Annotated in this window: 51 protein-coding genes, 1 other RNA gene and 2 pseudogenes (2 of these 54 cut by a window edge); 23 read left to right on the top strand and 31 right to left on the bottom strand. The window is 61.4% G+C overall.

Annotation, left to right across the window (positions count from 1 at the left end; all coding sequences use genetic code 11):
- From smc to ffs, 5 genes are all read left to right on the top strand, one after another.
- Positions 1-1,604, top strand: partial view of a chromosome segregation protein SMC gene (smc, locus tag HX875_RS22375; protein ID WP_177045762.1) — the 3' portion only. It extends 1,885 nt beyond the left edge of the window; the window shows 1,604 of its 3,489 coding nt (coding positions 1,886-3,489); its start codon lies beyond the left edge, outside the window; the stop codon is at positions 1,602-1,604.
- Between the two features lie 258 nt (positions 1,605-1,862).
- Entirely contained in the window at positions 1,863-2,714 is an 852-nt protein-coding gene (gene zipA, locus HX875_RS22370) for a cell division protein ZipA (protein WP_177045754.1), read from the top strand.
- Positions 2,715-2,801: 87 nt separating this feature from the next.
- The gene (ligA, locus tag HX875_RS22365) at positions 2,802-5,162 is read left to right on the top strand and encodes an NAD-dependent DNA ligase LigA (protein ID WP_177045752.1); all 2,361 of its coding nucleotides are present in this window, start codon (positions 2,802-2,804) and stop codon (positions 5,160-5,162) included.
- A gap of 138 nt (positions 5,163-5,300) precedes the next feature.
- Positions 5,301-6,464 carry a zinc-binding metallopeptidase family protein gene (locus HX875_RS22360; RefSeq protein WP_177045750.1) on the top strand — a complete coding sequence of 388 codons (1,164 nt, stop codon included), beginning with the start codon at positions 5,301-5,303 and terminating at the stop codon, positions 6,462-6,464.
- Between the two features lie 208 nt (positions 6,465-6,672).
- An RNA gene (ffs, locus tag HX875_RS22355) (signal recognition particle sRNA small type) lies at positions 6,673-6,769 on the top strand.
- A 106-nt stretch (positions 6,770-6,875) separates the two neighbouring features.
- On the opposite strand, the gene HX875_RS22350 is transcribed toward ffs, so the two are convergent.
- Positions 6,876-7,463 (bottom strand): hypothetical protein, encoded by a 588-nt coding sequence (locus tag HX875_RS22350; protein ID WP_177045748.1) that lies wholly within the window; start codon positions 7,461-7,463, stop codon positions 6,876-6,878.
- Between the two features lie 14 nt (positions 7,464-7,477).
- Entirely contained in the window at positions 7,478-8,011 is a 534-nt protein-coding gene (locus HX875_RS22345) for a hypothetical protein (RefSeq protein WP_177045747.1), read from the bottom strand.
- Between the two features lie 284 nt (positions 8,012-8,295).
- On the opposite strand from HX875_RS22345, the gene HX875_RS22340 reads away from it, so the two are divergent.
- A complete protein-coding gene (locus HX875_RS22340) occupies positions 8,296-9,342 on the top strand; it encodes an N-acetylmuramidase family protein (RefSeq protein ID WP_177045745.1) in 1,047 nt (348 codons plus the stop codon).
- Position 9,343: 1 nt separating this feature from the next.
- Positions 9,344-9,955: a hypothetical protein gene (locus HX875_RS22335; RefSeq protein WP_177045743.1), complete on the top strand. Its 612-nt coding sequence runs from the start codon at positions 9,344-9,346 to the stop codon at positions 9,953-9,955.
- 57 nt (positions 9,956-10,012) lie between these two features.
- Here the strand turns inward: HX875_RS22335 and HX875_RS22330 are convergent, their stop codons facing one another.
- Both HX875_RS22330 and HX875_RS22325 read right to left on the bottom strand, forming a co-directional pair.
- Positions 10,013-10,924, bottom strand: a complete 912-nt coding sequence (locus HX875_RS22330; RefSeq protein ID WP_177045741.1) for a DUF2167 domain-containing protein — start codon at positions 10,922-10,924, stop codon at positions 10,013-10,015.
- Positions 10,925-10,985: 61 nt separating this feature from the next.
- A complete protein-coding gene (locus tag HX875_RS22325) occupies positions 10,986-11,849 on the bottom strand; it encodes a LysR family transcriptional regulator (RefSeq protein WP_177045739.1) in 864 nt (287 codons plus the stop codon).
- 97 nt (positions 11,850-11,946) lie between these two features.
- Between HX875_RS22325 and HX875_RS22320 the strand changes: the two genes are divergently transcribed.
- Positions 11,947-12,915, top strand: a complete 969-nt coding sequence (locus HX875_RS22320) for a DMT family transporter (RefSeq protein WP_177045737.1) — start codon at positions 11,947-11,949, stop codon at positions 12,913-12,915.
- Here the strand turns inward: HX875_RS22320 and HX875_RS22315 are convergent.
- The gene (locus HX875_RS22315) at positions 12,829-13,200 is read right to left on the bottom strand and encodes a VOC family protein (protein WP_177045735.1); all 372 of its coding nucleotides are present in this window, start codon (positions 13,198-13,200) and stop codon (positions 12,829-12,831) included. The genes HX875_RS22320 and HX875_RS22315 overlap by 87 nt on opposite strands.
- Positions 13,201-13,347: 147 nt before the next feature.
- The gene (locus HX875_RS22310; protein WP_003219061.1) at positions 13,348-13,662 is read right to left on the bottom strand and encodes a helix-turn-helix domain-containing protein; all 315 of its coding nucleotides are present in this window, start codon (positions 13,660-13,662) and stop codon (positions 13,348-13,350) included.
- A 310-nt stretch (positions 13,663-13,972) separates the two neighbouring features.
- Between HX875_RS22310 and HX875_RS33335 the strand changes: the two are divergent.
- The 3 genes and pseudogenes from HX875_RS33335 to HX875_RS22300 all read left to right on the top strand — a co-directional run.
- A pseudogene (locus tag HX875_RS33335) lies at positions 13,973-14,401 on the top strand (PAS domain-containing protein); the annotation flags it as partial.
- Between the two features lie 795 nt (positions 14,402-15,196).
- Positions 15,197-15,688 (top strand): annotated as a pseudogene (locus tag HX875_RS33330) (methyl-accepting chemotaxis protein); the annotation flags it as partial.
- Between the two features lie 18 nt (positions 15,689-15,706).
- Positions 15,707-17,398 carry a putative bifunctional diguanylate cyclase/phosphodiesterase gene (locus HX875_RS22300; RefSeq protein WP_177045731.1) on the top strand — a complete coding sequence of 564 codons (1,692 nt, stop codon included), beginning with the start codon at positions 15,707-15,709 and terminating at the stop codon, positions 17,396-17,398.
- A gap of 191 nt (positions 17,399-17,589) precedes the next feature.
- On the opposite strand, the gene HX875_RS22295 is transcribed toward HX875_RS22300, so the two are convergent.
- Positions 17,590-18,339, bottom strand: coding sequence for a substrate-binding periplasmic protein (locus tag HX875_RS22295; protein ID WP_177045730.1), 750 nt, complete (start codon positions 18,337-18,339; stop codon positions 17,590-17,592).
- 133 nt (positions 18,340-18,472) lie between these two features.
- Between HX875_RS22295 and dnaX the strand changes: the two genes are divergently transcribed.
- The 5 genes from dnaX (at position 18,473) to HX875_RS22270 (ending at position 24,286) form a co-directional block, all read left to right on the top strand.
- The gene (gene dnaX, locus HX875_RS22290; protein WP_177045727.1) at positions 18,473-20,530 is read left to right on the top strand and encodes a DNA polymerase III subunit gamma/tau; all 2,058 of its coding nucleotides are present in this window, start codon (positions 18,473-18,475) and stop codon (positions 20,528-20,530) included.
- Positions 20,531-20,573: 43 nt separating this feature from the next.
- On the top strand, positions 20,574-20,912 hold the full coding sequence (locus HX875_RS22285) for a YbaB/EbfC family nucleoid-associated protein (RefSeq protein ID WP_003193199.1): 339 nt from the start codon (positions 20,574-20,576) through the stop codon (positions 20,910-20,912).
- Positions 20,913-21,206: 294 nt separating this feature from the next.
- Entirely contained in the window at positions 21,207-22,241 is a 1,035-nt protein-coding gene (locus tag HX875_RS22280; RefSeq protein WP_177045725.1) for an NADP-dependent oxidoreductase, read from the top strand.
- 65 nt (positions 22,242-22,306) lie between these two features.
- Positions 22,307-22,909, top strand: coding sequence for a recombination mediator RecR (gene recR, locus HX875_RS22275; protein ID WP_003219049.1), 603 nt, complete (start codon positions 22,307-22,309; stop codon positions 22,907-22,909).
- 228 nt (positions 22,910-23,137) lie between these two features.
- Positions 23,138-24,286, top strand: a complete 1,149-nt coding sequence (locus HX875_RS22270) for an acyl-CoA dehydrogenase family protein (RefSeq protein WP_177045723.1) — start codon at positions 23,138-23,140, stop codon at positions 24,284-24,286.
- A gap of 150 nt (positions 24,287-24,436) precedes the next feature.
- Here HX875_RS22270 and HX875_RS22265 read toward each other — a convergent pair whose 3' ends face one another.
- On the bottom strand, positions 24,437-24,985 hold the full coding sequence (locus tag HX875_RS22265) for an adenine phosphoribosyltransferase (RefSeq protein ID WP_177045721.1): 549 nt from the start codon (positions 24,983-24,985) through the stop codon (positions 24,437-24,439).
- Between the two features lie 80 nt (positions 24,986-25,065).
- On the bottom strand, positions 25,066-25,800 hold the full coding sequence (fnr, locus tag HX875_RS22260; protein ID WP_003219044.1) for a fumarate/nitrate reduction transcriptional regulator Fnr: 735 nt from the start codon (positions 25,798-25,800) through the stop codon (positions 25,066-25,068).
- Between the two features lie 154 nt (positions 25,801-25,954).
- On the opposite strand from fnr, the gene HX875_RS22255 reads away from it, so the two are divergent.
- Positions 25,955-26,431, top strand: a complete 477-nt coding sequence (locus HX875_RS22255) for a hypothetical protein (protein ID WP_177045719.1) — start codon at positions 25,955-25,957, stop codon at positions 26,429-26,431.
- Between the two features lie 7 nt (positions 26,432-26,438).
- Here HX875_RS22255 and hemN read toward each other — a convergent pair whose 3' ends face one another.
- The 16 genes from hemN to ccoN (HX875_RS22175) form a co-directional block, all read right to left on the bottom strand.
- Entirely contained in the window at positions 26,439-27,821 is a 1,383-nt protein-coding gene (gene hemN, locus HX875_RS22250) for an oxygen-independent coproporphyrinogen III oxidase (protein ID WP_177045717.1), read from the bottom strand.
- 103 nt (positions 27,822-27,924) lie between these two features.
- The gene (locus tag HX875_RS22245; RefSeq protein WP_169387422.1) at positions 27,925-28,608 is read right to left on the bottom strand and encodes a sulfite exporter TauE/SafE family protein; all 684 of its coding nucleotides are present in this window, start codon (positions 28,606-28,608) and stop codon (positions 27,925-27,927) included.
- The gene (gene ccoS, locus HX875_RS22240) at positions 28,601-28,819 is read right to left on the bottom strand and encodes a cbb3-type cytochrome oxidase assembly protein CcoS (protein WP_177045715.1); all 219 of its coding nucleotides are present in this window, start codon (positions 28,817-28,819) and stop codon (positions 28,601-28,603) included. The genes HX875_RS22245 and ccoS overlap by 8 nt, the downstream gene beginning before the upstream one ends.
- Positions 28,820-28,841: 22 nt before the next feature.
- A complete protein-coding gene (locus HX875_RS22235) occupies positions 28,842-31,292 on the bottom strand; it encodes a heavy metal translocating P-type ATPase (protein WP_177045713.1) in 2,451 nt (816 codons plus the stop codon).
- Between the two features lie 113 nt (positions 31,293-31,405).
- Complete coding sequence (locus HX875_RS22230) at positions 31,406-31,945, bottom strand: FixH family protein (protein WP_177045711.1); 540 nt, start codon at positions 31,943-31,945, stop codon at positions 31,406-31,408.
- A 14-nt stretch (positions 31,946-31,959) separates the two neighbouring features.
- Positions 31,960-33,363: a cytochrome c oxidase accessory protein CcoG gene (gene ccoG / locus HX875_RS22225; RefSeq protein WP_177045709.1), complete on the bottom strand. Its 1,404-nt coding sequence runs from the start codon at positions 33,361-33,363 to the stop codon at positions 31,960-31,962.
- A 207-nt stretch (positions 33,364-33,570) separates the two neighbouring features.
- On the bottom strand, positions 33,571-33,981 hold the full coding sequence (locus HX875_RS22220; protein ID WP_177045707.1) for a type II toxin-antitoxin system VapC family toxin: 411 nt from the start codon (positions 33,979-33,981) through the stop codon (positions 33,571-33,573).
- A complete protein-coding gene (locus HX875_RS22215) occupies positions 33,981-34,235 on the bottom strand; it encodes a type II toxin-antitoxin system Phd/YefM family antitoxin (protein WP_177045705.1) in 255 nt (84 codons plus the stop codon). The genes HX875_RS22220 and HX875_RS22215 overlap by 1 nt, the downstream gene beginning before the upstream one ends.
- A 170-nt stretch (positions 34,236-34,405) precedes the next feature.
- A complete protein-coding gene (gene ccoP / locus HX875_RS22210) occupies positions 34,406-35,383 on the bottom strand; it encodes a cytochrome-c oxidase, cbb3-type subunit III (protein WP_177045703.1) in 978 nt (325 codons plus the stop codon).
- Positions 35,380-35,565 carry a CcoQ/FixQ family Cbb3-type cytochrome c oxidase assembly chaperone gene (locus tag HX875_RS22205; RefSeq protein WP_008437575.1) on the bottom strand — a complete coding sequence of 62 codons (186 nt, stop codon included), beginning with the start codon at positions 35,563-35,565 and terminating at the stop codon, positions 35,380-35,382. Before HX875_RS22205 ends, ccoP (HX875_RS22210) begins: the two co-directional genes overlap by 4 nt.
- Positions 35,566-35,570: 5 nt before the next feature.
- Entirely contained in the window at positions 35,571-36,179 is a 609-nt protein-coding gene (ccoO, locus tag HX875_RS22200) for a cytochrome-c oxidase, cbb3-type subunit II (RefSeq protein ID WP_003193167.1), read from the bottom strand.
- On the bottom strand, positions 36,179-37,621 hold the full coding sequence (gene ccoN, locus HX875_RS22195; protein WP_177045701.1) for a cytochrome-c oxidase, cbb3-type subunit I: 1,443 nt from the start codon (positions 37,619-37,621) through the stop codon (positions 36,179-36,181). The genes ccoO (HX875_RS22200) and ccoN (HX875_RS22195) overlap by 1 nt, the downstream gene beginning before the upstream one ends.
- A gap of 473 nt (positions 37,622-38,094) precedes the next feature.
- Complete coding sequence (ccoP, locus tag HX875_RS22190; protein ID WP_177045699.1) at positions 38,095-39,042, bottom strand: cytochrome-c oxidase, cbb3-type subunit III; 948 nt, start codon at positions 39,040-39,042, stop codon at positions 38,095-38,097.
- A complete protein-coding gene (locus HX875_RS22185; protein ID WP_177045697.1) occupies positions 39,039-39,245 on the bottom strand; it encodes a cbb3-type cytochrome oxidase subunit 3 in 207 nt (68 codons plus the stop codon). Before HX875_RS22185 ends, ccoP (HX875_RS22190) begins: the two co-directional genes overlap by 4 nt.
- A gap of 3 nt (positions 39,246-39,248) precedes the next feature.
- Positions 39,249-39,857: a cytochrome-c oxidase, cbb3-type subunit II gene (ccoO, locus tag HX875_RS22180; RefSeq protein WP_177045695.1), complete on the bottom strand. Its 609-nt coding sequence runs from the start codon at positions 39,855-39,857 to the stop codon at positions 39,249-39,251.
- A 10-nt stretch (positions 39,858-39,867) separates the two neighbouring features.
- Entirely contained in the window at positions 39,868-41,301 is a 1,434-nt protein-coding gene (gene ccoN, locus HX875_RS22175) for a cytochrome-c oxidase, cbb3-type subunit I (RefSeq protein ID WP_177045693.1), read from the bottom strand.
- A gap of 79 nt (positions 41,302-41,380) precedes the next feature.
- On the opposite strand from ccoN (HX875_RS22175), the gene HX875_RS22170 reads away from it, so the two are divergent.
- The gene (locus HX875_RS22170) at positions 41,381-42,073 is read left to right on the top strand and encodes an alpha/beta family hydrolase (RefSeq protein WP_177045691.1); all 693 of its coding nucleotides are present in this window, start codon (positions 41,381-41,383) and stop codon (positions 42,071-42,073) included.
- A gap of 84 nt (positions 42,074-42,157) precedes the next feature.
- On the opposite strand, the gene HX875_RS22165 is transcribed toward HX875_RS22170, so the two are convergent.
- The 3 genes from HX875_RS22165 to acnA form a co-directional block, all read right to left on the bottom strand.
- Entirely contained in the window at positions 42,158-43,723 is a 1,566-nt protein-coding gene (locus tag HX875_RS22165) for a methyl-accepting chemotaxis protein (protein WP_177045689.1), read from the bottom strand.
- A gap of 85 nt (positions 43,724-43,808) precedes the next feature.
- Complete coding sequence (locus HX875_RS22160) at positions 43,809-44,600, bottom strand: CPBP family intramembrane glutamic endopeptidase (RefSeq protein WP_177045687.1); 792 nt, start codon at positions 44,598-44,600, stop codon at positions 43,809-43,811.
- A 111-nt stretch (positions 44,601-44,711) separates the two neighbouring features.
- Entirely contained in the window at positions 44,712-47,453 is a 2,742-nt protein-coding gene (acnA, locus tag HX875_RS22155; protein WP_177045685.1) for an aconitate hydratase AcnA, read from the bottom strand.
- 191 nt (positions 47,454-47,644) lie between these two features.
- Between acnA and rlmM the strand changes: the two genes are divergently transcribed.
- The gene (gene rlmM / locus HX875_RS22150; protein ID WP_177045683.1) at positions 47,645-48,718 is read left to right on the top strand and encodes a 23S rRNA (cytidine(2498)-2'-O)-methyltransferase RlmM; all 1,074 of its coding nucleotides are present in this window, start codon (positions 47,645-47,647) and stop codon (positions 48,716-48,718) included.
- Positions 48,719-48,824: 106 nt separating this feature from the next.
- Entirely contained in the window at positions 48,825-49,076 is a 252-nt protein-coding gene (gene tusA / locus HX875_RS22145) for a sulfurtransferase TusA (protein ID WP_177045682.1), read from the top strand.
- Between the two features lie 90 nt (positions 49,077-49,166).
- Here the strand turns inward: tusA and HX875_RS22140 are convergent, their stop codons facing one another.
- Positions 49,167-50,564 carry an MATE family efflux transporter gene (locus HX875_RS22140; protein WP_371321493.1) on the bottom strand — a complete coding sequence of 466 codons (1,398 nt, stop codon included), beginning with the start codon at positions 50,562-50,564 and terminating at the stop codon, positions 49,167-49,169.
- A 310-nt stretch (positions 50,565-50,874) separates the two neighbouring features.
- Here HX875_RS22140 and pdxB point away from each other — a divergent pair, with 310 nt between their 5' ends.
- Entirely contained in the window at positions 50,875-52,017 is a 1,143-nt protein-coding gene (gene pdxB, locus HX875_RS22135) for a 4-phosphoerythronate dehydrogenase PdxB (protein ID WP_177045678.1), read from the top strand.
- Positions 52,018-52,068: 51 nt separating this feature from the next.
- On the opposite strand, the gene HX875_RS22130 is transcribed toward pdxB, so the two are convergent.
- On the bottom strand, positions 52,069-52,242 hold the full coding sequence (locus tag HX875_RS22130) for a PA1571 family protein (protein ID WP_176438723.1): 174 nt from the start codon (positions 52,240-52,242) through the stop codon (positions 52,069-52,071).
- Between the two features lie 255 nt (positions 52,243-52,497).
- Between HX875_RS22130 and HX875_RS22125 the strand changes: the two genes are divergently transcribed.
- The gene (locus tag HX875_RS22125) at positions 52,498-54,270 is read left to right on the top strand and encodes an ABC transporter transmembrane domain-containing protein (protein WP_177045676.1); all 1,773 of its coding nucleotides are present in this window, start codon (positions 52,498-52,500) and stop codon (positions 54,268-54,270) included.
- Positions 54,271-54,452: 182 nt separating this feature from the next.
- Here HX875_RS22125 and HX875_RS22120 read toward each other — a convergent pair whose 3' ends face one another.
- On the bottom strand, positions 54,453-56,381 hold the full coding sequence (locus tag HX875_RS22120; protein WP_177045668.1) for a transglycosylase SLT domain-containing protein: 1,929 nt from the start codon (positions 56,379-56,381) through the stop codon (positions 54,453-54,455).
- Between the two features lie 212 nt (positions 56,382-56,593).
- Here HX875_RS22120 and HX875_RS22115 point away from each other — a divergent pair, with 212 nt between their 5' ends.
- On the top strand, positions 56,594-56,640 hold the 5' portion of the coding sequence (locus HX875_RS22115; RefSeq protein ID WP_177045661.1) for an ATP-binding cassette domain-containing protein. The gene runs 1,873 nt beyond the window's last position; only the first 47 of its 1,920 coding nucleotides appear in the window; the start codon lies at positions 56,594-56,596; the stop codon falls past the right edge of the window.

Genomic DNA, 56,640 nt, shown 5'->3' with positions numbered 1-56,640 from the left:
GCTTTTGGGTTGGCCGGCACTTTTTGCGGGTGCGTCGCGCCAGCGAAGCGGAAAGCGGCGTTCTGGCCCGTGGCCAGGAAATCGTCAACCTGACCGCCGAACGCGAAGAGCGCGAAGCCACGCTCGAGTCCCTGGAAAACCAGCTGCAAACCCTGCGCGCCACCCAACGCCAGCAAGAGACCGGCCGCGAACATCTGCGCCGCCTGTTGCAGGACGAAGCGCGCCAGCAAGGCGAATTGAAAGCCCAGCTCTCGGCGAGCAAGGCCAAGGTCGAGCAACTGACCCTGCGCCGTACCCGTCTCGACGAAGAAGTGGCCGAGATGGGCGAGCAGCGCTCCCTCGAACACGAACAAGTCGGTGAAGCCCGCCTGCAACTGCAGGAAGCCCTCGACAGCATGGCCCTGGACACCGAGCAGCGCGAGTTGCTGCTGGCCCAGCGCGACAGCCTGCGTGAACGCCTCGACCGCGTACGCCAGGAAGCCCGTCAGCACAAGGATCACGCCCACCAGTTAGCCGTGCGCCTCGGCTCCCTGCGTGCGCAACACGACTCGACCCGCCAGGCCCTTGAACGCCTGGAAATGCAGTCCGAACGCCTGACCGAAAAGCGCGAGCAACTGAGCCTCAACCTGGAGGAGGGCGAAGCTCCGCTGGAAGAGCTGCGCCTGAAGCTCGAAGAGTTGCTCGACAAGCGCATGACCGTCGACGAAGAACTCAAGACCGCACAAATCGCCCTGGAAGACGCCGACCGTGAACTGCGCGACGCCGAAAAACGCCGGACCCAGGCCGAGCAACAGTCGCAACTGATCCGTGGCCAGCTCGAACAGCAGCGCATGGAATGGCAAGCCCTCACGGTGCGCCGCAAAACCCTGCAAGACCAGTTGCTGGAAGACGGCTATGACCTGCATGGCGTGCTCAATACCTTGACCGCCGAGGCCAACGAGAAAGAAGCCGAAGAAGAACTTGAGCGGATTGCCGCGCGTATTCAACGACTCGGCGCGATCAACCTCGCCGCCATCGACGAGTACCAGCAGCAGTCCGAGCGCAAGCGTTATCTGGACGCGCAGAACGCCGATCTGGTCGAAGCACTGGACACCCTGGAAAACGTGATCCGCAAGATCGACAAGGAAACCCGCAATCGCTTCAAAGATACCTTTGATCAGATTAATGGCGGTTTACAGGCGTTATTCCCGAAAGTTTTCGGTGGTGGCAGCGCTTACTTGGAACTGACGGGCGAAGATCTACTCGATACAGGGGTAACGATCATGGCGCGGCCTCCGGGCAAGAAGAACAGCACCATCCATTTGTTGTCCGGTGGCGAGAAGGCACTGACGGCGTTGGCCCTGGTATTTGCGATCTTCAAGTTGAACCCGGCGCCGTTCTGCATGCTCGACGAAGTTGACGCCCCGCTGGATGACGCTAACGTTGGACGGTATGCCCGACTGGTTAAAGAGATGTCCCAGACGGTGCAGTTCATCTATATCACCCACAACAAGATCGCCATGGAAATGGCTGACCAGTTGATGGGTGTGACGATGCACGAGCCGGGCTGTTCGCGATTGGTGGCGGTGGATGTCGAAGAGGCGATGGCGTTGGTGGAATCCTGAGCCCACTTCGAAGGAGGATTTTCAGCAGGACGTAAGGTGATTTACCGGTCTGGGAAAAGTGGCAAATGGACATATTTGTTCAAGGCATTTTGACAGACGGTGTAAAGTTATCTTTGGTCGTGCTAGTTTAATGTCAAATTTTCGTATGCGTGGGCAAAACGTCATTCAGAACATAGAGTTGGCGCCACGTTTTAAAGCGGTTTGCACGGTGCTAAACCCCTTATTTTTCAGCATTTTTTATTAGAGGCACGGGATTACATGGAAATCGGTCTGCGCGAGTGGCTGATCGTCATCGGCATTATTGTCATTGCCGGTATTCTTTTTGATGGCTGGCGCCGGATGCGCGGCGGCAAGGGCAAGTTGAAATTCCGCCTGGACCGCAACCTGTCCAATCTGCCGGACGACGACGGCAGCGCCGAGCTGCTGGGGCCACCGCGTGTCCTGGATAACCATAAAGAGCCGCAGCTGGACGAGCACGACCTGCCGTCGATGAGCGCACCGGTGCGTGAAGCCCGCGAGCCCAAACGCGGCAAACGTGCTGCGGCCAGCGAACCGGCCCAGGGCGACCTGAACCTGGACCTGGACGAAGGCCCGAGCTTCAGCAGCCGTGACGATGACTTCCCGGATGAGGCACCGACCAGGAGCGCCCATAAAGAATCCGTCAAGGACCAACCGGCCGCCGAAGAGGTGCTGGTGATCAGCGTGATCTGCCGTGACGCCGCCGGCTTCAAGGGCCCGGCCTTGCTGCAGAATATTCTGGAAAGCGGCCTGCGTTTCGGCGAGATGGATATTTTCCACCGCCACGAAAGCATGGCTGGCAACGGTGAAGTGCTGTTCTCCATGGCCAACGCGGTCAAGCCGGGCATCTTTGATCTGGACGACATCGACCATTTCAGCACCCCGGCCGTGAGTTTCTTCCTCGGTCTGCCAGGCCCGCGTCACCCGAAACAAGCATTCGACGTGATGGTGGCCGCTGCCCGCAAGCTGTCCCAGGAACTCAACGGCGAGCTCAAGGACGATCAACGCAGCGTCCTGACCGCCCAGACCATCGAGCATTACCGTCAGCGCATCGTCGAGTTCGAGCGTCGCGCCCTGACACAGAAGCGCTGAGGTCCAAGCTTAAGCGTTGCCTGTAGAATCCATGCACTAACATATTGAGCAGCTTCGGCTGCTCTTTTGCTTTATGAGAGAACACCCATGACCGCCGCCCACACCCGCATCCTCGAACTGCGCGCTGAACTGGATCAGCACAACTACCGTTACCACGTCCTCGACGAACCGAGCATCCCGGACGCCGAGTACGACCGGCTGTTCCACGAGCTCAAGGCCCTGGAAGCCGAGCACCCGGACCTGGTTACCCGTGATTCACCGACGCAGCGGGTCGGCAGTGCGGCATTGTCTGCATTCACTCAGGTACGTCACGAAATCCCGATGCTCAGCCTGGGCAACGCCTTCGATGAAAGCACCATGCTGGAATTCGATCGCCGGGTGACCGAGGGCCTGGACCTGCCGGTAGGCGACCTGTTTGGCGGTGGCGCGGCGGTGGAATACAGCTGCGAGCCGAAGCTTGATGGCCTGGCGGTCAGCCTGCTGTATCAGGATGGCGAACTGGTGCGTGGCGCCACCCGCGGCGACGGCACCACCGGTGAAGACATCAGCGTCAACGTGCGCACTGTGCGCAATATTCCGCTGAAACTGCAGGGCACCGGCTGGCCGGCGACCCTGGAAGTGCGCGGCGAAGTGTTCATGTCCAAGGCCGGTTTCGAGCGGCTGAACGCCACCCAACTGGAAGTCGGCGGCAAGACCTTCGCCAACCCGCGCAATGCGGCGGCGGGTAGCCTGCGCCAGCTGGATTCGAAGATTACCGCCAGCCGTCCGCTGGAATTCTGCTGTTACGGCGTGACCACGGATATCAGCGACACCCACATCGGCAATCTGCAACAGCTGAAGCAGTGGGGCATGCCCATCAGCCATGAGTTGAAGCTGGCCAAGGGGATTCAGGATTGCCTCGACTACTACCGTGATATCGGCGAGCGCCGCAATGCCTTGCCGTATGAAATCGACGGCGTGGTGTTCAAGGTCAACAGCATTGCCTACCAGCGGGAACTGGGCTTCCGTGCCCGCGAGCCACGCTGGGCGATTGCCCATAAATTCCCGGCCATGGAAGAGCTGACCGAACTGCTGGACGTTGAGTTCCAGGTCGGCCGCACCGGGGCTGTAACGCCTGTGGCACGCTTGAAACCGGTCAAGGTCGCGGGTGTGACCGTGTCCAACGCAACCCTGCACAACATGGACGAAGTGGCACGCCTGGGCTTGATGATCGGCGACACCGTGATCATCCGCCGTGCGGGTGATGTGATCCCCCAGGTGGTGTCGGTGGTCACCGAGCGTCGCCCGGAAAACGCCCGTGCGGTGCAGATCCCCGAGAGTTGCCCAGTGTGCGGTTCCCACGTGGAGCGCACGCAGTTGGTCAAGCGCAGCAAGGGCAAGGAAACCGTCAGCGAAGGCGCGGTGTATCGTTGCGTCGGGCGCCTGGCCTGCGGTGCGCAGCTCAAGCAGGCGATCATCCATTTCGTCTCGCGCCGGGCCATGGACATTGACGGCCTGGGCGACAAGACCATCGAGCAACTGGTGGACGAGAAGCTGATCGGCTCGCCGGCTGACCTCTACAAGCTCAAGTACGAACAGATCATCGACCTGGAAGGCTTTGCCGACGTTTCCAGCAAGAAGCTGATCACCGCCATCGAAAACAGCAAGACGCCAACCCTCGCACGATTTATCTACGCCCTCGGCATTCCCGATGTAGGCGAGGAGACCGCCAAGGTGCTGGCGCGCTCCCTGGCGTCCCTGGAGCGCGTGCAGCAGGCCTTGCCGGAAGTGCTGACGTACTTGCCGGACGTCGGCCTGGAAGTGGCCCACGAGATTCACAGCTTCTTTGAAGACAGCCATAACCAGGAAGTGATCGGCGCCTTGGTCTCCAAGGAGGAGTGCGGCGTGGAGTTGCAGGAGCAGGGTGAGCTGAGCGCCGAGTTCGCGGCCAGTACCACGTTGGGTGGTTTGCTCGACAAGCTGCACGTGCCGTCTGTTGGTCCGGGTGCTGCGCAGAAACTGGCGGACAAGTTTGGCTCCCTCGAAGGCGTGATCAAGGCCGACTGGCTCGACATGCGCCAGGCGTTGCCGGAGAAGCAGGCCAAGGCCGTACGGGATTTCTTCGACGTTGAAGAAAACGCCCATCGCGCGCTGGCCATCGAGCAGCAGCTCAAGGACTTCGGCATGCACTGGCAGAGCGAGAAGAAGGTCGTCGAAGGCCTGCCCGAGGCCGGTCACACCTGGGTGCTCACCGGCTCCCTGGAACTGATGAGCCGCGACGTCGCCAAGGAAAAACTTGAAAGCCTGGGCGCCAAGGTGGCGGGTTCTGTGTCGGCGAAAACCCATTGCGTGGTGGCCGGGCCGGGCGCGGGTTCGAAGCTGGCCAAGGCCAGTGAGTTGGGCTTGAAGGTGCTGGATGAAGAAGCATTCGTCGCGTTCCTCACCCAGCACGGCATAACCGTTGCCTGACGCTCATCCTGTAGGAGCCGGCTTGCCGGCGATGGCGTTTTCAAGATCGCCATCGCCGGCAAGCTGGCTCCTACAATTCGTGGGAACGATCATCGGCAGGAAATGATCTAGTCTTGGGCAGCCCAGGGAGAGATCGCCATGTACCGCTTCTTCGAACAACTCAGTTCGCGCATTGCCGCACCGTTCATGGCCGAGACCTCGCGCAACAGCAAGGTCTGGCAGTGCCGCTGTGGGCAGTCGCTGTTCTTTCGCAACAGCCAGTGCCTGGCCTGTTCGGCGCTGCTGGGCTATCAGCCGGAGCAGAGCCGCCTGTCCTCACTGCAGCCCGGCCCGTACGCCGATACGTGGCTGCTGGACGCCGACCCCGAAGGCGTTGCCTTTCGCCGCTGCGCCAACCTCGACACGCCGGCCGCCTGCAACTGGTTGCTGCCTGCCGACAACGGCCAGACCTTGTGCGTAGCCTGCAGCCTGAACCGCACCATCCCCGACCTGTCGATCCCGGAGAACCCGGAACGCTGGCGCAAGGTCGAAACCGCCAAGCGCCGGCTGGTGGCGCAACTGATCAGCCTGGGTTTGCAGGTCAGCCCCAAGACCGTCGATGAAGACACCGGCCTGGCCTTTGATTTCGTCGGCATCGACCTGGAAGGCAACGCACCGACCACCGGCCACGCCAACGGCCTCGTCACCCTTGATATCAAGGAAGCAGACGACGCCCACCGCGAAAAAATCCGTGTGCAGATGCGCGAGCCATACCGCACCTTGCTCGGGCATTTTCGCCATGAAGTCGGCCACTACTACTGGGACCGCCTGATCGCCAACAGTCACTGGCAGGAAGCGTTTCGCACGCTGTTCGGCGACGAGCGCGCCAGCTACGCCGACGCCCTTGAGCACCACTACCAGAACGGCCCGCGCCCGGAATGGCAGCAAACCTGCGTCAGCGCCTACGCCACCATGCACCCTTGGGAAGACTGGGCGGAAACCTGGGCGCATTACCTGCACATGATGGACGCCGTCGACACCGCGCTGGGCTTCGGCATGAGCGCCCGGGAGATGGACCTGGATTACCAGCCATTCCCTCTGAGCACCCTCTACGACCCTGAGCATCCCGGTGGCGCGGCGTTTCTGTCGTTCGTCAATGCCTGGATCGAACTGGCCGGCATGCTCAACGAACTGTCCCGCAGCATGGGCCAGCCGGATTTCTATCCGTTCGTCCTGCCGCCGGCGGTGATTGCCAAGCTGCACTTCATTCACCTGGTGATCCAGCAAGAGGGCGGCAGGGCAGATGAGGTCGTGCTTTTGTAGGAGCAAGCTTGCTCGCGATGGTCGTCAACGATGACGTGCCTATGCTGAATGAACGCGGCGTGTTTGCGGTCTTCGCGGGCAAGCTCGCACCTACAGCCAAGTACTTGAACCATCAGATATTTTTAATCCCGCACCAACGGTTGTAACTTCCGATGAGATCGGTACAATGGCGCGGCTTGCCGAGAGGCGAGCGTCGTTATGGTGACCCCATCGGTCCCCCCGCAACGATTACCCGTGAACCTGGTCAGAGCCGGAAGGCAGCAGCCACAGCGGGAACATTGTGTGCCGGGGTGTGGCTGGTGGGGTTGCCTCCATAACGCCACCCCCTCCTTGATTCAAAAAATACCCTTATGAAACCCTTCGCTGACAATCGTCATCTGCGAAGCGATTTCTGCTGTTCGCTCATCAGGGTTACTGACGGTACAGCGGGAACTTTCCCATGGCCGGAATCACTTCTGCGCGCAGCCTCGCCATGTGCCCGGGCAACTCCTGTCGTGCGGCAGGCGTGTCGGATGGGATGTTCTTGGCAAAGTGGAAGCTGATGATTTGGCCGGTCCCGTTGTCCTTGTAATATTTGAAGATATTGAACTCAAAGAAGCTGCCGTCCTTGCGTGTGGAGGTCGGATAAAACAGCAGCACGTAGATCGCATCGGTTTTCTCGTCTGAAAACATCTCCACCGGAAGGTTGGGGTATTCCTGTTTGTGGGCCTGCGCGATCAGGTTGGCAAGGTCCCGGGGCTCGTTGCCGGTGGTCTGGGGCGGCGCGAGGCGAAAATCCACCAGTTCGCTCCAGGCGTTGACGCTTTCTGGTGCGAGGAAATATTCCCAGAGCGGAACGTTGCCCCGGGCCTGGTATTTCAGGACGTATGTTTTCCCGGCAAACACCACCGACTTTGTCTCGGCGATCGACGGGCGGGACAGGTCCGGCGGCGCCACAGTCGGTTTGGATGCACAGCCGAACAGCAACAGGACAGTCGATACCACGATCAGCCAACGCATGGGCACCTCCTGTGTTACGGCTTAGTGCTGTTGATGTGGTCGGCGATGCTGGCGAGCGTTGCGCTCCATTGTGCAACGGTTTGTTCTGAAGGCATTTCTCTCCAGGTCCTGGAAACCTTGTACGTGTCACCCCCCAGTTGATAGGCAAAATGCCTCAAGGTCATGACGTTGCCGTTCGCCTGTGTGCAGATCACCGACCAGCCCATATACGGGGTGCTGGTATCTCCCATGTCAGTCTGGCTGATATGTGTTTTGCAGTTTTTCTCGGCGGCCCGGGTATCGGAATCACGGGCCGCGCTTGGCGGTTGATTCTGGCCCGGCAACACAAACAGGGTGATCTCGTCTTTTCCGGTGTCGGCAGACCACTTGTATCGTTTTACCCCGGCATTCGCGAACGCTGATGCCATCTCGTCATCGTTTTTGGTTTGCCATTGCGAACCTTTTGGCGTTACGGCCTTGAGCAAGTAGCCCGCAAAATCTTCTGCGTGGGCGTTTGTCGAGACGAAGAGCAAACCGCTGATGGCACAGGCAATAAAGGTCGATTTCATGTCAGTCCCTGGACGTCATTGTTAGATGTCAGGACGACAATGCATCCTGCGCAACAGACAGTAGCGCAAGTAGTGGCAAAGTGCCCAGTCCGTTTAAAAATTATTCCCAGGGACGACGTCAGTGAGGGGTTGCTCACATCCTTAAAACCTTGCGCTGGACAACCCAAATTCGCCTTGTTAGTTTGCGCCAGCGACATATTTCTAAATATGTCGGCGGCACATGGATGATATTAAAGTGATGGCGCTTTATGGCTCATCTACTCCAACTAACAAGGATGTCAGTAATGAAAAGCCTGCAAGGGTTGCCTACTCTCATCAGCGCTTCCGTCGGTGCGCCGGGCAAAGCCCGCAACTTGCCCGCCGACGTTCAGTGCGTCCAGTACTTGTTCAACTTGATCATCCCCAAGTTGGGTTTTCCCCTCGCCGAAAACGGCAAGTGCGACGGTCAGTTGGTGCAGTGCATCAGCCAGTATCAGTTCCGCTATCTCAAGTACGCTCATCCTGATGGCGTGATCGACCCCACCGGGCGCACGTTCAATAGCCTGATCGAAGAGGCGGTGAAGGTGCCGGTCAAGCCGCACCCGACCCTGCGCATTCCGACCTTCCTGAATGTGTTCGGCAATACCAGTTCCGACATGGTCCAGGCGACCGTCAACCATTACCTGGACCGCATGCGGGCAATGATCGAGGCCGAGCGGCGCAACCGGCAGATGATGCTCCAGGCCACGTGCGACGGCGGTACGACGCTGACGGATACGGACTTTCAGAACGCCGCCACGCAGTTGGGTAACGGTATTTCCGTCAATATCATCAAGGCCTTCGCCACGGTGGAGTCGGGCGGGCGCTCAGGGTTCGGGCCGGCCAAGTTGCCGGTGATCGCTTTTGAAGGGCACCACTTTCGCAAGTACACCCATCATAAATACGATCAGACCCACCCGCTGTTGTCGTACCCCTACGTGAAAAAAGCCGGCCCCCAGTGGAAGGCCAACAACAAGGACCAGACCAAGGCCTGGGAAACCATGGCCACCGCCTTTGCACTGGATCAGGAAGCAGCCTTGAAATCGGCCTCCTGGGGCATGTTTCAGATAATGGGCTCCAACTTCACGGCATGCGGTTATAAAACGGTGTTTGAGTTTGTGGTGGCCATGAAGATTAATGCCGGGCAGCAACTAAAGGCCTTCCTCGGTTTTTGCAGCCAGAGCCCGGCACTGGTCAAGGCCATGAAGAACAAGGATTACGCCGCCATGGCGCTGAACTATAACGGCAAGGATTATGGCGACTATGACCAGCGCATCAAAAAAGCCTACGAAGCACTTGAAGGGAAAAAATAGTATGCCGTTCAAACATTGCCTGTCTCGTTTGTGGGTTGCCTCTTTCGTGTGTGTGGTGGGAGCGCCCGCGTTTGCCGCCACGTTGCACGCGGGCAAGTACGAAGGGCTGATGCTGGCCGTGACGCCTGAGCATCAGGTGGAAGGTTTTTATTCTGAGGAGATGGGCGAGGGCGTGACCCGCACGTGCACGTTCTTCCTGCAGGGCAAGGTCGACGGTGCGAAGGCGTCGGTGTCCACCTGGCTGGATGCGACTTATCCGGGAACCGTTACTGCCTCCTCGGACGGCGTGACGCTGACCGTGGAGGAGGGCCGCGAACATCCCGGTTGCGTCAGTGTGTTGATGCCTGAAATTGCCACCGGCCTGGACCTGAGCCAGACGGCTGCCAAGAAGTGGATTGGCCTGGTGACCGTTTCGTCCGACAAGGCCTTCCTGCAGAAAACCCCGGACGCCAAGGCCAGTCATCGTGCCTACGTGGTCAAGGATGATGTGGTCGCGGTGCTGGCGTTCAAGGATGGCTGGGCCCAGGTGGAGTACATCAACGGCGAGGGCCGCTCTTCCAAGGGCTGGATCAGCCAGGACCAATACGCCAGGCTGGCTCCTGCGAAAAGCTGAAGCTGTTCTGTGAGCCGCGGTGTGCCAGGCACGCCGCGGCTTTTTTATGCCCGCAACTCAGGCCTTGTTGCGATTGAACAGCTTGCGGATGACGGCGAACAGCGCCACGACGCCAATCACCAGGAACTTCTTCGCTGCCAGCAGGAAGATGCCGATCTTGGCGAACAATCCGGCCTTGGCGGCGATCCCGCCGGCGACCAATGCGGCGAGGCCGTAGGTCGCGAGTTTGTCAGTCTTCGGGTTGAAGTCGGTGTACAGGTTGCCATCCGTGAAGTTGGTAAAGGCCAGGACCTTTGGCAACTCCTGCTTGATGGTGGCCAGGTCGGACATCCCGGCGACGGCGTTGAGTTCCAGCACGCCTTCACGGCCCAGCACGCGGATGCTGTAGTTGAGGGTGGTCTGCTTGGCGTCGTCGGCTTTCAGTTCACGGGCCCAGTACATCTTGTGGGTGGTGTCGTCGTAGTGCGGCGGCTCGGCCCAGCCCAGCAGGTGCAGGCCGGCGTAGCCTTGCTTCTGGCGTTGCTTGTTGTCTTCGACGTCTTCTTCCTGCATTTGCTTGAGCAGTTCGGCGTAGTCGATTTTCGCCGCGTCTTCGTCAGAGATGTGCCCGTCGGCCTTGTAGCTGACGATCACGCCCCAGCCGCGTTCCGACAGCGGGCTGACGGCTTTCGGCACGATCATGCCCAGCGTCTTGAAGCCCGGCGGGTTGCCCCAGCCATCGGTCAGCAGGCGCTCGGTGTCTGCCGGGTCGAGGTAGTAGAACTCGTCGTTGAGCTTGAGGGTTGCGATGCCGCCGGGCAGGGTGACCGTGCCGGTGTTCTGCTTGAGGGAACTGAGAAAATGTTCTGCGGTTTCGGGGGCTTCGGCGGGTGCGGTGGCTTCAACAGGCGCCGGCTTGGCGGCGGCAAAAGCGGGTGCGACAGGCAGGCTCAGAGCGGCCGCCGCCAACAACAGGCGGAAGTAATTCATGGTAGTCCCTTACAATTTGAATTAATTTCGCGGCAGGATAACTGAAACATGTTGCAACGGGTTAGCCGAATGTCTCTCGCAGCAGCCCCGCAAATGCGTCCCGCGCCAGGTGGCGTTGGGTGTCTTTGTGCCAGAACAGCAGGTTATCCACTGCCGCCAACTCGTCGAAGCGGTAGGACGTCAGCTGGTTGGCCTGTTCGTAGCGCGCCAGGATGCCTTCCGGCGCCAGCGCCACGCCAATCCCCGCGCTGACGCAGCCAATGATCGTGCCCCAGCTGGCGTAGCTGGCGATGGCCGGTTTGATGTCGTGGGGCTTGAGCCAGTTTTCCAGGGCGGCGCGGTACGGGCAGCCGGGCGGCCAGACCAGCAGGGTGCGGCCGGCCAGGTCCCGGGCATCTTCGATGGGCGCGCTGGAAGCGCTGGTGATCAGCACCAGGCGCTCGCTGTAGACCACACTTTGTTCAAGCTTCGCGCGTTTGCCGCCGGCGGCCACCAGCGCGGCATCGATGCGGTGGTGTTGCAGGTCATCGAGTAGCTGGCCCCAGGCGCCGGTCACCAGTTCCAGCTCCACTTGTGGATAGCGTCGATGGTATTCGGCCAACAATGGCGGCAGCCGGCCGCTGGCGCTGGATTCCACCGCGCCGATGCGCAGTTTGCCGCGGGGAATCGCGTTGCTGTCGACGGCGCGCTTGGACTCTTCCACCAGCGCCAGGATGCGCTCGCAGTAGTCGAGAAACACCTCACCGGCCGCACTGATCGCCAACCCGCGCCCGGCGCGAATGAACAGCGGGGTGCCCAACTCGCTTTCCAGCTGCTTGATGCGCGTGGTGATGTTGGACGGCACGCAGTGCAACTGCAGGGCGGCCTGGGCCACGCTGCCGGTTTGCGCCACGGCTTTCACCATTTTCAGTTGGGCCAGTTCCATCGCTCAGTTCCAGTGATTACAGAAGTCAGAAACGGTTAATTGTCCTGCGTCTTGCCGGGGCCAAGACTGACGGCATTCCCACTGCTGGACGCCGTTCATGAATACCCCATCACCTGTAAAGCTTACGCTAGTCACTGCCAGCGTCATCCTCTGTTGGGCGTATTCGCCAATCGGTATTCATATGGCCTTGCACAGCTACAGTCCGGGGCAGTTGGCCCTGGGGCGGTTTCTGATTGCGTCGGTGTTGATGGCCGGCGTGGCATTGGTCATGAGGATCGAGCGGCCGCGTCTGCGGGACTTGCCATGGCTGCTGGTGCTGGGGTTCTTCGGGATTTTCCTGCATCACCTGACCATCAACTTCGGCCAGCAATTTGTTACGGCGGCCGCCTCCAGTGTGCTGGCGCAGTCGGTTCCGCTGTTTACAGTGTTGGTGGCGTTTTTCGCCTTGAAGGAGCGCGTCACCAGCTGGCGCTGGGGTTGCGTGCTGTTGGGGTTGAGCGGGGTGCTGGTGGTGATCTGGGGCGAGCATGGCCTGGGCGAGATTGATCCGCGTGGCTTGATGATCCTGGTGGCGGCGCTGTCGTGGAGCCTGTACTTCACGATCCAGAAACACTATTCGCGGCGCTACAGCCCGCTGACTACCGTGTGCTACACCGTGTGGTCGGGCACTTTGCTGCTGTGTGTCTATTTGCCGGGGTTGCCGGCAGTGGTGTGGCAGGCATCAACGCAAGCCAACCTGGCGGTGTTGTTGCTCGGCGCCTTTCCCAGCGCCCTGGCGTACCTGGCCTGGGCCTATGTGTTGCGGCATGTGGAGGTCAGCCGCGCTTCGGTGGCGTTGTACCTGGTGCCACCCGTGGCGATGGTGATGGCCGCCACGTTGCTGGGCGAGCAGGTTTCGCTGCGGGTGGTGTTGGGTGGCCTGATCGTGCTGGCCAGTGTCGGCGCCATCAGCCTGGAAGGGCGCTGGCGCCGTAAGCCGTTAAGGGTTCACGGTGAACACCCGCAGGCGGTGGCCGTCGGGGTCCTGGGCGACAAAGGTGTAGCCGAAATCCGCCTCGACCGGTGACTGGATGATGCTCAGCCCGAGATCCGCCCAGCGCGCGTGCAGCTCATCGACCGTTGCCACGTCGGCGACGCAGAATCCCACCTCGCCACCGCCAACCGTAGCCTGGGCCGCGGGCTCTACGGTGTGGCGCGACCAAAGGCCGAGTTTCACCCCGTTGTCGAGAATGAACAGGGCGAAAGTTGGCCCCAGTTCCACGGGAGGCTTGTCCAGCAACCGGCTATAGAGGTTGGCACTGGTGGCCGGGCTGTCGACGTACAACAAAAAGTAATGGGCAATGCTATTCATGATGACTCCCTGGAATGGCGCAGCAATGGCGCGGCTCAGTCCCTAGTCTAAGGGGCTGTCCTGTCAGTTCATGTCAGGAGTCATCCAGCAAAGAGCAGACAGTCGCGCTGCCTGCTCTTTTTATTGCGTGCACTTGTGTTACGAGCTCTAAGGCTTGGACAAGGCCTGGTCTACCGCTGCGATCAGCTTTCCCAGATCCTTCGGGGTGGCTTTATGAATGACACCGAACAGATAAGCGCGCTGTTCCTCTTCGTCGACCAAATCTGCGAAAAAGACTTTCAGCTTCACTCCCAGCGCCTCTGCGAACAAGAACAGAGCCTCGACGCTGGGTGTATAGGTGCCGGTTTCGAAGCGGCTGATGGTTTTAGGGTCAAAACCGGTTTTTTCACCTAGTTCAGCCTGAGTAAGCCCTGCGACCTTGCGGTAACGTCTGATGGCTGGACCCAAACTTGAAATGTGCATCGCTCAATTCCCATTTAGAATCAAGAACTTAACGATAAATCTTAAAATTAGACAACCGCACGTACCATCACCTTTTCTTGCAAAATGTGATGTAATTCGTAGAATCGGCATCTAGGACAAGTATTTGGTGGTCTCGTTTCAGAAGGCAGGTTTATGAAACAGGAAATCATTGCTTTCTCCTTACTCTCATAAATGTGCCCACAAAACGGACGCTTGGCAGGGACTGAAATGTCGCTCGTCAGTGCCACGCATCATTGCGCCTCACGTGCCGGATACCCGAATTAAAGCCTAGTTGATCATCACTGAATGGATGGTGCATTGCTGTGCAAAATCGTGGGTTTGCGTACCTCTGCGGCCAATCAGCCGATCGACGGCGCAGCCCGACTGGAAATACGAATACGCCTGTCCCGCCTACCCGGTGGTCGAGAGAGCGATCGAATGCTGTCCATGGAGCTTTAACGTGCGTCTCAATTTGCCGGTCACTGCTGTTGAACAGACTTTTGGGGAGCAGCAACGGCTAATTTCCGCGACTGACGTCAACAGCCACATTACCTACTGCAACGCCGAGTTTGCCGCCATGAGCGGCTTTACCCAGGCGGAGCTGATCGGCAGCACCCACAACCTGGTGCGCCACCCGGACATGCCGCCTGCCGTGTTCCAGCTGATGTGGAGCTACCTCAAGGCCGGGCACAGCTGGATGGGCGTGGTGAAGAACCGCTGCAAGAACGGCAACTATTACTGGGTCAGTGCTTATGTGACGCCGATTCTCGAAGACGGGCGGCTGACGGGTTACGAATCGGTGCGGGTCAAGCCCACCCGCGACCAGGTGCGCCGCGCCGAAGCGCTGTATGCACGGTTGCAGGCGGGTGGGGCGGCGGTCTCGCCGCTGCGACGCCTGGCGCCCGTGGCCCAGGCCTTGGCTTTGCCACTGGCGGCCGCCGTGGCCAGCCTTGCCGCCTTCCAATGGATCCCCGGCGCGTGGGCCCAGACGCTGACTGTCGGATTGTTTCTGGGGGTAGGCATCTGGGGCCATCAGCGACTGGGGCTACAGCTCAAGCGGATTGTGCAGAACACACCCAATGCTTTTTCCGACCCCATCAGCGCCATGACCTACAGCGACGCCCTGGGCCCCACCGCGCAGTTGGAAATGATCCTGATCAGCGAAGAGGCGCGGCTTAAAACCGCCCTGACGCGCCTCAGCGACCTGGCCAACCAGATGGCCGAAGCCGCGGCCCACTCCAGTGTGCTGTCGAGCACCACCGAGTCGGCACTGCTGGAGCAACGTGCCGAGACCGACATGACCGCCGCAGCCATGACCGAGATGGCCGCCTCCATCGCCGAAGTGGCGGTGCATGTGCAACAAACCGCCAGCGAAGCCCACACCGCCAACACCCTCGCCGAGCAGGGCAGCCAGGTGGCCGGCACGTCCCGTGAGGCAATCCAGTTGCTGGCCGGCACCGTCACCCAGATCAACCAGGCGGTGGGCAACCTCGCGGGGCAGACCCAGCAGATCCAGGTGGCTGCAAGCATGATCCAGGCGATCGCCGACCAGACCAACCTGCTGGCCCTCAACGCGGCCATTGAAGCAGCCCGTGCCGGCGAGCAAGGCCGCGGCTTTGCCGTGGTGGCTGACGAGGTGCGCGCACTGGCGGGCAAGACGCGCGAATCGACCCAGCAGATCCAGGGCATCATCCAGAACCTGCGGGCCGGCGCCGATGAGGCGGTCGAGATCGCAAGCCTGGGCATCCACGAAGCCGAGCAGGGTGTGCAGCAAGTGCTTGAGGCGCAACAGGCGCTACAAGGCATTCGCCACGCGGTGGAGCGAATTACCGACATGAGTCAGCAAATGGCTGCTGCCTCACAGGAACAATCCCACGTCGCCGAGGAAGTTTCACAACAGATCAATAACGTCGCCGCCACGGTGCAAAAGACAGCGGGCACTGCCAACGCTGCAGTCACCCGTGGCCGGGAACTTGAAAGCATCTCTTCCGGGTTGCGCGCCCTGGTCGAGCGGTTCAACCGCTAGCCACAGTGAGCCTGACTCATGGACGAGAAATACCGCAGGGCCGTGGATGCAGCCGCCATTTTCTCCGAGACTGACCTGGCGGGCTGCATCACTTACGTCAATGACCAGTTCTGCGCCATGTCCGGCTACGGGCGTGACGAGTTGCTGGGGCAAAACCATCGGATTCTCAGCTCTGGGCTGCACCCCGCGGGGTTCTTCCAGGGCATGTGGCAAGCCATCAGCGAAGGCCGGGTGTGGCGTGGGGAAATCTGCAACCGGGCCAAGGATGGAACCCTGTATTGGGTGGACAGCACCATGGTGCCGCTGCTCGATGAGAAGACCGGGCAGGTGCAGAAGTACGTGTCGATCCGCTTTGATGTCAGCGAAAAGCGCCAGTTGCTGCACACCCTGCAATGGCGGGTCGGCCACGACGTACTGACTGGCTTGCCGAACCGTGCCTACCTGTCCGAGTTGCTTAACCAGTCCCTGGAATTCTCCCGCAACGAGGACATCCCGCTGGCGCTGTGCATGCTCGACCTGGACGGCTTCAAGGCGGTCAACGACGGCTATGGGCATGCCTGCGGCGACCTGCTGCTGGTGGAGGTGGCCACGCGGCTGCGGGAGATCATTCGCGGCGAAGATGTGGTGGCCCGGCTGGCCGGTGACGAGTTTGTGCTGATCCTGCGTTACGTGCGGGATATCGACGAGCTGAACGCGGCCCTGCTGCGCATCCTCAAGGCGATCTCCGAGCCGTATTCGATCCAGGGTGCGGAGCTGAACGTGTTCGCCAGCATTGGCGTCACGCTGTTTCCTTTGGACGACGAGGACGCCGACACCCTGCTGCGCCATGCCGACCAGGCAATGTACGTGGCCAAGCAGAGCGGGCGTAACCGTTACCAGTTGTTTGATGTGTCCCTGGAGCAGGAGGTCAAGGCCAGCCACCAGACCGTGGAGCAGATTCGCCAGGCCTTGGCGGCGGGGCAGTTGTGCCTGCATTACCAGCCCAAGGTCAACTTGCGCAGCGGCACGGTGGTGGGATTCGAGGCGTTGTTGCGCTGGCAGCACCCGGAGCGGGGTCTGGTGACGCCAGGGGATTTCCTGCCGCTGATCGAGCAGACCGACCTGATTGTCGACATCGGCGAATGGGTGATCGCCCAGGTGCTGGAGCAGATGCATCACTGGCAGGTGCAGGGTCGCTGGTGGGCGGTGAGCGTGAACATCGCGGCGCGGCATTTCCAGCGCGAGGATTTTGTCGAGCGGCTGCAAGACTTGCTGGCGCAATACCCGCAGGTGGAGCCGCACCGGCTGGACCTGGAAATCGCCGAGTCGGTAGCCATCGATAATATCCAGCGCGTCACCCAGCACCTGGAAGCCTGCCAGGCCCTGGGTGTGCAGTTTTCCCTGGATGACTTTGGCACCGGCTATTCCTCCCTCAGCTACCTCAAGCGCCTGCCGACCCAGACCATCAAGATCGACAAGTCGTTTGTGCGCGACATCCTCCACGACAAGGACGACCTGGCGCTGACCAAGGCGGTGATCGGCCTGGCCCGGGCGTTTGGCCGCGAAGTCATCGCCGAGGGCCTGGAAACCCTGGAGCACGGGCAGTTGTTGATGCGCATGGGCTGCGAAGTGGCCCAGGGCTATTTCATCGCCCGGCCGATGCCGGCGGGGGAGGTGCCGGGTTGGGTCGAAGGATTTGCGCCGCCGCCGCAGTGGCAAAAGCTCGAGTGATGTTTGCTGTGGCGAGGGAGCTTACTGTGGCGAGGGAGCTTGCTCCCGCTGGGCTGCGTAGCGGCCCCAAAATCTTTGGGAGCGCTGCGCACTCCAGCGGGAGCAAGCTCCCTCGCCACAGCAAGCTCCATCCCCACAGCAAGCTCTCTCCCCAGAGGGAGCTCCCTCCCCACAGAGTAAATCAGATGATCTTAGGGGGCGGGGGCGCTGTCCCCGGTGTACAGCTGGATGATTTCATCAATCTCCCCGGACATTTTCATGCGCAACAAGGTGCGCAGAATCTGTTGCCCGGGCACCTGCGGATCGTTGCGCACATAGCAGCCCAGGCTTTGCTCCTCGATCACGGCCACGGTGTGCAGGCGCTGTGTGGGCGGTAGTTGCTGATTGAAACGGTCGAGTATCCATTCATTGGTCACCGCATACTTGAAGCGCCCGGCCACGAGCTTTTGCAGCACCTGCTCCTCACTGCGGCTGTCGTCGCGGGTGAACTGGCCGCTGGCGAAGCGCGGTTCCAGGGGCGGGTAGCTATAGCCGAGCACCGTGCCGATATGTTGCGGTGCAAGGCTGTCCAGCCGCACTGACAGCGGCGGCACGTGGGCAGTCGCCAGCACATTGCGTTGCACCATCAGCGGGATGCTCCAGGTGTAATCGCCCGACAGGTTGTTCAGCCACGCGGGTGTCACGTAGCAGCGCACATCAACGTCCCCACGCTCCATGGCGGTGTCGATGCGCGCACGGGGCAATACATGGAATTTTGCGGGGCGCCCGACCTGAGTTGCCAGGCTCAACATCACGTCATACAAAATACCCTGGGTCGGCTGGCCCTGGTCGAGTTGCACCATGGGCATGGTCCAGCTGTCGGAAATGGAGAAACGCAGGGGTGCGGGTGCCGCCAGGCTGACCGTGGCAATCATCCACAAGGCGCCCAGGACTGCGCGCATAAACTCTCCGGGTTCAGCCTTTTATAGGCTTGGTTAGAGCAGCTTAGTCAGATTAGACGAGCGTGCCGGATGCAATTTCCCCCTTGCTCCGCTAGCATTACCCGCTTCCGCTTCCCAGTTGCGACGGTTTTCGATGAGTTATCAGGTTCTTGCACGTAAATGGCGTCCGCGCTCGTTCCGCGAAATGGTCGGCCAGACCCATGTGCTCAAGGCTCTGATCAATGCCTTGGACAGCCAGCGGCTGCACCACGCCTACCTGTTCACCGGTACCCGCGGTGTGGGCAAGACCACCATTGCCCGCATCATCGCCAAGTGCCTGAACTGTGAAACCGGCATCACCTCGACGCCGTGCGGCACGTGCTCGGTGTGCCGGGAAATCGACGAAGGGCGCTTTGTCGACCTGATCGAGATCGACGCCGCGAGCCGCACCAAGGTCGAAGATACCCGCGAGCTGCTCGACAACGTGCAGTACGCGCCCAGCCGTGGCCGCTTCAAGGTCTACCTGATCGACGAAGTGCACATGCTTTCCAGCCACTCTTTCAACGCACTGTTGAAAACCCTGGAAGAGCCGCCGCCCTACGTCAAATTCATCCTGGCCACCACCGACCCGCAGAAACTTCCTGCAACGATTTTGTCGCGCTGCCTGCAGTTCTCCCTGAAAAACATGACCCCGGAGCGGGTGGTCGAGCATTTGACCCACGTGCTGGGGGTCGAGAACGTACCGTTCGAAGACGACGCCCTGTGGCTGCTGGGGCGTGCCGCCGACGGTTCGATGCGTGATGCCATGAGCCTTACCGACCAGGCCATCGCCTTCGGTGAAGGCAAGGTCATGGCCGCTGACGTACGGGCGATGCTCGGCACCCTCGACCACGGCCAGGTGTTCGATGTGCTGCACGCGCTGATCGAAGGCGACGCCAAGGCATTGCTCGAAGCCGTGCGCCACCTGTCCGAGCAAGGCCCGGATTGGAATGGAGTGCTCTCGGAAATCCTTAATGTGCTGCACCGCGTTGCCATCGCCCAGGCCTTGCCTGAGGGTGTCGACAACGGCCATGGCGACCGCGACCGCGTGCTGGCCCTGGCCCAGGCCTTGCCGGCCGAAGATGTGCAGTTCTACTACCAGATGGGCCTGATTGGCCGGCGTGACTTGCCGCTGGCACCCGACCCGCGCGGCGGCTTTGAAATGGTCCTGCTGCGGATGCTGGCCTTTAGGCCCGCCGACACGGCGGATGCACCGAGACAGCCGCTAAAGCCAGTGGGGATCAGCCAGGCCACAGTTGATTCCGCCAAACCAGTGGCTGGCCCGGCTGTTGTCGCGCCAGTGGTTGCGCCGCCTGCGCCGGTTGCTCCGGCACCGGCCCCTGTTGTCGCCGAGCCGGTGGCGCCTGTGGTGGTGCCAACGCCTGCGGTTGAGCCTGCGCCCGTGCCGGAAGTCGATCTGCCGTGGAATGACCCGGTAGCAGCCGAGGTCGAGCTGCAGCCAGCCGTCGAGCCAGTGCTGGAAACCACCAGTGAGCAGCCTGAACTGACACCCATGCCAGCGCCGACCCCGGACAGCGTGGTGCCGGACGCCCCCGAATGGGTGTCGGCCCCGGTTCCGGAGCCGACCGTCGCTCAAGTGGACGCCGCCACTCCGGGCACCGACCTCGACGACGAGCCGCCGCTGGACGAAGACTACATCGAGCCGGACATGGACTCGGCCTACAGCTACCTGGACGACCTGGCCAGTGAGCACACCGCCGAGCCCGCCCCGGAGCCTGAGCCGGAACCGGCTGCCATGCCGGCCACCGGCCTGGCGTTGCAATGGCTGGAGCTGTTCCCGAAACTGCCGATTTCCGGCATGACCGGCAGCATCGCCGCCAACTGCACGCTGATTGCCGTCGATGGCGACCATTGGTTGCTGCACCTGGACCCGGCCCACAGCGCCCTGTTCAACGCGACCCAGCAGCGTCGGCTCAACGATGCCCTGAACCAGTTCCACGGACGCACGCTGACCATCAGCATCGAGCTGATCAAGCCCGAGCAGGAAACGCCGGCCCAGGCGGCGTCCCGTCGCCGGGTCAACCGCCAGCGCGAGGCTGAAGAGTCGATCCACGGTGATCCGCTCATCCAGCAGATGATGGAGCAGTTTGGCGCGGTGGTGCGTCACGATACTATTGAACCTGTAGAAGCCCCGGTTCCCCAGGCGTCATAAGCCGGGGCCAATAATTGATCCACGTACTTTTGAGGTGATTCCCATGATGAAAGGTGGCATGGCCGGCCTGATGAAGCAGGCGCAGCAGATGCAGGAAAAGATGGCCAAGATGCAGGAAGAACTGGCCAACGCCGAAGTCACCGGTAAAGCCGGTGGCGATATGGTCAGCGTGGTGATGACCGGTCGTCACGACATCAAGCGCGTGAGCATCGACCCAAGCGTATTGCCGGGCGTGGGCGAAGACGACCTGGAAATGCTCGAGGCGCTGTTCGCCGCGGCCGTCAACGACGCCGTGCGCAAGATCGAAGCCAACAGCCAGGACAAGATGTCCGGCGTGACCGCTGGCATGCAACTGCCGCCGGGTATGAAGCTGCCGTTCTGATCGGCAAGCCCGCGACTGAAGATGCCAGGCCCCGTGCCTGGCATTTTTTTTGCGCGGAATATTTTCCGCATACGCATACGCATACGCATACGCATCCGTAGCAGCTGCCGAGCGCCAGCGAGGCTGCGTCGGCGGCGACTCGGTCCCGCGTCTGGCATGAAGACGGCGGTGCGGCTAACGTAGCCTCGCTGGCGCTCGACAACTGCTACGGGAGTTTTGTCGAACCCTGGACCCTGTCTTGGGGTCTGCACCCTATACCGTTGAATTCAATCACCGATAGAAGGAGCCTCGCTGATGACCGAGTCATTGACCCTCAACCAGCGCATCGTGCTGGTCTCACGCCCCCACGGCGCACCGGTGCCGGAAAACTTTCGCCTGGAACGCGTCGCGCTGCCGGAACTGGCCGACGGCCAAGTCCTGCTGAAAACCCTTTACCTGTCTCTGGACCCGTACATGCGCGGGCGCATGAGTGATGCACCGTCCTACGCCGCGCCCGTAGAAATCGACGAGGTGATGACCGGCGGCGCTGTCAGCCGTATCGAGCAATCCCGTAATCCCAAGTTCGAGGTGGGTGACCTGGTGGTCGGTTCCACCGGCTGGCAGAGCCACAGCATCTCCGATGGCCGCAACCTGATACCGGTGCCCAAGGGCCTGGCCAGTCCGTCCATGGCCTTGGGTGTGCTGGGGATGCCCGGCATGACCGCCTACATGGGCCTCACGGACATCGGGCAACCCAAGTCCGGGGAAACCCTGGTGGTGGCAGCCGCTTCCGGCGCGGTGGGCTCGGTGGTCGGCCAGGTGGCAAAGATCAAGGGCCTGCGGGTGGTCGGCGTGGCGGGTGGTGCCGACAAGTGCCGCTATGTAGTGGAAGAACTGGGCTTTGATGCCTGCATCGACCACAAGGGCGACAACTTTGCCGAGGAGCTGGCCCAGGCTTGCCCGAAGGGTATCGACATCTACTTTGAAAACGTCGGTGGCAAGGTATTCGACGCGGTCGTGCCGCTGCTGAACGCCAAGGCGCGCATTCCCTTGTGCGGCCTGATCGCCGGCTACAACGCCCACGAAGCCCCCAGCGGCCCCGACCGGCTGCCTGCGTTGCAACGTACCTTGCTGACCAAACGTGTGCGGATCCAGGGCTTTATCGTGTTCGATGACTATGGCGACCGACAGCCGGAGTTCCTCAGTGCCATGGCGCCGTGGGTGCGGGACGGCAAGATCAAGTTCCGCGAGGACGTGGTGGAAGGCCTGGAGCAGGCACCTGAAGCCTTTATCGGTTTGCTGGAGGGGCGCAACTTCGGCAAGTTGGTGGTGCGCGTCGCACAAGATTGAGCATTTGACGCTAATCCGGGGCGCGGGTATAAACCGCGTCTCGTTGTTTTGTCGGACCTTTCCCCATGAGCTTCAGCCCCCTGATTCGTCAACTGATCGACGCCCTGCGCACTTTGCCGGGCGTGGGCCAGAAAACCGCCCAGCGCATGGCGCTGCAACTGCTGGAGCGTGATCGCAGCGGCGGCTCCCGACTGGCCCAGGCCTTGAGCCAGGCCATGGAAGGGGTAGGCCACTGCCGCCAGTGCCGCACCTTGACCGAAGAAGAACTGTGCCCGCAATGCGCCGACCCTCGCCGCGACGACACGCTGCTGTGTGTGGTCGAAGGGCCGATGGACGTGTACGCGGTGGAGCAGACCGGTTACCGCGGGCGCTACTTTGTGCTCAAGGGCCACCTGTCGCCGCTGGACGGGCTGGGGCCGGAGGCTATCGGTATTCCGCAACTGGTGACGCGGATCGAGGAACAGGGGACCTTTGTCGAGGTGATCCTGGCCACCAACCCGACGGTGGAAGGTGAAGCGACAGCCCATTACATCGCGCAATTGCTGACCAACAAAGGCCTGATCACTTCGCGTATCGCCCATGGCGTGCCGCTGGGTGGGGAGCTGGAGCTGGTGGATGGCGGAACCCTGGCGCATTCATTTGCCGGACGTAAGCCGATCGCCCTCTAAAAACACCGCAGAACGACATGTGGGAGCTGGGCTTGATGTGGGAGCTGGCTTGCCTGCGATGCAGACAACTCGGTCTTTCAGTTAAGCCGAGGTGATGCTATCGCAGGCAAGCCAGCTCCTACATTTGATCTCTACTGTTCATCTAAGTCTTCGTCAGGCTCTGCCTTGTATCTTGATAACCAAGCAAGCGCTTGGTAAGTTCGCTCCACCTTCCCGTGGAGCTTGCCGATGTCTGCTTATCAGGAATACTTCGACCCCAGTCACCAATTGGTTCGCGACAGCGTGCGACGTTTCGTCGAGCGCGAGATGTTGCCGGGCATCGAGCTGTGGGAAGAAGCCGAGAGCTTCCCCCGGGAGTTGTACCTCAAGGCCGGCGCCGCCGGCATCCTGGGCATCGGTTACCCCGAAGCCCTGGGCGGCAGCCACGAAGGTGATCTGTTCGCCAAGGTCGCCGCCAGCGAAGAGCTGATGCGCTGCGGCTCTGGCGGCGTGGTGGCGGGGTTGGGCTCGCTGGATATCGGTTTGCCGCCCATCGTCAAATGGGCCCGGCCTGAAGTGCGCGATTGGGTCGCGCCGCTGGTCTTGTCCGGAGAGAAGATCGCCGCCCTGGCCGTCACCGAGCCCGGCGGCGGCTCCGACGTCGCCAACCTGCAAACCCGCGCCGTGCGCGACGGCGACCATTACCGCGTCAGCGGCAGCAAAACCTTTATCACCAGCGGCCAGCGTGCCGACTTCTATACCGTGGCGGTGCGTACCGGCGGGCCGGGCTTTGGCGGTATCAGCCTGCTGTTGATCGAAAAGGACACTCCGGGCTTCACCACCGGTACGCCACTTAAGAAAATGGGCTGGTGGGCGTCGGACACTGCCGAGCTGTTCTTCGACGATTGCCGCGTACCGGTAGGAAACCTGATTGGTGTCGAGAACATGGGCTTCGCCTGCATCATGGGCAACTTCCAGAGCGAACGGCTGGCCCTGGCATTGATGGCCAACATGACGGCGCAGATGGCCCTTGAGGAGAGCCTGAAATGGGCGGCCCAGCGCGAGGCCTTCGGCAAACCCATCGGCAAGTTCCAGGTACTCAAGCATCGCCTGGCGGAAATGGCCACGGCGGTGGAGGTCTCCCGGGAGTTCACCTACCGCCAGGCCGCCAAGATGGCCGCTGGCAAGAGTGTGATCAAGGAAATCTCCATGGCCAAGAACCTCGCCACCGACACTGCCGACCGCGTGACCTACGACGCTGTGCAGATCCTCGGCGGCCAGGGCTACATGCGCGGCAACCTGGTGGAGCGGCTGTATCGCGACAACCGCATCCTGTCCATCGGTGGCGGGACTCGGGAGGTGATGAACGAAATCATCAGCAAGCAGATGGGTTTGTAGACAGCGCTTTTGTGGCGGGGGGGCTTGTGTGGCGAGGGAGCTTGCTCCCGCTGGAGTGCGCAGCGCTCCCAAAGATCTTGGGGCCGCTACGCAGCCCAGCGGGAGCAAGCTCCCTCGCCACACAAGCTCCCTCGCCACACGAGTCCCGGCTTACTGATCAGTCAGCGCAAACTGCGTCAGGCAGAACGTAGGAATACCCATGTCTTCCAGGCGCCGGGACCCACCCAGCTCCGGCAGATCAATGATCGCCGCTGCTTCGAAAATCCGTGCGCCCATGCGCCGCGCCAGGTTGGCCGCCGCGATCAGCGTGCCGCCGGTGGCGATCAGGTCATCGAACATCAGCACCGAATCCCCTTCACACAGGCTGTCGGCGTGCACTTCCAGGAACGCTTCGCCGTACTCGGTCTGGTAACCCTCGGCCAGCACGTCAGCCGGCAGTTTGCCTTGCTTGCGGAACAGGATCAGCGGTTTGTTCAACTGGTAGGCAATGATCGAACCGATCAAAAAGCCCCGGGCATCCATCGCGCCGATGTGTGTGAACTCGGCTTCGACGTAGCGGTGCACGAAGGTATCGGCCACCAGGCGCAAGGCCTTGGGCGACTGGAACAGCGGCGTGATGTCGCGAAAGATCACCCCAGGCTTGGGGAAGTCGATGACTGGGCGAATCAGGGATTTGATGTCGAACGAATCGAAGACCATCGTCGAAGAGTCCTGGGGCGGAAAACGGACTCGAAGTATACCTGCGGCCCAGCCGATTGGCTCGGCCGCAAGCGTCTGGATCAGCCGTCGAGCGAGCCGCCAGCCAATGCGCAGAGCTGGATCGGGTCGAGGATATGCACTTCCTTGCCTTCAGCCGCAATCAACTCGTTCTGCTGGAAGCGGGTGAAGACGCGGGACACGGTTTCCACCGCCAGGCCCAGGTAGTTGCCGATTTCGTTGCGCGACATGCTCAGGCGGAACTGATTGGCCGAGAAACCCCGGGCGCGGAAACGCGCGGAGAGGTTGACCAGGAAAGTCGCGATCCGCTCGTCGGCGGTTTTCTTCGACAACAGCAGCATCATCTGCTGGTCGTCGCGGATTTCCCGGCTCATCACGCGCATCAGTTGGCGGCGCAACTGTGGCAATTGCAGGGCCAGTTCATCCAAACGTTCGAACGGGATTTCACACACCGAGGTGGTTTCCAGGGCCTGGGCCGACACCGGGTGAATCTCGGTGTCCATGCCCGACAGCCCGACCAGCTCGCTGGGCAGGTGGAAACCGGTGATCTGTTCTTCGCCGCCATCGCTCAGGCTGAAGGTTTTCAACGCGCCCGAGCGTACTGCATAAACGGAATCAAACTTGTCGCCCTGGCGAAACAGGAACTCGCCTTTCTTCAGTGGGCGACCGCGTTTAACGATCTCGTCCAGCGCTTCCATGTCTTCCAGATTCAACGAAAGTGGCAGGCAGAGGGGGGCCAGGCTGCAATCCTTGCAATGAGCCTGGCTATGAGCGCGCAGTTTAACTGGCTCGGACATTTCTTAAATCCTTGTGGGAAAACACACATAAGACGTAAGGGTACCGCACTGGGGGATGATCAGGCCAGCGTGTACAAAAAAGCAGCAACGGCATAAAGGAAGTTGTATCGAGGCCGATACAAGGTTGTCACTCCAGGAGCCGGAGGCTCAGATCATGCTTTCCATTGGCGCAAACAACCCTGCCATTGTTTCTTCTCTAAACGTGCCGGATGCCAAAAAAGACACCGCTGTAGACGATAAAGACAAAGCGTCTGCTACGGATTCGGCGGCTGGCACCAAACCCCAGGGTTTAGTCGTAGACATTTCAGGGGCGGGGCTGAAAGCTGCCAAAGCCAGCACCAACTCCAACAAGGACATCGACGACAGCAACCTGAAAGAGAACATCAAGCAGCTGTTGAAAATGATCCGTGAGCTGAGAAAGCAGCTCGCCGAGAAGCAGGCCCAGCTCTCTGCTGCCATGGCTGACACCTCCATGAGCCCCCAGGCTCGCCGGGCCAAGGTAGCCTCCTTGCAGAGTGATGTAGCGTCGTTGCAGTCCGGCTTGATGATGGCCCAGTCGCAGTTGACCAAGTCCTTGAAAGACGAGTCGCCGGAGTCGCAGATGGAAGCAATGGCCCTGCTGGCGAAGTAGTACAGGGTCAGATCACTCGCGAAAATCGCTGCCGGTTCTGGTGCTCCAGATAGGCGTCGAACACCATGCACACCGAGCGCACCAGCAGGCGGCCGGCGGGTAAAACCCGGATGCCCTGTTGGTCGAGCTCGATCAGCCCGTCTTCGGCCATTGCCACAAGTTGTGGCCAGGGCTCATCGAAGTAGCCGCGAAAATCAATGTTGAAAGCCTGTTCAATCGGCTCGAAGGCCAGGTTAAAGGTGCAAATCAACTGCTGAATCACTGCCCGTCGCAACCGGTCATCGGTAGTGCACAACAACCCACGGCTGGTGGCCAGTTGTGCGCCGGCCAGGGCGTTCTGGTAGTGATTCAGGTCGCTGCTGTTCTGGCAGTACAGGTCGCCAATCTGGCTGATCGCCGACACCCCAAGCCCGATCAAGTCGCAATGCCCGTGAGTGGTGTAGCCCTGGAAGTTGCGTTGCAGCGTGCCTTCTTCCTGGGCGATGGCCAACTCGTCATCCGGCAGGGCGAAGTGGTCCATGCCGATGTAGCGGTAGCCGGCGTTGGTCAATTGTTCGATGGTGGTTTGCAGCATCAACAGCTTTTCGGCCGGTGACGGCAGGTCCTCGGTATTGATCCGTCGCTGGGGCATGAACCGTTCCGGCAGGTGCGCGTAGTTGAACACCGACAGGCGATCCGGTTGCAGCTTGATCACTTCCTCCACCGTGCGGGCGAAGTTCAGCGGCGATTGCTTGGGCAGGCCGTAGATCAGGTCGATATTGATCGAACGAAATTGCAGGGTGCGCGCCGCGTCGATCACCGCCCGGGTTTCTTCCAGGCTTTGCAGGCGGTTCACTGCCCGCTGCACGTCGGGGTCGAGGTCCTGCACGCCGATGCTGACGCGGTTGAAACCCAGCTCCCGCAGCAGGCCCATGGTCGCCCAGTCGGCTTCCCGCGGGTCGATTTCAATCCCGTAGTCGCCGGAATCATCGTCCAGCAGGTTGAAGTGCTGGCGCAGCCGGGCCATGACCTGGCGCAATTCATCGTGGCTGAGAAAAGTCGGGGTGCCGCCGCCAAAATGCAGCTGCTCCACCGGCTGTTTCGGGTCGAGGTGGCAGGCCACCAGTTGGATCTCCTGCTCCAGGCGTTGCAGGTACGCGTGAGCCCGCCCTCGGTCCTTGGTGATGACCTTGTTGCAGGCGCAGTAGTAGCAAATATTCGCGCAGAACGGCACATGCACATACAGCGACAGTGGCCGGACGGCCTTGCGACTGTCGCGCAGGGCGTGGAGCAGGTCGAAGGTGCCGACCTGGCTGTCGAATTGTACGGCGGTGGGGTACGAGGTGTAGCGCGGCCCCGCCAGGTCGTAGCGGTGAACCAGATCAGTGTCCCAACGAATGGCGTCGAGCATGCGGGCGTTCCCCCGGATAGGCTAGTGGGCCGAGTCTAGGGGCTGGGTGCAGGGGCCATCTTGATTTGCATCAACGGGGAGCGGCGCTATGCCACATGGCGATCTAGTGGCCCATTAGCCAGTGCTGGTGGGGGCCGGGCAACGTCCATAGGCCAAACACAATCACCAGCAGCCCACCGGTCATGCGCACACTGCGTTTGCGCAACAGTGCAGTGACACGCTCGGCTGCCAGCCCGGTGGCCAGCAGTACCGGCCACGTGCCGAGGCCGAAGGCGAGCATCAACACTGCACTGTCCAGCGCATTGCCCTGGCTGGCCGCCCACAGCAGGGTGCTGTAGACCAACCCGCATGGCAGCCAGCCCCAGAGCGCGCCCAGCAGCAAGGCACGGGGCAGGCTGGACACCGGCAACAAACGGTTGGCAACCGGCTGGATATGGCGCCACAGGCCGCGCCCGAGGCTTTCGATACGGGTCAGGCCGCTCCACCAGCCGGCCAGGTACAACCCCATGCAGATCAGCAACAGCCCGGCGAGGATGCGCATGAACATCGCCGCCGGGCTGTTGGCCACCGCCCAGCCGGCGAGGCCGATCAGCAGGCCGGCGGTGGCGTAGCTGAGGATACGTCCCAGGTTGTAGGCCAGCAGCAGGCGAAAACGCCGGCTGCGTTGCTCCTTGGGAATCGCCAGGGTCAGCGCGCCCATCAGGCCGCCGCACATGCCCAGGCAATGGCCGCCGCCCAGCAGGCCGAGGATCACCGCCGAGACCAGCAGGGGCGCGAGTTCAAGCATGGGGCGGGTCTTTCGGCTTGGGCGGTTGCTCAGGGCCGTTGGCTTCATCGACGGCGGCCAGGTGATTCGGGTCCTGGTCGTCGAACAGCACGCTGTGGGCCGGGCCGTCGAGGTCGTCATACTGGCCGCTGTCCACCGCCCAGAAGAAGATGCAAATGGCGATAGCCACGATCAACAGCGCCGCCGGGATCATCACGTAAAGAGCTGGCATCTGCACTCCATGCCCGGGCGGCTCACGCCGGCAGCGGACGGGTTACGGGGGCGGGGCTCGTGGCTGGCGTGCTCGGCATGCGAGTCAGGCGCAGGGCATTGAGCACCACGGTCAACGAACTGAGGGACATGCCGATCGCGGCCCAGATCGGGGTGATCCAGCCGAGGGCGGCAAACGGCAACATCAGGCCATTGTACAGCCCGGCCCACAGCAGGTTCTCAATGATTACCCGGCGGGTGCGCCGGGCCAGGGTGAAGGCTTGCACCAGGGCATCCAGACGGTTCGACAGCAGCACTGCGTCGGCGCTGGTCTTGGCCAGGTCGGTGGCCGAGCCCATGGCCACGCTGATGTCGGCAGCGGCCAGTACCGGCACGTCGTTGACCCCGTCGCCGAGCATCAGCACCTTGCGGCCTTCCTTGTGCAACTGTTGCAGCATGTGCAGCTTGTCGTCGGGGCGCAGGCCGCCGTGGGCTTCGTCGATCCCCAGTTCCGCAGCGACACTGGCGACCATCGGCGAGCTGTCCCCCGACAGCAGCAGCGTGCGCCAGCCGCGGGCCTTGCAGGCGGCGAGCAAGGCTGGCGCGTCGCTGCGCAGGCGGTCTTCCAGGACAAACCAGGCCAGGACGCCGTCGGTATCGCCCAGCAGCAGCCATTGGCCGGCGTCCTTCGGCGAGGCGGGGAGGGCGCAACCGCTCAGTTCGCAGACAAACCCCGGCTGGCCAATGCGCAACTGGCGGTTGCCGACGCGTCCTTCCAGGCCCAGGCCCGGCGTGCTGAACACCTCGTCCGCCGCCAGTGGTGCACGGCCAAATGCGCGGGCGATCGGGTGTTCGGAGCGTTGTTCCAGCGCGGCGGCAAGGCTCAGGCATTCGTCGCTGCCCAGCACGCCCAGCGGACGAATCGCACGCAAAGCCAGGCGGCCTTCGGTGAGGGTGCCGGTCTTGTCGAAAATCACTGTGTCGATCTGGTTCAGGCCTTCCAGCACGTGGCCACGGGTCAGCAGCAGACCGAGTTTGTGCAGGGTTCCGGTGGCCGCCGTCAGGGCGGTGGGCGTGGCCAGGGACAGGGCGCAAGGGCAGGTCGCAACCAGCATCGCCAGGACGATCCAGAAGGCTCGCGATGCATCCAGCTCCCACCACAGCAAGCCGATCACTGCCGCAGCGATCAACGAGCACAGCAGGAACCATTGGGCGGCGCGATCGGCGATTTCCGCCAGCCGGGGTTTCTCTGCCTGGGCGCGCTCCAGCAGGCGCACGATGGCCGACAGGCGCGTGTCGTGGCCCAGGGCACGGACTTCGACGGTCAGTGCGCCTTCAACGTTGAGGGTGCCGGCGGTGACGGCATCGCCGACCTGTCGTGGCTGCGGCAGGTACTCGCCGGTCAGCAGGGATTCGTCGATGCTCGACTGGCCATCGAGGATGATGCCGTCTGCCGGCAGCACTGCTCCGGGATGTACCAATACCCGGTCGCCCAGGGCCAGCTCGCTGAGCAGGATGCGTTCACTTTGCCCGTCGGCACTCATGCGCAGGCACGAGGCCGGCAGCAGGTTGACCAACTGTGCGGTGGCCGCCGCCGTACGTTCCCGGGCGCGGCGCTCCAGGTAGCGCCCGGCCAGCAGGAACAGGGCAAACATGCCCACCGCATCGAAATACAGCTCCCCGGTGCCGGTAATGGCGGTCCAGATCCCGGCCAGGTACGCACCACCGATGGCCAGCGACACCGAAACATCCATGGTCAGGTGGCGGGTGCGCAGGTCACGCATCGCGCCTTTGAAGAACGGTGCGCAGCTGTAGAACACGATTGGAGTTGTAAGAAACATCGCGACCCAGCGCAGGATCACGTGCAGTTCCGGGCTCAGATCGATATTGAATTCCGGCCAGGTGGCCATCGTCGCCATCATCGCCTGGAACCACAGCAGCCCGGCCACGCCCAATTGGCGCAAGGCCAGGCGGTTTTCGCTGGCCAGCTGTTCGGCGGCGCGGTCGGCTTGATACGGGTGGGCGGCGTAGCCGATGTGGCGCAACTCGCCGAGCAGTTGGCTCAGTGGCAATTGCCCGTCGGCCCAGCGCACGTGCAGGCGGTGGTTGGACAGGTTCAGGCGCGCCTCGGCCACGGCGGGCAGGTTGCGCAGGTGTTTTTCGATCAGCCAGCCACAGGCGGCGCAGCTGATGCCTTCCATCAACAGCGTGGCTTCCGACAGCTCGCCGTCGTGGCGTACGAAGGGTTTTTGCACATCGGCGCGGTCATACAGCGCCAGTTCGTCCACCAGTTGCACCGGCAGCGCCTCGGGGTTGGCCGAGGCTTCACTGCGGTGCTGGTAATAGCTTTCCAGGCCACCGGCGACAATCGCCTCGGCCACCGCCTGGCAGCCCGGGCAGCACAGCTCGCGGGACTCGCCGAGGATCACGGCGGTGAACCGGCTGCCAGGCGGCACGGGCAGGGCACAGTGGTAGCAAGGGATGGGCGTGGTCATGGTTTGAATCTATGGTGGCGGGTAGGGCCTCATCGCGGGCAAGCCCGCTCCCACAGGGGAATGCATTCCAAATGTGGGAGCGGGCTTGCCCGCGATGCGCGGAGCGCGGCTTTTTATTTTTTCAGGTCTTCAGCACCCTGCAGCGGCTCGTCGCCCAGCAGCAAATCCTTGTCATGGCTGACCTGTTCTTCTTCAAACATGCGCCAGGTCCGGTCGCCTTCCACGCCCAGCAATTCGACGAAGCGGCGGCCTTCGACCTTGTCGGTCACCTGGCCGATGTAGCGGCCGGGTTCGCTGTCGCTGCGGGTCAGGATGATCTTGCGATCCTTCTCCGGCTGGGTCGGCGAAATCAGGTTCAGTTCCAGGGTGCCGGGCCCGCTGTTGCCGGTCAGGTGCAACTCGACTTCGCCGGTCAGCTCGTCCAGGTGCACCTTGGCGCGCAGTTGCAGGGTCTGGGCCAGCAGTTCGCGGTCCAGGGAGCGGTTGATGCCTTTGCCCGCCTCGTAGTAGTTGTCGTTGACCAGGTTATCGGGGTTCTTCACCGCGATGGTCACCATGGACAAGGTCAATGTCACCGAGCAGGCCAGGATCCCGATGATGATCCAGGGCCAGAGGTGCTTGTACCAGGGGCTTGCGGCAGTAGCTGCGGGCATTGTTGTGCTCTCTATTAACGAACTTGTGGGCCGATGAATCGGCTCTTGGCTTCAATGTGGACGCTGTCGTCATCGGCATCCCTGAGGATGAATTTCACCTCGTTGGTGCTCGAAGGCAGTTGTTCCGGCGCGCTGGACAGCTCCACCGGCATGCTGAAGATTTCCCCGGCAGCCACCTTGATCTCGCGCCGGCCTTGCAGCTTGAGGTCTGGCAGGCCGGCGGCGTCGAGCACGTAGGTGTGGTCGCGCTGGTCCTTGTTCATGATCTTCAGGCTGTAGACGTTTTCGATCCGGCCTTCGGCGTTTTCGCGGTACAGCACGCGGTCCTTGCTGACGTCGAAACCTACCAGCGAACGCATGAAGAACGCGCCCGCCAACAAGCTGATCATTGCCAGCAGCACCAGGGCATAACCGATCAGGCGCGGGCGCAGCTTATGGGTTTTCTGCCCTGACAGGTTGTGCTCGGTGGTGTAGCTGATCAGGCCGCGGGGGTATTCCATCTTGTCCATGATGTTGTCGCAGGCGTCGATGCAGGCCGCGCAGCCGATGCATTCGATCTGCAGGCCGTCTCGGATGTCGATGCCGGTGGGGCACACCTGCACGCACATCGTGCAGTCGATGCAATCCCCCAGGCCCTCGGCCTTGTAGTCGATGCCTTTTTTGCGCGGGCCACGGGTTTCGCCACGGCGCGGATCGTAGGAAACAATCAGGGTGTCCTTGTCGAACATCACGCTCTGGAAGCGCGCATACGGGCACATGTAGATACACACTTGCTCGCGCAGCCAGCCGGCGTTGCCGTAGGTGGCGAGGGTGAAGAAACCGACCCAGAAGTACGACCAGCCATCAGCCTGGCCGGTGAAGAAGTCGAACACCAGTTCACGGATCGGCGAGAAGTAGCCGACGAAGGTCATGCCGGTGACAAAGCCGATGATCAGCCACAGGCTGTGCTTGCTGAACTTGCGCAGGAACTTGTTGGCGCTCATCGGCGCCTTGTCCAGCTTGATGCGCTGGTTGCGGTCGCCTTCGGTGACCTTTTCGCACCACATGAAGATCCACGTCCACACGCTTTGCGGGCAGGTGTAGCCGCACCAGACGCGGCCGGCATACACCGTGATAAAGAACAGGCCAAACGCCGCGACGATGAGGATGCCCGACAGCAGGATGAAATCCTGGGGCCAGAAGGTCGCGCCAAAAATGAAGAATTTACGCTCCGGCAGGTTCCACCAGACGGCCTGGTGGCCACCCCAGTTCAGCCACACGGTGCCGAAGTAGAGCAGGAACAAAGCCGCGCCTCCGAGCATGCGCAAGTTGCGGAACAGGCCGGTGAAGGCGCGGGTGTAGATCTTCTCTCGCGAAGCGTAGAGGTCGACGGTTTTGGCAGGCGGGGTAACGTTCTGTACCGGTATCTGGTCGCTCATCATTGCATCCCACGGCGGTGGAGATTTGCCTCGGCCAGTACGTGCCAACCGGGGTCAAATTGGGGGTGTTGCAGTGGCGTAATGATACGCCCCCGATCCCTCTCAAGGGGTGCGACCTTTGGTCGCGTTGGGGGAAATCAATTGATGGTGTACGTGATCTGGATCAATTGACTTGTGAAGTATGGACGGTATTTACGGCCTTAGAGGTCATTCGTCCCATGGATTGATCAGCGTGACGCCGCTGGATTGAAAGTCACGGATGTTGCGGGTGACCACTGTCAGGCCATGAACCAGGGCGGTTGCAGCGATTAGCGCGTCACTTTCGTTGGCTTGGTCTGGCACATGCAAGGTGGCACAGCGTAGTGCCACTGCCGCATCAATCGGCAGGATTCTGGCATCAAACGCCGGCATTACATGGCGCTTGAGCCAGGTACGTAAAATCTTCCCCTGAGCGGGGTCACGCCGCTCCATTCGCAGGATTCCTGTTTCCAGTTCCTTCAAGGTGATGGCTGAAATATACATCCGTGGTGCGATGACGCTTTTGGCCCAGGCGACGACGTTCACGTCAGCCTGGGGTTTACGAAGTTCAGAGATGACATTGGTGTCGAGTAGATACATCAAGAGAGGTCCACGGGTCGATGGATGATCACGGCACGTTCGGTTTCGAACTCGATATCTGCCGCTTCCGGCATCACCAACAGGTCAACAATATCCGCATTGAGCCCCGTCAGTTTTTGGTAGTCCTCAATGCTTAGCAGTACATGGGCCGGCCTGCCTCTGTCGGTGATAAAAACCGGGCCTTGGCGGGCGGCTTTTTTGGCACCGCTTGTGTCTTGATTGAATTCACGGCTGGAAATGGTGGTGATGGTCATGGGGGCTAGCCTCCTCATGGAGTACGAATGTAGATACGTTACTACTGCTGTTTTTCTTGATCAATCTCAAATGTAGATACGTTGCTGGAGGGTGACGACTTTTTCGATGTGCAAACAAAACGGCCCCGCCAATTTCCACTGGCGGGGCCGTTTTTTATTGCCGCTTTGCCTTACTCGGCCTCAGCCGCCTTATCCCCATGGGACAGGCTGTAAACATACGCCGCCAGCAAGTGCACCTTGTCATTGCCCTGCAACTGCTCCTGCGCAGGCATCTGGCCCTGACGGCCATAACGGATGGTCTGTTGCAGTTGCGCGAAGCTCGAGCCGTAGATGAACGCGCCCGGGTGGGTCAGGTCAGGTGCGCCCATCGCTGGCGTACCTTTACCCTGTGGGCCGTGGCACGCCACGCAGTTGGCGGCGAACAGTTTCTCGCCGTTGGCCACGTCTGCCTTGGCGCCTTCCGGCAGTTTGCGGCCATCGAGGTTAGTCACCACAAAACCGGCCACATCGGCCACGCCTTGCTCGCCAATGACTTCGGCCCAGGCCGGCATCACCGCGTGGCGGCCTTTCATGATGGTTTCCTTGATGGTCGCCGGCTCACCGCCCCAGCGCCAGTCGGCGTCGGTCAGGTTAGGGAAGCCGTAGGCACCCTTGGCGTCGGAACCGTGGCACACCGAGCAGTTGGAGGCGAACAGGCGGCCACCCATCTTCAAGGCTTGCGGGTCCTTGGCCACTTCTTCAATCGGCATGGCGGCGAATTTGGCGAAGATCGGCCCGAACTTGGCGTCCGACTTGGCCATTTCCTTTTCCCATTCGTGCACGCCGGTCCAGCCGGTCTGGCCGTTGGCAAACGGGGTTTGCTTGTCGTTGTCGAGGTAGGCGTAACCCGGCAGCAGGCCTTTCCAGTTGCCCAGGCCAGGGTACAGCGCCAGGTAACCCAGGGCGAAGATGATGGTGCCGACGAACAGCATGAACCACCATTTGGGCAGCGGGTTGTCGTACTCCTCGATGCCGTCGAACGAGTGCCCAACGGTTTCATCGGTTTGCTCGGCGCGCTGGCCCTTGCGGGTCGACAGCAGCAGCCAGGTCAGGGCGAAAATGGTACCCAGACTGAGGACTGTGACGTACAGACTCCAGAACGTAGTCATTCTTTGTTACTCCTAGACGCTTCCACGACGTGCTTGATGGCTTCGGGATCATCCGCGAAGGGCAGCAACGTCGCGTCTTCAAACTCCGACTTGCGCTTGGGGCTGAACACCCACAAGGCCAGGCCGATAAAAGCCACCATCACGACAACGGTGCCCAGGCCTCGAATCATCCCGATATCCATCCAGATCACCGTTTGCTTTTGATGATGGTGCCAAGGCCTTGCAAGTAGGCCACCAGTGCGTCCATTTCGGTCTTGCCCTTCACGGCAGCGGCCGCGCCGGCGATGTCTTCGTCGGTGTAGGGCACGCCGAGGGTGCGCAAGACTTCCATCTTCTTGGCGGTGTCCTTGCCGTCGAGCTTGTTTTCGACCAGGAACGGGTACGCCGGCATTTTCGACTCGGGCACCACGTTGCGCGGGTTGTACAAGTGCGCGCGCTGCCAGTCATCGGAGTAACGACCGCCGACACGGGCCAGGTCCGGCCCGGTACGCTTGGAACCCCACAGGAACGGATGGTCCCACACGCTTTCACCGGCCACCGAGTAGTGGCCGTAACGTTCGGTTTCGGCGCGGAACGGACGGATCATCTGCGAGTGGCAGCCGACACAACCGTTGGCGATGTAGACGTCGCGGCCTTCCAGTTCAAGCGCGGTGCGCGGCTTCATGCCTTCCACCGGCTTGTTGGTCACGTCCTGGAAAAACAGCGGAACGATCTGGGTCAGGCCGCCGATACTCACGGCGATGACCATGAAGAAGGCCAGCAGGCCGATATTCTTCTCGACTACTTCATGCTTCATCAGTGAGCTCCCACAACGGCGATCTTGGTAGCGGCTTCGGCTTCTACAGGGTCGGACGCACGCACGGTGCGCCACACGTTGTAGGCCATGAACAGCATGCCGCTGGCAAAGATCGCACCGCCCAGGGCGCGCACGATGTAACCCGGATGGCTGGCTTGCAGCGCTTCGACGAAGGAGTAGGTGAGGGTGCCGTCATCGTTGATTGCACGCCACATCAGGCCCTGGGTGATGCCGTTGACCCACATCGAAGCGATGTAGAGCACGGTACCGATGGTGGCCAGCCAGAAGTGGGTGTTGATCAACGCGACGCTGTGCATCTGCGCCCGGCCGAACAGTTTCGGGATCATGTGGTACAGCGCGCCGATGGAGATCATCGCTACCCAGCCGAGGGCGCCGGCGTGTACGTGGCCGATGGTCCAGTCGGTGTAGTGGGACAGCGAGTTGACCGTCTTGATGGCCATCATCGGGCCTTCGAAGGTCGACATGCCGTAGAACGCCAGGGAGACCACGAGGAACCGCAGGATCGGGTCGGTGCGCAATTTATGCCAGGCACCCGACAGGGTCATCATGCCGTTGATCATGCCGCCCCAGCTCGGCGCCAGCAGGATGATCGACATCGCCATGCCCAGGGACTGGGCCCAGTCCGGCAACGCGGTGTAGTGCAGGTGGTGCGGGCCGGCCCAGATGTACAGGGTGATCAGCGCCCAGAAGTGCACGATGGACAGGCGATAGGAGTAGATCGGACGCTCGGCCTGTTTCGGCACGAAGTAGTACATCATCCCCAGGAAGCCGGTGGTGAGGAAGAAGCCTACGGCGTTATGGCCGTACCACCACTGGATCATCGCGTCCGTCGCACCGGCGTAGGCCGAGTAGGACTTGAAGAGGCTCACCGGCAAGGACGCGTGGTTGACGATGTGCAGCATCGCCGTCACCAGGATAAACGCCCCGTAGAACCAGTTGCCGACGTAGATGTGCTTGGTCTTGCGCTTGACGATGGTGCCGAAGAACACCACCGCGTAGGTCACCCAGACAATCGCCAGCAAAATGGCGATCGGCCATTCCAGCTCGGCGTATTCCTTGGTAGTGGTGTAGCCCAGCGGCAGGGTGACGATCGCGCCAACGATGACCGCTTGCCAGCCCCAGAAGGTAAAGGCAGCCAATGCATCGGAAATCAGTCGCGTTTGGCAGGTTCGCTGCACGACGTAATAAGAAGTGGCAAACAGTGCACATCCACCGAAGGCGAAAATCACCAGGTTGGTGTGCAACGGGCGCAGGCGTCCAAACGTCGTCCATGGCAGGCCAAAATTCAACTCTGGCCAAACCAGTTGCGAGGCGATGAAAACGCCGAGCCCCATGCCAAGGATCCCCCAGACCACCGTCATGATGGCGAACTGGCGGACTACCTTATAGTTATAAGCAGTCGGACTGATTGCTGTGCTCATTCTAAGGTTCCACGGTTTAGGTTTTTTTATAGGGTAAAAATCGGTCGCAAGTATGGAGAAAGCAAGATTCCATTGCAACGCAAGGTGACCTGCGTCAATGCGTTCCAAACCAGATTCTGCGCCCTTTCCATGTTTGGCGTAAGGACAAAATTCAGGGTTAAAAGCTGACGACTTGGACAGGATTTTAGAAGGGTCGAAGGTACTTGTAACTAGGTGTGTGTAAACAAGCGGCCCGGACGACGAACGGTCAGTGGCACGACAGCCGGTAAGTACCAGCCTTTGCGCCTGTCATCGAGCAGAAATGTTTCAACCCATCGAGTGCAAGTCGGCCATCGACCGGCCAATGCCGGTCCATTGTGCAAACAAGCGTAGACCCGAATGGCAGGAGGGGAAAGTCAGCGATCGGAAGGGTGCGACAATGGGTCGCAAAAAAGCCGCACCTGAATCAGGCGCGGCTTTTGGGTAGTGCGCGGTTACTTGGGTTGGCTGTCAGGCGTTGCGCCATCGGCGTTGTGGGACAGGCTATAAACGTAGGCGGCCAGCAGGTGCACCTTGTCATTGCCCTGCAGCACTTCCTGCGCCGGCATCTGGCCCTGGCGACCATGGCGGATGGTCTGCTGCAACTGCGCCAGGCTGGTGCCGTAGATGAAGCCGCCTGGCTGCGTCAGGTTCGGCGCGCCCATGGCTTCCATACCGTGGCCTTCAGGGCCGTGGCAGGCAACGCAGGTGGTGTTGAACGCCACCTGGCCGGCGGCCACATCGGCCGTGCTGTCAGCCGGCAATGGCAGCTTTGCCAGGTCATGGCGCACATAGGCGGCGACGTTCTTCACACCGTCTTCGCCGAGTATTTCACCCCAGGCAGGCATCGCGGCATGACGGCCATTCATGATGGTCATCTTGATGGCATCGGCCGAACCGCCCCAGCGCCAGATGTTGTCCGCCAGGTTCGGGAAGCCGTAGGCGCCCTTGGCGTCCGAGCCGTGGCACACCGCGCAGTTGGAGGCAAACAGGCGACCGCCCATTTTCAGCGCTTGCGGGTCCTTGGCCACTTCTTCCACGGGCATGGCCGAGAATTTGGCGAAGATCGGTCCGAACCTGGTGTCGGCCTTGTCCATTTCCTTGTCCCACTCCTTGGCCGAGGTCCAGCCGTCTTCATAGCCCGGCAGTACGCCTTTCCAGTTGCCCAGGCCCGGGTAGAGGATCAGGTAGCCGACGGCAAACACCAGGGTGCCGGCGAACAGCATGAACCACCATTGCGGCAGCGGATTGTCGTATTCCTCGATCCCGTCGAAGGCGTGGCCCATGGTCTGGTCGACGCTGCCCTTGGTCTCGCCCTTGCGGGTGCCGATCAACAGCCAGGTCAGGCCGATCAGGCTGCCGAGGGTCAGTACGCAGATCCATGTACTCCAGAAGGTAGTCATGGCCGGTTGCTCCTTGTTGCAGGCTCTTCTTGAGCGTCGGGGGTTGGCGGTTGGGGTTCATCGGCAAACGGCAGCAGGCAGGCTTCTGCGAACTCCGCGTTGCGCCGGGAGTTGAACACCCACAGCGACAGGCCGATGAAGGCGATGGCCACGACCAGCGTGCCGAGGCCGCGGATGGTTCCCGCATCGAATTCAAATCCCATGGCTCACCTCTTGCTCTTGATGGCAGTGCCGAGCACTTGCAGGTAGGAAACCAGCGCGTCCATCTCGGTCTTGCCCTTGAGGCTGGCCACGGCGCCGGCGATGTCCTCGTCGGTATACGGCACGCCGAGGGTGCGCATCACTTTGAGCTTGGTCTCGGTATGGCTGCTGTCGACCGCGGCGGTGACCAGCCACGGGTACGCCGGCATCTTCGATTCCGGCACCACGTTGCGCGGGTTGTACAAGTGCGCGCGGTGCCAGTCGTCCGAGTAGCGTGCGCCGACGCGGGCCAGGTCCGGCCCGGTGCGCTTGGAGCCCCACAGGAACGGGTGATCCCACACGCTTTCACCGGCCACCGAGTAGTGGCCATAACGCTCGGTCTCGGCGCGGAACGGACGGATCATCTGCGAGTGGCACTGTACGCAGCCTTCGCGGATATAGATGTCGCGGCCTTCCAGTTGCAGCGCGGTGTAGGGCTTCATGCCTTCCACCGGCTTGTTGGTCACGTCCTGGAAGAACAGCGGCACGATCTGGGTCAGGCCGCCGATACTCACGGCGAGCACCATCAGCAGCATCAACAGGCCGACGTTCTTTTCAATGGTTTCGTGTTTCATCATCGACTCCTCAGGCCATCTGCGCGGCGGCGGGGTGTTCGGCGGCTTGGAGGGATGGCGCCGAACGCACGGTGCGCCAAGTGTTGTAAGCCATCAGGAACATGCCGCTGAGGAAGATCGCCCCGCCCACCAGCCGCACGATGAAGCCTGGGTGGCTGGCCACCAGGGTTTCGACGAAGGAGTAGGTCAAGGTGCCGTCTTCGTTGACTGCACGCCACATCAGGCCCTGGGCGATGCCGTTGACCCACATCGAGGCGATGTAGAGCACGGTGCCGATGGTGGCCAGCCAGAAGTGCGCGTTGATCAGGCCGAGGCTGTACATCTGCTCGCGACCGAAGACTTTCGGGATCATGTGGTACAGCGCGCCGATGGAGATCATCGCTACCCAACCGAGGGCGCCGGCGTGTACGTGGCCGATGGTCCAGTCGGTGTAGTGGGAGAGGGCGTTGACCGTCTTGATGGCCATCATCGGCCCTTCAAACGTCGACATGCCGTAGAACGCGAGGGACACCACCAGGAAGCGCAGGATCGGATCGCTGCGCAACTTATGCCAGGCGCCCGAGAGCGTCATCATCCCGTTGATCATCCCGCCCCAGCTTGGCGCCAGCAGCACCAGCGACATCACCATGCCCAATGACTGTGCCCAGTCCGGCAGCGCGGTGTAGTGCAAGTGGTGAGGGCCGGCCCAGATGTACAGGGTGATCAGTGCCCAGAAGTGCACGATGGACAGGCGATAGGAGTACACCGGGCGCTCGGCCTGTTTCGGCACGAAGTAGTACATCATCCCGAGGAAGCCGGCGGTGAGGAAAAAGCCTACCGCGTTATGCCCGTACCACCACTGCACCATGGCGTCTGTCGCACCGCCATACAGCGAGTAGGACTTGGTCAGGCTGACCGGAATTTCCAGGTTGTTGACGATATGCAGGATGGCCACGGTGATGATGAACGCACCGAAGAACCAGTTACCGACGTAGATGTGCTTGGTGTTGCGCTTCATCACTGTGCCGAAGAACACGATGGCGTAGGCCACCCAGACGATGGTGATCAGGATGTCGATCGGCCATTCCAGCTCGGCGTATTCCTTGGAGCTGGTGTAGCCCAGCGGCAAGGTGATCGCGGCCAGCACAATGACCAACTGCCAGCCCCAGAAGCAGAACTGGGCGATCTTTGGCGCAAACAGTTGTGTCTGGCAGGTGCGTTGCACCGAGTAGAAGGAACTGGCAAACAGCGCGCAACCGCCAAAGGCGAAGATCACCGCATTGGTGTGCAGTGGGCGCAAGCGGCCGAAACTGGTCCAGGGCAAATTGAAGTTGAGTTCGGGCCATACCAACTGGGCGGCGAGAAAAACCCCGAGCCCCATGCCGACGATGCCCCACACCACCGTCATAATGGCGAATTGGCGGACCACCTTGTAGTTATAGGCGGTACTTAAAGTAGTGTTCATGGTTCCCCATCCACGGTTCAACCCAAGCAAATGCGGCACTTGGGCTGGAGTTATAGGCAGACTAAAAAGCGAGGCAAGCATGGGCAAAGAGCACAAGGCCAGTATTGACGGGGATCAATGGGCGCAGTGTGTGCGGGAACGCGGCTGGTTGTGGGATGTCGCGACAGGGTCTATCGCGCGTACGCCGGTGACGCTGATCCTGGCCCACGGTGCGGGTGCGCCGATGGACTCGGGGTTTATGAATGACATGGCTGCACGCCTTGCCGGGCATGGCGTGAACGTGTTGCGTTTCGAGTTTCCGTACATGGCCCAGCGTCGTGTGGACGGCGGGAAACGCCCGCCCAATCCTGCCCCGAAATTGCTGGAATGCTGGCGTGAGGTGTACGCCGAGGTGCGACGTCATGTCGCTGGGAAACTGGCGGTTGGCGGCAAGTCCATGGGCGGGCGGATGGCCAGTTTGCTGGCGGATGAATTGGGTGCAGACGGGTTGGTGTGCCTGGGTTATCCGTTCTATGCGGTGGGCAAGCCGGAGAAGCCGCGGACCGAGCATCTGGCCGGGTTGAAGACGCCGACGTTGATTGTGCAGGGCGAGCGGGATGCACTGGGTAATCGGGCGGCGGTGGAAGGGTATGTGTTGTCGCCGTGCATCGAGGTGATGTGGCTGGTGGCGGGGGATCATGACTTGAAGCCGTTGAAGGCTTCAGGGTTTAGTCATGAGCAGCATCTGGAGGCTGCGGCGGTGAAGGTTTCAAGCTTTCTTGCTGATCTTTAGGGCCTCATCGCAGGCAAGCCAGCTCTCACATTTTGATTTGCGAATACATTCAAATGTGGGAGCTGGCTTGCCTGCGATAGCTGTCTACCGGTTGAAGCGCTCCACCAGCGAATACTGGGTATTCGCCGTATGCGTCAGCTCTTCACTCAACTGCGCCGAATTCAACGCCTGTTCCGACGTCTGGTCCGCCAACAGCGCAATGGTGCTGATATTGCGGCTGATCTCTTCCGCCACCGAACTCTGCTCCTCGGTCGCCGCCGCAATCTGCGCCGTCATGTCGGTGATGTGCGCCACTGCCTCACTGATCCCGATCAGCGCCTGATCCGCTTCCATCACCCGCGCCACACCTTCCTCGGCCTGGCGATGCCCGGCGTCCATGGTCTGTACGGCGGCATTGGCGGTCTGCTGCAGCTTGGCGATCAGCGCATGAATCTGCCCGGTGGACTCGCTGGTGCGCTGCGCCAATTGCCGAACCTCGTCAGCCACCACCGCAAAACCCCGGCCCATCTCACCGGCACGGGCCGCTTCGATGGCCGCGTTCAGGGCCAGCAGGTTGGTCTGGTCGGCGATGCCTTTGATCACATCCACTACGCCGCCGATCTCGTCGCTGTCCTTGGCCAGTTGGGTCACGGTCACGCCGGTTTCGCCCACGGCCACCGACAGGCGTTGAATCGCCTCGCGGGTTTCACCGGCGATATCCCGGCCACGCCCGGTCAGGCGATTGGCTTCCTGGGTGGCGTCGGCCGTGCGTTGTACATGGCTGGCAACTTCCTGGGTCGTCGCGGCCATCTGGTTGACGGCCGTGGCCACCTGCTCGGTTTCCACGCGCTGGCGCTCAAGACCGCTGGAGCTGTTATGCGCCAGGGTGTTGGACTGTGCGGCCTGGTCGTTCAAGTGTTCGGCAGTGTCCTGCAAGCGTGTAAGACACGTCTTCAGGCGCGCCTCCTGGCTGAGGATCGACATCTCCAGGCGGGCCTGGGCGCCGCGGCTGTCGGTGTACATCTGCGCGATCAACGGGTCGGACGTGGTCTGCTCGGCCAGGCGCAGCAAACGCTTGAGTCCGCGCTGTTGCCAGCTCAGGCCCAACAGGCCCAGCGGCACCGAGAGCGCGGCGGCCAGGGCAAAGCCCCAGTGGGAATTGAGCCAAACACCAATCAGAAAACTCAACTGGCTGACCAGGATAAACGGCAGCCAGTCCTGCAATATCGGCAGCCACTTGTCGCGGCGCGGAATGGCCGGCTTGCCCTGGTTGATGCGCTGGTAAAGCGCTTCGGCACGGCGGATCTGCTCGGCGGTGGGCTTGACCCTTACCGACTCGTAGCCAATCACCTGATTGCCGTCGAAGACCGGCGTCACATAGGCGTTGACCCAATAGTGATCACCGCTTTTGCAGCGGTTCTTGACGATGCCCATCCATGGCAAGCCTTGTTTGAGCGTGGACCACATGTGTGCAAACACTGCCGCCGGAACATCCGGGTGACGAACCAGGTTGTGCGGGGCACGCAGCAGTTCGTCACGGGAAAACCCACTGATCTCGACGAAGGCGTCGTTGCAGTAGGTGATCACGCCTTTGGCATCCGTGGTGGAGATCAACCGTTGCTGAGCGGGGAAGGTACGTTCGCGCTGGGTAACGGGTTGGTTATTACGCATGAGTTTTCAATCCGCAAGGCTTTGACAGGTTGTCGACCGTTGCGGGGTTTTATTTAACTTATTTTTTGCAACAATCGGCTCCGCCTCAGCCCGCCAGCATCGGATACGTAAATAACCCGAAATGCAGCAAATTCAGCCCGAAATGCGTAACGATCGCCGCGCCCAACCCGCCAAAACGATACGCCAGCCCGTAACCGACGCCAGCAATAGTCGCCAACAGCGTCCACTGCCAACCTGCGCCCAGGTGCACCACTCCGAACAATAGCGCTGCCAGCAGCAGTGCCAGGTTTTCACCATAGGGCAACTGCCTGAAACGCCGGCTCAACCCGCCCTGGATATAGCCCCGAAACAACGCTTCTTCCACCAGGGTCACCAGCAACAAGTTGTTCAACACCCACAACCACGCCTGCTCAGGCCATTTCGGCGCCCAGCTGATGACGCCCAACAACGCAGCGCCGCCCAGTGCGGCAATCGCCGTCAGAGTCAATGCCATGGCCGTCGCATAGATCGACAGCCGCAATGACCTGCGAGCCACGATCCACGGGCACGCCAGCAACAACCAAAAGCCGATCAGCGGCTTATCCTGATTCAAATACATCGAGAACGGCACGGCATCGTCAGTAAAGCGCTGCGGGGCGATGCCCCGACCGTTGTAGAAACCCGGCAGCCAATGCATCGCCAACCCCAGCGCCAGCACGATAAACAGCCCATGGCCCAGATAACGCACCCAAGGGTTGCGCTGCTGGCGCACGGCAAACCCGGCCAACAGCAGCATGGCGACGGACAATCCCGCCAACAACCCCAATTGCCCGTAGCTCAAGGCGAGTACATAGCCGATGGAAAGAAGCGCCAGGTACAGCCATGGCATCGCGAGCATGGGAAATCCTTGTGACTATCAAAATCTGAGGCCGGCAGTATAACGACCGTCTCCCGCGGCAAAAATGAAAACACCGCCTTCGAAGGCGGTGTTTTGTGTAGCGCGTGTTAGTTACGAGGCAATCAACTGCCGCAACACGTAGTGCAGGATCCCGCCCGCCTTGAAGTACTCGACCTCATTCAGGGTGTCGATGCGGCACAGCACTTCAACCTTCTCGCTGCTGCCATCTTCCCGGGTGATCACCAGTGTCAGGTTCATGCGCGGCTCGATCTCGGCATCGGTCAGCCCGAGGATGTCGATCTTCTCTTTGCCGGTCAGCTTCAACGCCTTGCGGTTCTGGTCCAGCTTGAACTGCAGTGGCAGCACGCCCATGCCCACCAGGTTGGAGCGGTGAATCCGCTCGAAGCTCTCGGCGATCACCGCCTTGACGCCCAGCAGGTTGGTGCCCTTGGCCGCCCAGTCGCGGCTTGAGCCGGTGCCGTATTCCTGGCCTGCGATCACCACCAGCGGGGTGCCGGACGCCTGGTATTTCATGGCGGCGTCGTAGATCGGCATTTTCTCGCCGGTGGGGATGTAGATCGTGTTGCCGCCTTCCTCACCGCCCAGCATTTCGTTGCGGATACGGATGTTGGCGAAGGTGCCGCGCATCATCACTTCGTGGTTACCGCGACGCGAACCGTAGGAGTTGAAGTCTCGCGGCTCCACGCCTTGCTCGCGCAGGTATTTGCCCGCCGGGCTGTCGGTCTTGATGTTGCCAGCGGGGGAGATGTGGTCGGTGGTCACCGAGTCCCCCAGCAACGCCAGCACGTTGGCACCTTTCACGTCCTCGATCACCGGCAGCGGGCCGCCGATGTCGTCGAAGAACGGTGGATGCTGGATGTAGGTCGAATCCTTCTGCCACACGTAGGTCGCGGCCTGTGGCACTTCAATGGCTTGCCACTGTTCATCGCCGGCAAACACTTCGGCGTATTCCTTGTGGAACATCTGGGTGCTGACTTGCGCGACGGCGTCGGCAATTTCCTTGCTGCTGGGCCAGATGTCCCGCAGGTACACCGGTTTTCCGTCGGAGCCGGTGCCCAGGGGTTCGCTGCTGATGTCCATGCGCACGGTGCCGGCCAGTGCATAGGCCACGACCAGGGGCGGGGAGGCCAGCCAGTTGGTTTTCACCAGCGGGTGCACCCGGCCTTCAAAGTTACGGTTGCCCGAGAGCACCGAGGCGACGGCCAGGTCGGCTTTCTGGATGGCTTTTTCGATCGGCTCGGGCAGCGGCCCGGAGTTGCCGATGCAGGTGGTGCAGCCATAACCCACCAGATCGAAGCCCAGCTTGTCGAGGTACTGGGTCAAGCCCGCCGCTTTATAGTAATCGGTGACCACTTTCGAGCCGGGCGCGAGTGAGGTTTTCACCCACGGCTTGCTCTTCAGGCCCTTTTCCACCGCCTTTTTCGCCACCAGGCCGGCGGCCATCATCACGCTCGGGTTGGAGGTGTTGGTGCAGGAGGTGATCGCCGCGATCACCACCGCGCCGTTTTTCAGGCGATAGGTCTGGCCTTCGAAGTCGTAATCGGCTTCACCGATCAGGTCGGCGTTGCCGACGGCAACCCCGCCGCCGCCTTCGCTTTCCAGGCGGCCTTCTTCCTTGTTGGTGGGTTTGAATTGCAGGTCGAGGAAGTCGCTGAAAGCCTGGCCAACGTCAGGCAGCGAGACGCGGTCTTGCGGGCGTTTCGGCCCGGCGAGGCTGGCTTCGACGCTGCCCATGTCCAGGGCCAGGCTGTCGGTGAAGATCGGTTCCTGGCCAGCGTTGCGCCACAGGCCCTGGGCCTTGGTGTACGCCTCTACCAACTTGACGGTTTCTGCAGGCCGGCCCGACAGACGCAGGTAGTCCAGTGTCACTTCATCCACCGGGAAGAAGCCGCAGGTAGCGCCGTATTCCGGAGCCATGTTGGCGATGGTGGCACGGTCGGCCAGCGGCAGGTCAGCCAGGCCGTCACCATAGAATTCGACAAATTTACCGACCACGCCTTTTTTACGCAGCATCTGGGTGACGGTCAGCACCAGGTCGGTGGCGGTGATGCCTTCTTTCAGCTTGCCGGTGAGCTTGAAGCCGATCACTTCGGGGATCAGCATCGAAACCGGCTGCCCGAGCATCGCGGCTTCTGCTTCAATCCCGCCCACGCCCCAGCCCAGTACGCCGAGGCCGTTGATCATGGTGGTGTGGGAGTCGGTGCCCACCAGGGTGTCGGGGAAGGCGTAGGTGCGGCCGTCTTCATCCTTGGTCCACACGGTGCGGCCGAGGTATTCCAGGTTGACCTGGTGGCAGATGCCGGTGCCGGGCGGTACCACGCTGAAGTTGTCGAAGGCGCTCTGGCCCCAGCGCAGGAAGGCGTAGCGTTCGCCGTTGCGCTGCATTTCGATGTCGACGTTTTCCTGGAAGGCGCCGGTGGTGGCGAATTTGTCGACCATTACCGAGTGGTCGATCACCAGGTCCACCGGTGACAGCGGGTTGATACGCTGCGGGTCACCGCCGGCCTTGGCCACGGCGGCGCGCATGGCGGCCAGATCGACCACGGCGGGTACGCCGGTGAAGTCTTGCATCAGTACCCGGGCGGGGCGGTATTGGATCTCGCGGTCGGAGCGGCGCTCTTTAAGCCAGGCGGCAATGGCCTTGAGGTCGGCGCCGGTGACGGTCTTTTCGTCTTCCCAGCGCAGCAGGTTTTCCAGCAGCACCTTGAGGGACATCGGCAGCTTGTCCAGATCACCCAGGCTCTTGGCGGCTTCGGGCAGGCTGAAGTAGTGATAGGTCTTGTCGTCGATCTGTAAGGTTTTAAGGGTTCTCAGACTATCAAGGGATGACATTACATGACTCCTTATGGTCCGCACGGCTACGGACCTGACGGGACGAACAGAGCTTATAAATTAGCCCTGTTTTAGGTAGCTGGCTAATTACTGGACTCTATGGATAAGTCCAAGGTTCCGAACTCGGCTATCATGCGCGCGTTTTCATGACAGGCATTGCGCTATCGCAAGCCCGTGATCCAGGAGAGTTGATGAACACCCTTTTTATGCACTGCCGCCCGGGTTTTGAGGGCGAAGTCTGTTCCGAGATCGCGGAACACGCCGCGCGCCTGAATGTTTCGGGCTACGCCAAGGCCAAGACCGGCAGCGCCTGCGCCGAATTCGTGTGCACCGAAGAAGACGGCGCCCAGCGCCTGATGCGCGGCCAACGCTTTGCCGAGCTGATCTTCCCAAGGCAATGGGCGCGTGGGGTGTTCATCGATTTGCCGGAAACCGACCGTATCAGCGTGATCCTGGCGCACCTGCGGGATTTCCCGGTGTGCGGCAGCCTGTGGCTGGAGATGGTCGACACCAACGACGGCAAGGAACTGTCGAACTTCTGCAAGAAATTCGAAGGGCACCTGCGCAAGGCGCTGATGGCCGCCGGCAAACTGGTGGAAGACGCCAGCAAGCCGCGCCTGTTGCTGACCTTCAAAAGCGGCCGTGAAGTGTTCATGGGCCTGGCCGAGTCGAACAACTCGGCGATGTGGCCGATGGGCATTCCCCGTCTGAAATTCCCCCGGGACGCGCCAAGCCGCTCGACCTTGAAGCTGGAAGAAGCCTGGCACCACTTTATCCCTCGGGATCAGTGGGACGAGCGCCTGCACAGCGACATGACCGGCGTCGACCTCGGCGCAGCGCCTGGCGGCTGGACCTGGCAGTTGGTCAACCGCGGCATGCTGGTGACCGCCATCGACAACGGCCCGATGGCCGAAAGCCTGATGGACACCGGCCTGGTGCAGCACTTGATGGCCGACGGCTTCATCTATACGCCCAAGCAGCCGGTGGACTGGATGGTCTGCGACATCGTCGAGAAACCGGCGCGCAACGCGGCCCTGCTGGAAACCTGGATTGGCGAGGGACATTGCCGCGAAGCGGTGGTCAACCTGAAGTTGCCGATGAAGCAGCGTTATGCCGAAGTACGGCGCTTGCTCGACCGCATTGCCGACGGCTTCAAGGAGCGGGGCATTCGGGTGGAAATCGGCTGCAAGCAGCTGTACCACGACCGTGAAGAAGTGACCTGCCATTTGCGTCGGCTGGATGTGAAGAAGCCAAAGGCCCGGTAAACCCGCCCCTGTAGGAGCGAGCTCGCTCGCGAAAACCTTGAGGGCGCCGCTGACTACCTGGCGCCCCGCATTACCGCTAAAATGCCGGCCTGTTTAGGAGTAAACCATGAGCCTGACCCCTGATTTACCCGTCGACGCCGTTCTCGACGCCACCGGCCTCAACTGCCCGGAACCGGTGATGATGCTGCACCAGCACATCCGCGACCTGGCGCCTGGTGGCTTGCTCAAGGTGATCGCGACCGATCCGTCGACCCGTCGCGACATCCCCAAGTTCTGCGTGTTTCTCGACCATGAACTGGTGGACCAGCAGGAACAGGCCGGTACTTACCTGTACTGGATCCGCAAGAAGTCTTTGTAGGAGCGAGCTTGCTCGCGAAAGTCGTTAACGATAACGCAGGTTGCCCGGTTTAACGCGGCGCTCTCGAGTTCTTCGCGAGCAAGCTCGCTCCTACAGTTTTTTGTCGTGGCGAATCCGCTTGCGTGCACTGCGCACCAGGCGGATCACCAGCATTGCGGCCGCACAGCTCAGGCCAACGATCAGCCCCTGCCACAAGCCACTCGGGCCGCGTGCCTGGCCGAGCCAGTCGGTCAGCCCCAGCGCATAGCCCACCGGCAACCCTACGCCCCAATACGCAAACAGCGTCAGCACCATGGTCACCCGTGTGTCCTGGTAACCGCGCAATGCGCCGGCGGCCGTGACCTGGATCGCGTCCGAGAACTGAAACAACGCCGCAAACACAATCAGCATCGCCGCGACCTGGATCACCCTCGGGTCGGAGGTGTAGATAGTGGAAATCTGTTCGCGAAACAGCAGCATCAGGCTGCAGGACAGGCAGGCGTAAACCAGCGCCGTGCCCATCCCCACACCGGCGGCGAAACGCGCCTCGCGGGGTTCGCCACGGCCCAGGGCCTGGCCCACGCGCACGGTGACCGCCATGCTCAGGGAGTAGGGAATCATGAACACCAGCGAGCTGAAGTTCAGGGCGATCTGGTGCCCGGCCACCACCGTGGCACCAAGGCTGCCGATCAGCAGTGCGATCACCGCGAAAATGCTCGACTCGGCAAACACCGCAATCCCGATGGGCAAGCCAATGCTCAACACACGCTTGATCACCGACCACTGCGGCCAGTCAAAGCGCTTGAACAGCTCGCTGCTCTGATAGACCGGCGCCCAGCGGGTCCAGGCGGCCAGGCCGAGCATCATCACCCACATCACGATCGCCGTGGCCCAGCCACAACCGATGCCGCCCATGGCCGGCACGCCGAAGTGGCCGTAGATGAACACATAGTTCAGCGGAATATTCAGCGCCAGCCCGCACAGGCCCATAACCATGCTCGGCCGCGTGCGGCCCAGGCCGTCGCTGAAGCAGCGCAGCACGTAATACAGCGCAATCGCCGGCATGCCCGAGGCGATGCCGTGCAGGTAGCCCATGCACGGTTTGATCAGCTCGGGGTCGACGTTCATCAGGTGCAGGATCGGTTCGGCGCTGATCAGCAACAGCAGCGCGGTAATCCCCACCACCAGCGCCAGCCACATCGACTGGCGCACCAGCGGGCCGATCTCGCCGTGGGTACCGGCGCCAAAGCGCTGGGCGACCTTCGGCGTGGTGGCCAGCAGGGTGCCGGTCATCAGCAGGTACACCGGGATCCAGATGGAGTTGCCCAGGGCGACCGCCGCCAGGTCCCGGGAGCTGACACGCCCGGCCATCACCGCATCGACAAAGCCCATGGCCGTGGTCGCCAGTTGCCCGATCATGATCGGCAGGGCCAGCGCCAGCAGGTTGCGCACCTCAAGGCTGACGCGGGCGGGGCGAGAGAGGGCGGGGGTAGTTGCGGCAGTGTTCACGTACGGATGTCCAGAGAGGCGGAGCGCAGGACGGCGCATTCTACGCCCTGACGTGTTGGTCAGGAAAAAACCTGTGTTGTGGATTTGTAAGCACTTGCGCGCGCAAAGATTGCTTTTTGTGGCGAGGGAGCTTGCTGTGGCGAGGGAGCTTGCTCCCGCTGGGCTGCGCAGCAGCCCCAGGACGGGCAACCGATGTGTACCTGAAAAAAAACGTTGCTTCATTTGGGAGCGCTCCGCACTCCAGCGGGAGCAAGCTCCCTCGCCACAAGGAAAACCGCTGTACACTGCTGATCCGCGAAAGGAGCCTGCCATGCTGATTGTTGCCGACGAAAATATCCCGCTGCTCGATGCATTCTTCGAAGGATTTGGCGAGATTCGCCGGGTTCCGGGGCGGTCCATCGACCGTGCGACCCTTGAGCGGGCCGACGTGCTGCTGGTGCGTTCGGTGACCAACGTCAACCGCGCCTTGCTCGAAGGCACACCGGTGCGGTTTGTCGGCACCTGCACCATCGGCACCGACCACCTCGACCTCGATTACTTCCAGCGCGCCGGTATTCAGTGGTCCAGCGCCCCCGGCTGCAACGCCCGTGGCGTGGTCGACTATGTGCTGGGCAGCCTGCTGACCCTGGCCGAAATCGAAGGCGCAGATCTGGCCCAGCGTACCTACGGTGTGGTGGGCGCCGGTGAGGTCGGCGGGCGCCTGGTCCAGGTTCTCAAGGCGTTGGGCTGGAACGTGCTGGTGTGCGACCCGCCCCGGCAGATCGCCGAGGACGGCGATTACGTCAGCCTTGAACAGATTATCGAGCAATGCGATGTGATCAGCCTGCACACGCCGCTGAACAAATCCGGCAACGGTTCGACCTGGCACCTGTTTGATCGCGAGCGCCTCAATCAACTGAAACACGGCACCTGGTTGATCAACGCCAGCCGCGGCCCGGTGGTCGACAACGCCGCCCTCAAGGACGTGCTGCTGGACCGCGAAGACCTGCAAGCAGTGCTGGATGTATGGGAAGGCGAGCCCCAGGTGGACGTCGATCTGGCCGACCTGTGTGTGCTGGCCACCCCGCATATCGCCGGCTACAGCCTGGACGGCCGGCAGCGCGGCACGGCGCAGATCTACCAGGCGCTTTGCCAGTATCTGGGCCAGGAGCCAACCATTCAACTCAGCGACTTGCTGCCGGAACCCTGGCTGGCCGAGGTCAGCCTCAACGCCAATACCGACCCGGCCTGGGCGCTGGCGGCTATATGCCGTGGCGTGTACGACCCGCGCCGTGATGACGCGGATTTCCGCCGCAGCCTTGTAGGCACAGTTGACGAGCAGCGCAAGGCGTTTGACCAACTGCGCAAGCACTACCCGCCGCGGCGTGAGATTGATGGCTTGAAGGTGCGGATCAGCGGCGAGTCTGCCGCCTTGTCGAACATCGTCTCGGCGTTGGGTGCACAGGCGATCTGAACCCATAAAAAACCCGGCTAACAAGGCCGGGTTTAAAAGAGCTTGGGCGATTCAGCCTTGCTTGGCAGGCTTGACCAATTTCTGCTCCAGTTCGGCGCATGCGCTCTGGATCATCTCTTCGGTGATTTGCACTTCGCGGCCTTGAGCGTCGATGTACGAGCAAGGCAACTGCTGCGGTTGGCGGATCACTTCAATTTTGGCGTTGCTGCTGTTTTGCAAGGACATGGCCCGTCTCCTCATCAGGTTGTGTACCTACTCTAAAACCCCCGTGTGAACGCGTTGTTACAACTCCATACACGTCCAGCGGATCGAATGCCCAGTCCAGCAGAAACCGATACAAATTTCCAGCCGAGCCTTAGACCGATAGCCTCTAGGGGCTAGGTTCGGTAAGCATAATTAACCTGACTCATTGTGATTCACTCAAGTTCCCCCCATGTAAAGGTGCAGGTTCCCGTCTCCAACCTTCAGGTGAAACCCTCCATGCTCTCAGCCCGTCAACGCCGCGCGATTCGCCTGGCCAGCCGCTTCGTCGCTCCCTACCGCTGGCAGGCCCTGGGGGCCTTGTTGGCGTTGATCGTCACCGCAGGCATCACCTTGTCCATGGGGCAGGGCATCCGCCTGCTGGTGGACCAGGGCTTCATGACCCAGTCACCGCACCTGCTCAACCAGTCCATCGGCCTGTTCATGATTTTGGTGATGGGCCTGGCGGTGGGCACGTTTGCGCGGTTTTACCTGGTGTCGTGGATCGGCGAGCGGGTGGTGGCGGACATCCGGCGGCAGGTGTTCAATCACTTGATCTACCTGCACCCGGGTTTCTATGAAAACAACCGCAGCTCGGAAATCCAGTCGCGGCTGACCACCGACACCACCTTGCTGCAATCGGTGATCGGCTCCTCGCTGTCGCTGTTCCTGCGCAACGCCTTGATGGTGATCGGCGGGATCGTGCTGTTGTTTGTCACCAACCCCAAGCTCACCAGCATCGTCGTGATCGCGCTGCCGCTGGTGCTGGCACCGATCTTGATCTTCGGCCGCCGGGTGCGCAGCCTGTCGCGGCTGAGCCAGGACCGTATCGCCGATGTGGGTAGCTACGTGTCCGAGACCCTCGGCCAAATCAAGACCGTGCAGGCCTACAACCACCAGGTGCAGGACGAACAACGCTTTGCCGTGACGGTGGAAGAGGCGTTCACCACCGCGCGCAAACGTATCCTGCAGCGTTCGTGGCTGATTACCCTGGTGATCATGCTGGTGCTGGGCGCCGTGGGCGTGATGCTCTGGGTGGGCGGAATGGATGTGATCAGCGGGCGGATTTCCGGTGGTGAACTGGCGGCGTTCGTGTTCTACAGCCTGATCGTCGGCAGCGCCGTCGGTACGTTGAGTGAAGTGTTGGGTGAACTGCAGCGCGCAGCCGGTGCGGCAGAGCGGATTGGCGAGTTGCTGCAATCGAGCAATGAAATCAAGGCCCCCGAGGCCAATGTCATCAAGCTGCCAGAGCGGGTCAGCGGTCGGTTGGAGTTGCAGGACCTGCGCTTTTCCTACCCGTCGCGGCCAGACAGCTACGCCATTGATGGCCTGAGCCTGACGATCAATGCCGGCGAAACCCTGGCCTTGGTCGGCCCGTCCGGTGCGGGTAAATCAACCATTTTTGACCTGTTGCTGCGCTTCTACGATCCACAGCAAGGTCGCGTTCTCCTGGAAGGTCACCCGCTGACCGAACTCGACCCGCTGGACCTGCGCCGCTGTTTCGCCCTGGTATCCCAGAGCCCGGCGCTGTTTTTCGGAAGCGTTGAAGAAAACATTCGCTACGGCAATCCGTCGGCCACCTTCGCCCAGGTCGAAGAGGCAGCACGTATCGCCCACGCCCACGACTTCATCCTGCAAATGCCCGATGGCTACCAGACTCACCTGGGCGACGGCGGCATGGGCCTCTCCGGCGGCCAGCGCCAACGCCTGGCCATTGCCCGGGCGTTGCTGGTGGATGCACCGATCCTGCTGCTGGACGAAGCCACCAGCGCCCTGGATGCCCAGAGTGAACACCTGATTCAGCAAGCGTTGCCGCAGCTGATGGAAGGGCGCACCACCCTGGTGATTGCCCACCGCTTGGCCACCGTGAAGAACGCCGACCGGATTGCCGTGATGGACCAGGGCAAGCTGGTGGCGGTGGGGACGCATCAGCAGTTGATCGCGAGTAACCCGCTGTATGCGCGATTGGCGGCGTTGCAGTTCAGTGATGGTGATGAGCCGGTTAGGCACTGACCCGACGCCCATACCGGATCGTTGTGGCGAGCGAGCTTGCTCGCGTTGGGCTGCGAAGCAGCCCTGAATCCTTACAACCCGATCTATCTGAATAACGCCGCGACATTACTTGGGGCTGCTGCGCAGCCCAACGCGAGCAAGCTCGCTCGCCACAGGTTTTGTATCAGCCTCTGAAAGTCGTGTTACTGATCATCAAAATACCGCTCATGCCAATCCACCAACGGCTGTGGCGCATTGAGCTTCTGCCCGTAGATCACCGAATAAGACAGCACGTTCTGCACATACTGGCGGGTTTCGTCGAAAGGTATGCTTTCCACCCACACGTCGAAACTCAGGTGGTCGGCGCCACGCAGCCATTGGCGCACACGGCCGGGGCCGGCGTTGTAGGCGGCGGTGGCGAGTACGCGGTTGCCGTTGAACTGAGCGTGGACCTGGCTCAGGTACGCCGCGCCGAGCTGGATGTTCTTGTCCGGGTCGAGCACTTGCTGTTGCGAGGCCAACGGGATGCTGAACTTGCGTGCGGTCTCTTTCGCGGTGCCGGGCATCAGTTGCATCAGCCCGGTGGCGCCGACGCCGGAGCGGGCGTCGTCCATAAAGGCGCTTTCCTGGCGGGTGATCGCAAACACCCAGCTTGAATGCACGCCGCGGACCTTGGCTTCACGCACCAGCGTGTCGCGGTGGGCCATCGGGAAGCGGATGTCCAGGTCGTCCCAGTACTGCGCCTGGCTGATGGTGCGGATCGCCGGGAAGTACCACTTCATGTCATAGGCCAGCTTCGCCTGGGCGACCATTTCGTCGCGGTTGAAGTGTCGGCTGACGTGGTACCACTCGCGACGGCCATCAACGACCTGGCCACGGGCGTAGAACTCCAGGGCACGGCGTACGCCGGGGGTGTTACGCACCTTGTTCATCAGCGCCTGGCTCATCATCAGCGGCTTGTTGTTCAGTTGGTACGGGGACTGGGAGCGATCTGCCGCGAGGAAACCGTAGAAGTCGCGCTCTTTGGCCAGGCCCTTGTACAGCACCAGGGCTTGCGGGTTCTTCGGCTCTGCCAGCTCCAGGCTGCGGGCCTGCCAGTAGCGCCAGCGGTTGGTGGTGGCCAAATCCTGCGGCAGCTTGCGGGTCAACTGATAAGCATCTTCCCAGCGCGCCAGGCGTAGCAGCAGGCGCAGGCGCCATTCGGAAACGGTGTTGTCCCGCAGTTCCGGATCGTATTTGGTCATCACGTCGAGGGCGCGCGGGTCGTAGCGGCGTGCCAGGGTCAGGCCGATTTCCCGGGCGATCGACACTTTTTCGTCACGAGAGAAGTGCATGCTGCTGGCATAACCGTCGAGCAGGGCCATGGCCTTGTCCGGGTCCTGGCGTGCCAGGCGGCGAAGCCCCAGGCCGACGGCGTCGGACATGGCCTCGTTGGCCGGCAGGAAGCGCGACGGGTCGCTGAGCATGTCGGGCTTCTGCGCCACGTCCACCATCAGGCGGCCTTGGGCGCCAAGGGTCGGCAAGGTTTTTACCAGGCTGTTGGCCAGCGGGTAATTGCGCGCTTCGGTGGCCAGCTTGGCGCGGTCCCAGATTTTCTGTTCGGTCAGTTGGCCGTCAGCGGCCCACTGGCCAAAGGTTGCATCACAGGCGGCAGGCTGGGATTTACCGGTGAGCCACAGCTTCTCGGTGGTTTTGTAGCCTTCGGCTTTTTGGTTATGGGTCAGCTGGAATTGGCCGTGGAGGCAGTCCAGTTCGACGAAATTGAGTTTTGGGTCGTAGTACTTTTCAAAGGTTTGCCAATCGCCACGGTCGGCCAGCCAGCGCAACCAGCGCAGTTTCATCCAGTTGGCCTGGGGCAGGTCGCCGTTCTTGGCGAGGAATTGTTCGATTTCCTCATTGCTGGCGGTTTTCAGGCGTGCGGTCAGTTCGTCGTAGGCCAGGTACGGCGTCAACGGGTAGTCGGCCAGGGCCTGGCTGTATTGGAAATACGGGCCGCTGTCGCCTTTGGCGAGGGCTCGTTTGGCTTCATCGTAATATTGACGTTGGGTGGTGAGGTCCACGGCCTGGGCGGATTGAACGGCGGTGGCAGAAAGAAGCAGACAAGATAAAAAGCTGAAAAGGCGACTGCGCATGAGACGTCCGTGCAGAGGAAACTGGACTAGTGCCGACGTCGCCGACACTGATTGCCCCTAGCTTAGCCTTTTGGCCGCAACCGGTGAAAGCTTTGCCGGTCGCTTCATTCAAGTTCATCTGAAATGTCCGACAGAACGTGTCAACGGCGAAAATGCCGGCCGCCTCGAGCCCTAAGTCAGGTAGAATGCGCGCCCAGTTTTTGGAGAAGCGTATGACCCTGCTCAAATTCAGCGATGTGTCCCTTGCTTTCGGCGCTAT

It is taken from the genome of Pseudomonas yamanorum (assembly GCF_013386765.1).
Lineage (GTDB): Bacteria > Pseudomonadota > Gammaproteobacteria > Pseudomonadales > Pseudomonadaceae > Aquipseudomonas > Aquipseudomonas yamanorum_A.
This window is presented reverse-complemented; position numbering and strand designations above follow the sequence as displayed.

Excerpts from the sequence above, each read along its gene's own strand:
- zipA (WP_177045754.1), top strand. The coding sequence starts at position 1,863 with ATGGAAATCGGTCTGCGCGAGTGGCTGATCGTCATCGGCATTATTGTC.
- ligA (WP_177045752.1), top strand. The coding sequence starts at position 2,802 with ATGACCGCCGCCCACACCCGCATCCTCGAACTGCGCGCTGAACTGGAT.
- HX875_RS22360 (WP_177045750.1), top strand. The coding sequence starts at position 5,301 with ATGTACCGCTTCTTCGAACAACTCAGTTCGCGCATTGCCGCACCGTTC.
- HX875_RS22350 (WP_177045748.1), bottom strand. The coding sequence starts at position 7,463 with ATGCGTTGGCTGATCGTGGTATCGACTGTCCTGTTGCTGTTCGGCTGT.
- HX875_RS22345 (WP_177045747.1), bottom strand. The coding sequence starts at position 8,011 with ATGAAATCGACCTTTATTGCCTGTGCCATCAGCGGTTTGCTCTTCGTC.
- HX875_RS22340 (WP_177045745.1), top strand. The coding sequence starts at position 8,296 with ATGAAAAGCCTGCAAGGGTTGCCTACTCTCATCAGCGCTTCCGTCGGT.
- HX875_RS22335 (WP_177045743.1), top strand. The coding sequence starts at position 9,344 with ATGCCGTTCAAACATTGCCTGTCTCGTTTGTGGGTTGCCTCTTTCGTG.
- HX875_RS22330 (WP_177045741.1), bottom strand. The coding sequence starts at position 10,924 with ATGAATTACTTCCGCCTGTTGTTGGCGGCGGCCGCTCTGAGCCTGCCT.
- HX875_RS22325 (WP_177045739.1), bottom strand. The coding sequence starts at position 11,849 with ATGGAACTGGCCCAACTGAAAATGGTGAAAGCCGTGGCGCAAACCGGC.
- HX875_RS22320 (WP_177045737.1), top strand. The coding sequence starts at position 11,947 with ATGAATACCCCATCACCTGTAAAGCTTACGCTAGTCACTGCCAGCGTC.
- HX875_RS22315 (WP_177045735.1), bottom strand. The coding sequence starts at position 13,200 with ATGAATAGCATTGCCCATTACTTTTTGTTGTACGTCGACAGCCCGGCC.
- HX875_RS22310 (WP_003219061.1), bottom strand. The coding sequence starts at position 13,662 with ATGCACATTTCAAGTTTGGGTCCAGCCATCAGACGTTACCGCAAGGTC.
- HX875_RS22300 (WP_177045731.1), top strand. The coding sequence starts at position 15,707 with ATGGACGAGAAATACCGCAGGGCCGTGGATGCAGCCGCCATTTTCTCC.
- HX875_RS22295 (WP_177045730.1), bottom strand. The coding sequence starts at position 18,339 with ATGCGCGCAGTCCTGGGCGCCTTGTGGATGATTGCCACGGTCAGCCTG.
- dnaX (WP_177045727.1), top strand. The coding sequence starts at position 18,473 with ATGAGTTATCAGGTTCTTGCACGTAAATGGCGTCCGCGCTCGTTCCGC.
- HX875_RS22285 (WP_003193199.1), top strand. The coding sequence starts at position 20,574 with ATGATGAAAGGTGGCATGGCCGGCCTGATGAAGCAGGCGCAGCAGATG.
- HX875_RS22280 (WP_177045725.1), top strand. The coding sequence starts at position 21,207 with ATGACCGAGTCATTGACCCTCAACCAGCGCATCGTGCTGGTCTCACGC.
- recR (WP_003219049.1), top strand. The coding sequence starts at position 22,307 with ATGAGCTTCAGCCCCCTGATTCGTCAACTGATCGACGCCCTGCGCACT.
- HX875_RS22270 (WP_177045723.1), top strand. The coding sequence starts at position 23,138 with ATGTCTGCTTATCAGGAATACTTCGACCCCAGTCACCAATTGGTTCGC.
- HX875_RS22265 (WP_177045721.1), bottom strand. The coding sequence starts at position 24,985 with ATGGTCTTCGATTCGTTCGACATCAAATCCCTGATTCGCCCAGTCATC.
- fnr (WP_003219044.1), bottom strand. The coding sequence starts at position 25,800 with ATGTCCGAGCCAGTTAAACTGCGCGCTCATAGCCAGGCTCATTGCAAG.
- HX875_RS22255 (WP_177045719.1), top strand. The coding sequence starts at position 25,955 with ATGCTTTCCATTGGCGCAAACAACCCTGCCATTGTTTCTTCTCTAAAC.
- hemN (WP_177045717.1), bottom strand. The coding sequence starts at position 27,821 with ATGCTCGACGCCATTCGTTGGGACACTGATCTGGTTCACCGCTACGAC.
- HX875_RS22245 (WP_169387422.1), bottom strand. The coding sequence starts at position 28,608 with ATGCTTGAACTCGCGCCCCTGCTGGTCTCGGCGGTGATCCTCGGCCTG.
- ccoS (WP_177045715.1), bottom strand. The coding sequence starts at position 28,819 with ATGCCAGCTCTTTACGTGATGATCCCGGCGGCGCTGTTGATCGTGGCT.
- HX875_RS22235 (WP_177045713.1), bottom strand. The coding sequence starts at position 31,292 with ATGACCACGCCCATCCCTTGCTACCACTGTGCCCTGCCCGTGCCGCCT.
- HX875_RS22230 (WP_177045711.1), bottom strand. The coding sequence starts at position 31,945 with ATGCCCGCAGCTACTGCCGCAAGCCCCTGGTACAAGCACCTCTGGCCC.
- ccoG (WP_177045709.1), bottom strand. The coding sequence starts at position 33,363 with ATGAGCGACCAGATACCGGTACAGAACGTTACCCCGCCTGCCAAAACC.
- HX875_RS22220 (WP_177045707.1), bottom strand. The coding sequence starts at position 33,981 with ATGTATCTACTCGACACCAATGTCATCTCTGAACTTCGTAAACCCCAG.
- HX875_RS22215 (WP_177045705.1), bottom strand. The coding sequence starts at position 34,235 with ATGACCATCACCACCATTTCCAGCCGTGAATTCAATCAAGACACAAGC.
- ccoP (WP_177045703.1), bottom strand. The coding sequence starts at position 35,383 with ATGACTACGTTCTGGAGTCTGTACGTCACAGTCCTCAGTCTGGGTACC.
- HX875_RS22205 (WP_008437575.1), bottom strand. The coding sequence starts at position 35,565 with ATGGATATCGGGATGATTCGAGGCCTGGGCACCGTTGTCGTGATGGTG.
- ccoO (WP_003193167.1), bottom strand. The coding sequence starts at position 36,179 with ATGAAGCATGAAGTAGTCGAGAAGAATATCGGCCTGCTGGCCTTCTTC.
- ccoN (WP_177045701.1), bottom strand. The coding sequence starts at position 37,621 with ATGAGCACAGCAATCAGTCCGACTGCTTATAACTATAAGGTAGTCCGC.
- ccoP (WP_177045699.1), bottom strand. The coding sequence starts at position 39,042 with ATGACTACCTTCTGGAGTACATGGATCTGCGTACTGACCCTCGGCAGC.
- HX875_RS22185 (WP_177045697.1), bottom strand. The coding sequence starts at position 39,245 with ATGGGATTTGAATTCGATGCGGGAACCATCCGCGGCCTCGGCACGCTG.
- ccoO (WP_177045695.1), bottom strand. The coding sequence starts at position 39,857 with ATGAAACACGAAACCATTGAAAAGAACGTCGGCCTGTTGATGCTGCTG.
- ccoN (WP_177045693.1), bottom strand. The coding sequence starts at position 41,301 with ATGAACACTACTTTAAGTACCGCCTATAACTACAAGGTGGTCCGCCAA.
- HX875_RS22170 (WP_177045691.1), top strand. The coding sequence starts at position 41,381 with ATGGGCAAAGAGCACAAGGCCAGTATTGACGGGGATCAATGGGCGCAG.
- HX875_RS22165 (WP_177045689.1), bottom strand. The coding sequence starts at position 43,723 with ATGCGTAATAACCAACCCGTTACCCAGCGCGAACGTACCTTCCCCGCT.
- HX875_RS22160 (WP_177045687.1), bottom strand. The coding sequence starts at position 44,600 with ATGCTCGCGATGCCATGGCTGTACCTGGCGCTTCTTTCCATCGGCTAT.
- acnA (WP_177045685.1), bottom strand. The coding sequence starts at position 47,453 with ATGTCATCCCTTGATAGTCTGAGAACCCTTAAAACCTTACAGATCGAC.
- rlmM (WP_177045683.1), top strand. The coding sequence starts at position 47,645 with ATGAACACCCTTTTTATGCACTGCCGCCCGGGTTTTGAGGGCGAAGTC.
- tusA (WP_177045682.1), top strand. The coding sequence starts at position 48,825 with ATGAGCCTGACCCCTGATTTACCCGTCGACGCCGTTCTCGACGCCACC.
- pdxB (WP_177045678.1), top strand. The coding sequence starts at position 50,875 with ATGCTGATTGTTGCCGACGAAAATATCCCGCTGCTCGATGCATTCTTC.
- HX875_RS22130 (WP_176438723.1), bottom strand. The coding sequence starts at position 52,242 with ATGTCCTTGCAAAACAGCAGCAACGCCAAAATTGAAGTGATCCGCCAA.
- HX875_RS22125 (WP_177045676.1), top strand. The coding sequence starts at position 52,498 with ATGCTCTCAGCCCGTCAACGCCGCGCGATTCGCCTGGCCAGCCGCTTC.
- HX875_RS22120 (WP_177045668.1), bottom strand. The coding sequence starts at position 56,381 with ATGCGCAGTCGCCTTTTCAGCTTTTTATCTTGTCTGCTTCTTTCTGCC.